We start from the raw sequence: 57394 nt of genomic DNA, 5'->3' as shown, positions 1-57394 counted from the left end.
TCCAAAAATTGATACGCCGGCCTCTTGGACATCAAACCGGCTGCGAACTGAGGGTGCCCCGGACAGACTGCGCCCGGGCAACCTGGCCAGGTTACCCGATGCCCCCGCCCGGCAGCCAATCGCCCCTGGCGCACGCTCCAAAGCGCGACCGGAAGGACGGGGGCGCGGCCGGAGAAGCGGGAGCCTGGCGAGCGGCACACGCTCAAGCCAGCAATTGTCAGGGGTGGTTAGTACTCTTTTCGCGTGCTGGAAACGCTGGATGCCGCTGCTGTTCGTCGCTGGTGCGGCGCTGGGCTGGCTGCCTTGCGTGCTCACCAGCAGGAGATTGACCAGCTGAACGTCTACCCGGTTCCGGATGGCGACACCGGCACGAACCTGGTTCTCACGCTCACCTCGGCTCAGGAGGCGCTGGAAGTCCTCGACGGCGACATCGTCGCGGCGGGTGACAAGCGGGAAACCATCGTCGGGCGGGTCATGCGGCGGATGGCCCGCGGTGCGCTGCTGGGGGCCCGTGGCAACTCGGGCGTGATCGTCAGCCAGATTCTTCGCGGGATGGCGGATACCTTTTCCACCGCGGTAGCCGTGCGCGGCGGAGAGCTGGCCCGGGCCCTCAAGACGGCTAGCGAGGCGGCGTACGCGGCAGTTGCCCGGCCGGTGGAGGGCACTGTTCTCTCCGTGGTCGCGGCAGCGGCGGAGGGGGCCAACCGGATCAAATCGGACGACCTCCTCGCGGTCGCCCGGGAGGCAGCCCGGTCGGCGGCCGAGGCGCTGGCCCGCACACCGCAGCAGCTTCCCGTGCTCGCCCGTGCGGGCGTGGTGGATGCCGGTGGTCGCGGCCTGGTTGTGCTGCTCGACGCCCTGGTGGAAGCGCTGAGCACGACCACGCCGGCGGCCCCGAGCGCGACGCTGCCCGCTCCGAGCGCGCCGCCGGAAAGACCGGAGCCGCAGCCTGTCAGGCGGCAGGAACCCAGCTACGAGGTGCAGTACCTCCTCGACGCCACCGTCGAACCCGTGGAGACCTTGCGAACCACGCTCGACGGGCTCGGCGACTCCCTGGTCATCGTGGGCACCGGTGAGGGTGAGCCCCCCACCTGGAACGTGCACGTGCACGTCCCCGTCAATGACATCGGCGCGGCCATCGAGGCCGGCATCGCAGCCGGGCGCCCGCATCGGATCTCCGTGACGCACCTCACCGATTCCAGCCGCGAGCACGATGTTCCGCGGCAGGAGAGTGCCACCGTTGTGGTGGCCGAAGGGGACGGGTTGGCCGCGCTCTTCGCCGGTGAAGGGGCTGTGGTGGTCGGCCGGAATCCGTCTACCGCCGAGATCCTTGAGGCTGTGCTGCGGACCCATGCCCAGCACGTCATTCTGCTGCCCAATGACAGCAACACCCACGCGGTGGCCGGGTCGGCGGCCCAAGAAGCGGCTGCTGTGGGCGTACGGCTGAGCGTTGTTGGCACTCGATCTCCTGTGCAGGCGCTTGCCGCTCTCGCGGTGCGTGACCCGCAGCGGCGCTCGGAGGACGACGTCATTGCGATGGCCGAAGCGGTCGGGGCCTGCCGTTATGGCGAGGTGACGACCGCTGCGCGCGAGGCTTTGACGGTCGCTGGGTGGTGCCGGCCCGGGGAGTTGCTGGGGCTGGTCGACGGCGAGGTGAACGTGATCGGCGGGTCCCTGGAAGAGGTCAGCCGGCGGTTGCTGGACAGGATGCTCGGCGGGGGCGGGGAACTGGTCACGCTGGTGCTCGGCGCCGATGCCCCGGCGGATCTGGAGGATGTGCTGCGCTCGCATGTGGCGCAGGCGTGGCCTTTTGTCGAGCTGCAGTGTTATGCGGGCGGGCAGCCCCGTTACCACCTGCTGGTTGGAGTGGAATGACCGACACGACCACCGCGACCACCACCGCGACCCCGTTGAAGGCCGTGCTCGGGGCGAAGACCGCGAAGGCGCTCGCCGATCACCTCGACCTGCACACCGCGGGTGACCTCATCTATCACTTCCCGCGCCGCTACGACGAGCGAGGGGAACATACCGACCTGCGTGAACTCCAGGTGGGGGAGCAGGTCACGATCCTGGCCCAGGTCAAGAGCCGCACGGTACGGCCCATGCGCCAGCGTCGCGGGACGATGCTCGAAATCACCATCGGGGACGGCTCGGGGGCCACCCTGACTTGCACCTTCTTCAACCAGGCGTGGCGTGAGCGGGAGCTCACCACCGGGCGTTGGGGGCTCTTCGCCGGCAAGGTCACCGACTTCCGCGGCAAGCGACAGCTCAACGGGCCGGCGTACCAACTGCTCAAGGCCGATGCGACCCAGGACGAGGCGGCCGAGGAGATCGAGGAGTTCGCCGGCGCGCTGATCCCGGTGTACCCCGCCGCGGCGGCCGTGCCGACCTGGACGATCGCCAAGTGTGTGCGGACCGTGCTCGACACCTTTGAACCCCCGGCCGACCCGCTGCCGGGGACAGTGCGGGCCAAGCGCAACCTGGTCGGCATCGGAACAGCGCTGCGCGAGATTCACCGGCCCAGCTCCCAGGAAGAGCTGTACAAGGCGAAGTATCGGCTGAAGTGGGACGAGGCTTTTGCCGTACAGCTGACATTGGTGCAGCGAAAGGCCCGCTCAGCGCAGGCTCCGGGGCGGGCGCGACCCCGCAGGGACGCCGGGATCCTGGCCGCGTTCGACGCGGCGCTGCCTTACGAGCTGACCGAGGGTCAGGCGCGGGTGGGTGAGGAGATCGCTGCGGACCTGGCCCGCGCCCACCCCATGCATCGGTTGCTGCAGGGGGAGGTTGGTTCCGGCAAAACCCTCGTGGCGGTACGAGCAATGCTCCAAGTTGTCGACGCAGGTGGACAGGCAGCCCTGCTCGCACCGACTGAGGTCCTGGCAACGCAGCACCACCGCAGCATCGGCGCGCAACTCGGGGCGCTCGGGCGGGCCGGGAAGCTGGACGGTGATCCGGCCGGGACCCAGCTGACGCTGATCACCGGGTCGCTCGGCGCCGCCGCACGGCGGGCGGCGCTGGCCAAGGTGGCCGACGGCACCGCCGGGATCGTGGTGGGCACCCACGCGCTGCTCTACGAGGGCGTCGACTTCAAGGACCTCGGCCTGGTCGTGGTCGATGAGCAGCACCGCTTCGGCGTCGAGCAGCGCGACGCCCTGCGCGCCAAGGCCGCCCAGCCCCCGCACGTGCTGGTCATGACCGCCACGCCGATCCCGCGCACGGTCGCGATGACGGTGTACGGCGACCTGGAGACTTCCACGCTGTCGCAACTGCCGCGGGGCCGTTCGCCGATCGCCTCGCACGTGGTGCCCCCGGAACGCCCGGCCTTCCTGGACCGGGCCTGGGTGCGGGTGAGGGAAGAGGTGAAGGCCGGGCACCAGGCGTACGTGGTTTGCCCGCGCATCGGGGACGCGGACGGTTCGGAGGACGACGGCGAACCACCCGGCGACAACGAGTCCACCCGGCGACCCCCGCTGGCGGTGCTGGACGTGGCGCCGATCCTCGAGGAGGGCCCGCTGCGGGGGTTGCGCATCGGCATCCTGCACGGCCGGTTGCCCGCCGAGGAGAAGGATGCGGTGATGCGCCGGTTCGCCGAGGGGCAACTGGATGTGCTGGTGGCGACGACGGTGATCGAGGTGGGGGTGGACGTACCCAACTCCACGGTGATGATCATCATGGACGCCGACCGGTTCGGCGTCTCCCAGCTGCACCAGCTTCGTGGCCGGGTCGGCCGGGGAGCCGCGCCCGGCATCTGCCTGCTGGTCACCGAGGCCATGGAGGGCACCCCGGCCCGCGACCGCCTCGACGCGGTGGCCTCCACCACCGACGGCTTCAAGCTGGCCGAACTGGACCTTGAGCAACGCCGCGAGGGCGACGTGCTCGGCGCCTCCCAGTCCGGCAAGCACAGCCACCTGCGGCTGCTCTCGCTGCTGCGGGACAGCAAGCTGATCACCGAGGCCCGCGCCGAAGCCGGCGAGCTGGTCAGCGACGACCCCACGCTGCGCCGCTACCCGGCACTGGCCGCCTCGGTGGCCGCCCTGGTCGACGAGGAACGCGCCGAGTATTTGGAGAAGGGATGATCCTGCACTTCTGCCCGCGCGCCGACTGGGAAGCGGCGCTGCGAATGGGCACCTACACCGCACCCTCGCTGGCGGCGCAGGGCTTCCTTCACTGCTCGTCGCCGGAGCAGGTGCACATTCCCGCCAATCTGCTGGTCCGCGGCCGCACCGACATCCTGCTGCTGGTGCTGGACGAGGCCAAGCTACCCAAGCCGGTGGTCTGGGAGGACGGTGACCCGCCCGACCCGGACGGCCAGCAGTTCCCGCACCTGTACGCCCCGATCCCGGTGGCGGCAGTGTCCGCGGTGCATGAGTGGGCGCCCGAGCCCGATGGCAGCTTCCGGGCGCCCACGCACCTGCTTACGCGGTGAACTTCACCTTTTTACGCCGGGACAGATAGAACACCACTCCGCCGGCGATCAGCAGCACCAGCGCGCCCGCCGCGATGCTGCCCGCCGCCGCGCCCGTGACCGGGAGGCCGCCGTCGTCGCCGCCGGGTGCCGGTGCAGGGCTCGGAGCCGGGCCGCTCGGGGCTGAGCCGCTCGGGATCGGGCTGTTGGGAGCCGGGCTGCTCGGCGCTGGGCTGTTGGGGGCTGGGCTGCTGGGCGTGCCGCCGCCGGGTGTTTCGCCGCCGCCGTTGTTGCAGTCGCCGGGGCTCGTCCAATCGTAGGTGACGTCGGCCAGGCCGTCGGCGGTCACCGTGACAGTGCCCGCGTTGGCTGGAACCGTCACCGTCTCGCCCTGGCCAGGCTGCACGGTCACCGTCTTGGTGAATGCGCCCGCCTTGACCGCGAAGTCCACGGCGTACCTGCTCAGCTCTCCGGTGTTGCTCAGGTTCAGCGTCACCGTGCCGTCGCAGCGGGACACCGGCTCCACGGCCGGGCTCTGGCAGCCCTTGTCGCCGCCGTTGTACCAGCCTTGCGGACCCTTCGACCGGCCGCCGAGCCCGGCGGTGCTGCCCAGCTTGCGGTTGCCGTAGCGCGGGCCGCCCTCGGTGATCTCGGGGATGATGTCGCCCTCGCCGCCGAAGAAAAGGTCCACCTGCGCGTTGCAGGCGGGCAGGTCGGCGCTGAGCTCCACCGACCGGTTCTCGTTCGAGATGGTCTGCGTGGCGCTGTCGAAAAGGTACTGCGGCACCGAGAACTGCGGCTTCGGTGCGAAGTACGTGGCCAGCGATACCGGCTCGGCGTCGCACAGCTTCACGGTGCCGTCCAGGGTCACCGTCGCGGTCGCCTTGCCGCCGGCCAGCGCGAACGTGTGGTGGAACGCCGCATCACCGGGCTGCACGCAGGGCGCCTCGGCCGGCTTGCAGTCACCGAGCTGGACGGTGGCCGCATTGTCCGAGTCCTTGGTGTTGTCAGCCCAGATGCCGACGAACGAGACCGAGGCGGACGCGGTGCCGCCCGGCACCGTCTGCTGGAAGATCGTGGTGCCGTTGACCCCGCTGGGGCTGCGACGGTTGAGCGAGGTGCCGTTGGACAGCCCGGGAACCGCGGCGGGCTCGGCTTTCAGCTTGTCCACTTTCGCCAGCGAGGTGCCCGAGTTCGTGACGGTCCAGGTGACCTGCCACTCGCCGGCATCGGGCTGGCAAATGGCCGCACCGGCGACCGTGATCTCGGGGCCGGCCGCGCTGGCCGGTGCGGCGGTGGCCGCGATGCCGGTCAGGGCGAGGAGGGCACCCGCAGCGAGGTGCAGCAGGGGTTTCAACGAAGCCGCCTTGTCAGTGAGGGGAATGGCGAAGGGCGCGCCGGCCGGTGATGGTCGACGCGCCCTTCGGTTCAGGCGTTACGCGCTAGGCGCTGCGGAGCAGGTCAGGCGGTGAACTTGACCTTGCGGCGGCGAGCGATGAAGAACAGCGTGATACCGGCGGCGAGCAGGACACCCGCACCGGCGGCGATGCTGCCCGCGGCGGCACCGGTCACCGGCAGGGCTCCACCGTCATCGTCGCCGCCACCGGCACCACCGGTGGAGCAGCCGTCCGGCGTCTGCCAGGCGATGGTCTCGGACTGCGACTCGTACCCCTGCAGGTAGACCTTGATCTCGAAGCCCTCGGAGGCCGCGAACTTGTGGGTCTTCTTCTCGCCCGGCTTGATGTCGAGCACGACCTTGTCGCCCTTGTTGGGCTCGAGGACCAGCGGGATCTCAACGCCGTCGGCCGGGTTGTCCAGACCGATGGTCAGCGAGTCACAGGTGACCTCGAAGATCGGCTCGGCCTCGCCGTAGCTGGGGGTCGGCTGCGGGGTGGGCTCGTCGGTCGGCGGGGTGCTGGGCTCCTCCGACGCGGGGGTCGAGGGCTCCTCGGATGCGGGGGTCGAGGGCTCCTCCGAAACCGGGGTGCTGGGCTCCTCGGACGCAGGCGTCGAGGGCTCCTCCGAAGCCGGAGTGCTGGGCTCCGACGACGCGGGGGTCGACGGCGCCGGCGACGACGGCGGGGTGACCGGGCCGCAGTTGGCCGGCTTGTTCACCGTGACGCTGGCGTCCTTGATGAAGTCGTCTTCCCACTTCAGGGTCACCTTGAGGTTGACGCTCTCGTCGGTGCTGGACGCCTTGCTCGAGCCCCGCAGCGGCGAGCGGTAGTTCGGCGCAACCTGCTTGCCGACCTGGATGTCGCCCGACACCGGGGCGCCGTTGGAGGTGACGACCTCGCGGACCGTGGCCCAGAGGCGGAAGTCATTGGCGACCTTCCAGTCGACCTTCCAGTTGCCATCGGTGGTGCAGTCGGCATGGCCGGAGATGACAGGCGCGTGCGCGCTGGCCGGACTCGTGAGGGCCACGGCACCGATCAGACCGACGAAGGCGCCGGCCGCAAGCGCCGTGGTGCGCTTGAGAGAGGACTTAAGCAGGTTCACGCCTACTCCTGTGTGGGGACCGAGGGGTACGGCACAGGAAGGCAATTCGGCGACCGTCGCGTTTGCTCATGAGTGTTCGCGATGGCCCGCGACGACGCCTCCCCGCATCGTCGAGCCGACAGCGTTTCGTCGGCGGCTCAGCGACCATAGCGACTCACAGGAATTTGAAAAACGTCTCAGGCCGCCCTAAGCGGGTTGATGCATATCTGTGATCTTCGCTAGACCGAGAGCGTCCGCATTGAAGCTCTGCGTGCTCGCCGGGAAGGAAAAGTTCACTTCGGAGTGGCTGCCCGGAGGTGGTGGCGTAGCGTCACAGCGTGCTAGTCAAACCTCGGGACGGGGCTGCATGACGAGGATCATCGCCGGTGCACATGGGGGCCGCAGGCTGGCGGCGCCGCCGGGCGACAAGACCAGGCCCACATCGGACCGCGTACGCGAGGCGCTGTTCAGCGCGCTCGACACCATGGTGGACCTCGATGGCGCCCGATTCGCCGATCTTTATGCCGGTTCGGGGGCAGTCGGTTTGGAATCTTTGTCGAGAGGTGCGGCTTTCGCGGTGCTTGTGGAGGCTGACGCCCGCGCGGCCCGAGCCATCCGCGACAACATCGTCACGCTGCGCGTTGGCAATGCTGCCCGGCTTGTCACCGGCAAGGTGACGCAGGTGCTCGCGCAGCCGCCCGACGGGGGACCCTTCGACGTGATCTTCGCCGATCCGCCCTATGCGGTCACCGATGACGAAGTGGAACTGGTGCAGCAAGCCCTCGTGGACAACGGGTGGCTGGCCGAGGGCGCGGTGCTGGCCTTCGAGCGGTCGTCGCGGACCTCGGTACGCGGGGAGCCGCTGAGCTGGGTGGACGGCATCACTGCCGATCGAAGCCGGCGTTACGGCGAAACTACTCTTTGGTACGGTCGCCGCTCATGAGACGTGCGGTCTGTCCCGGTTCTTTCGATCCGGTCACCAACGGTCACCTCGACATCGTCGGGCGGGCCAGCCAGCTGTTCGACGAAGTCATCGTCGGCGTGCTCATCAACCACTCGAAGACCGGGGTCTTCACCATCGAGGAGCGCATCGAGATGCTGCGCGAGGCGACCTCGGGGTACGGCAACGTGCGCGTCGAGTCCTTCCACGGCCTGCTTGTCGACTTCTGCCGGGCTCAGGGCGCGGCGGTGGTGATCAAGGGGCTGCGCGCGGTCAGCGACTTCGACTACGAATTGCAGATGGCGCAGATGAACATCGGGCTGTCCGGGGTTGAGACGCTGTTCATGCCCACCAACCCGCTGTATTCGTTCCTCTCGTCGAGCCTGGTGAAGGATGTCGTCAAGTGGGGCGGCGACGCGTCGTCGTACGTGCCGGATTTCGTCCGGGAGCGGCTCGCGGCGAGATTGCGGCAAAACTGACGGCGTGGCCTTCGCGGTCTTGCCGCGGGGTTCGGCAGTAACGTGATCGCACCACTCAGCGTGAGTGCGAGCTGACAGGAGTGAGGCGCCGGTGGATCCGCTCGACCGCATCGACGAGATCATCTCCATGGTGGAGCAGGCACGGTCGGTGCCGATGTCCCGGACGAACTACATGTTCGACCGCGCCGAGATGGTCGCTCTCCTGGACGAATTGCGCTCGGAACTCCCGGGTGACCTGCGCCGGGCGGTCGCGCTCCTGGAGGAGCGCGACAAGATCATCGACGCCGGCAAGCGCGAGGCCGACCGCATCATCAGTGAGGGCGAGACCGAGCACGCCCGGCTGGTGTCGGTGAACGAGATCACAGTCTCGGCCGAGCACGAGGGCGCCCGGATCATCGCGGAGGCCCGAGCCGAGGCCCAGCGCCTGCGCGAGGAGGTCGACGACTACGTCGACACCGCGCTGGCAAACTTCGAGCAGTTCCTCACCCGGGCGCTGTCATCGATAGAGCGTGGCCGCGACAAAATGCACGCGCTGCGCGAGATCGGGACGTTCCAGGGTGAGGAGAACGAGCGCCCGCTGCCGTTCTGAGCAGGCAGTCCTGGTTGGCAGGGGTCGATTCGACGTTAGGCCCGCTGCTCAGGTAACCTTTTCTGTCGGCCTACCCATGGCTGAGAGTTCATGATGCCCAAGATTTCGCAGAACGACCTCGATCCCAGGCAGCCGCTGGTCGTCGACACGACGAAGCTCCCGCGACAGCCTGGTGCGACGCGTGCCCTGAAGCGGGTCATCCCGGCACCGGCGGACCTCGGCCTGGAATTGATCTCGGTGCCCGAGGGCTCCGACGTCGAGCTCGATCTGAGCCTGACCTCGGTGTCCGAGGGTGTGTATGTCAGCGGCAACGTGCGCGGCTCGCTCACCGGCGAGTGCGGGCGCTGCCTCAACGAGATCGATCAGACGTTCGACGTCTCGATCGCGGAGCTGTTCGCCTACGAGGACAGCACCACGGAAGAGACGACGGACGAGGACGAGGTCGGCCGCATGCAGGGCGACCTGATCGACCTGGAACCGGCAGTACGGGACGCGGTGGTGCTGACGCTGCCGACGAACCCGGTCTGCCGGCCGGACTGCCCCGGGCTGTGCCCCGAGTGCGGGGTGCATTTCGACGACCTTCCGGCCGACCACAGTCACGAGGTCATCGACGCCCGCTGGGCCGCTTTGCGCAACATTACGAACAACGAGGAGTAGGTACCGTGGCCGTCCCCAAGCGCAAGATGTCGCGCAGCAACACCCGGTCTCGCCGGGCGAACTGGAAGGCGACCGCGGTGCAGACCGTGGAATGCCCCCAGTGCAAGTCGCCGCACCTGCCGCACACTGCGTGCGGGGTCTGTGGCACCTACAACGGCCGTCAGGTCGTCGAGGTCTGAGCCTCGCGGAGTGACGCGCCCGATTATCGGGCGGGTCGAGCCCGGGCAACGGCGATCCGGTGACCCGGATCCGCAGCTCTCCAGCCACCCGGCCGGAGCAGCAGCGGACCCGGGCACGGCGCGGATCGCCGTCGACCTCCTCGGCGGGGACCAAGCTCCCGCCGTCGTGGTTGACGGCGCTCTGCGCGCCTGCCAGGCCGACCCAGCCCTTACGCTGTTGCTCGTCGGCCCACCCGAGGCCGCCGAGCTACTTCTGTCCGCCCTCCCCGCCGCATCTCGCGCCCGGGTGAGCGCCCTCCCGTTCCCTGCCCTCGCGGCCGCTGGAAAGCTCGAAGCGGTCGAGCACAGCCGGGAGGCCGCCGCGGCAAACAGCCCGTCAGCCCTCGAAGTGGTCGAGCCCAGCCGGGAAATCGCCGCCGCTTGCACCCGGGCGGCCGTTCAGGCGGTGGCCGACGGGCTGGCCGATGCCGTTCTTTCCGCCGGTGACACCGGCACCATCGTGCTTTCCGCCGCCCGGCTGCTCGGTCGCTGGCCCGGCATCCGGCGCCCTCCGCTGGCTGCCGTGCTGCCCAGCGAGGCCGGCCGGATCGTCCTGCTCGACGTGGGTTCCTCCGTCGACCCGGATGCCGCTACCCTGGCCACCCATGCTCGCCTCGGTGCTGCGTACGCCTCGATCGTGTACGGCGTCCCGGCCCCGCGTGTGGGCCTGCTCACCATCGGCACCGAGCGTGGCAAGGGTGACCGGCTGCGCCGCGCCGCGCCCGAGTTGATCGCCGGCCTGCGATGGCCTGCCGGGGCTCGCTACGCCGGGCTGGTCGAGGGCAACGACGTGGTCAGCGGTGGGCCTGCCGACGTGGTGGTGACCGACGGGTTCAGCGGCAACGTGCTGCTCAAGGGGCTCGAGAGCGCGTACGCCACACTCGGTGCTCCGAATCCCGCGCAGGAGACACCGCCGCGCGCCGCCGTGTTGCTCGGGGTGGGTGGCACGGTGGTGGTGTGTCACGGCGCGGCTTCGTGGCAGGACGTTGCGGCCGGGATCGGGCTTGCCGCTACCCTGCACCGCCACGGTGCCGTACCGGTCATCGCCGAACTGATCCGCGGCCCAGAGATCCCCCAAGCGCAAGAGGTGGTTCATGAGCAGTAACGACAGACGTCGGTTCCGGCCCTCCACCGAACCGCTGCAGGAGGCGTTCGGCATCCCGTTCGAAGCGGAGTTGCTGGAGCGTGCGCTCACCCACCGCTCGTACGCCTATGAGAACGGCGGCCTGCCCACCAACGAGCGCCTGGAGTTCCTCGGCGACTCGGTACTCGGCGTGGTCATCACCTCGGCGCTGTTCCACAACCACCCGGACCTGCCCGAGGGCCAGCTCGCCAAGCTGCGCGCCAGCGTGGTCAACATGCACGCGCTGGCCGATGTCGCCCGCACGCTGGGTCCGCAGGGGCTCGGCCCGCATCTGCTGCTCGGCAAGGGCGAGGAGACCACCGGCGGGCGCGACAAGGCCAGCATCCTCGCCGACACCCTGGAGGCGCTGCTCGGGGCGATTTACCTCGAGCACGGCCTCGAAGTGGCCGGCGAGGTCATCCACCGGCTGTTCGACCCGCTGATGGCCGAGTCGGCCGGGCGCGGCGCCGCGCTGGACTGGAAAACCAGCCTGCAGGAGCTGACCGCGGCGCTGGGGCTGGGCGTGCCCGACTACGTGATCGAGGACGCCGGGCCGGATCACGCCAAGACCTTCACCGCCTGGGTGGTGGTGGCCGGTGAGCGCTACGGCGGCTCGGACGGGCGCAGCAAGAAGCAGGCCGAGCAGCGGGCGGCCGCCGCGGCGTGGCGCATCCTCACCGAGCGCTCGCAGGCCGAGACGCCGCCGCCGGCCGTGGCCGGGGGCGGGCACGTCGAGCAGGAAGACGTTGAGCAAGAAGAAGAAAAAGACGAGCAGTGAGTACGGCGGTGGCTGAGCCGGACGTGCGGACAACCCGGCTCTGGGACCTGGCCGGGCGCTGGCGAGGGGCCGGCATCGCGATCGGCATCCTGGCGCTGACCCGGGTTGTCCAGATCCTGCTGCTGGTCGGGCTGGACCGGTCCATCGAGGAGCCGGCCGGGCTGCGCAGCAACCTGCTGATCTGGGACGGCGGCTGGTTCCAGCGGGTGGCCGCGGGTTACCCGACCGGCTACACGTACGGGCCCACCGGCACGCTTGAGGGCAACGAGCTGGCGTTCTTCCCGCTCTACCCGATGCTGATCCGGCTGCTCACCACGCTGGGCTTCAGCTCGGGCACTGCCGCGCTCACGGTGAGCTGGCTCGCCTCGATCGGCGCGGCCGTCGCCCTGCACCTGCTGGGCACCACCTTGTTCGGTTCTCGCAAGGCGGGCTGGGCGCTGGCGGCGATCTGCTGCAGCGCCCCGATGTCGGTGGTGCTGTCCATGGCGTACTCCGAGAGCCTGTTCCTGGCGCTGGTGGCCGGCATGTTCGCCGCCGCGCACCGCAAGGTCTGGTGGGCCGCCGGGGTGCTGGGGTTGGGCTGCGCGCTCACCCGCCCGACCGGCGCCGCCGCAGCCGTGGGCCTGGCCGTCGCCGCGATCCTGGCAGTTCGAGCCGGCGACAAGGCCGGCGCAAGGGCGGGCGAAGAGGCGGGCGACGCCAACGTCAGGGCGGGGGAGAAGAAGTGGCCGCCGCTGGTGGCCGCAGCCGTAGCGCTGGCCGGGGTGCCCGCGTACCTGGGCTGGGTCGGGTGGCGGGTCGGCGAGCCGGACGCCTGGTTCAAGATCCAGACCGCCGGGTGGGGGACATCGTTCGACTACGGCAGCAGCACGCTGACGTTCCTCGGCGACACGCTGAGCGTGGGCGACGGCTGGGTGCCGATGAGCGTCGCGCTGATCCTGCTGGTCGCCGCGGTGGCCGCCGGTGTCGCACTGGCCGGGCGGCCCTGGCTGCCGCTGGCGGTGTACGGATTGGTGGCCATGGTTCTCGTCTACGGCCAGGCCGGCTATTACCACTCCAAGCCGCGGCTGCTGCTGCCCGTACTGTTGACCCTCCTGCCCGCGGTTGCCGCCGCTACCAAGGCACGTCCCCGGGTCGCCATCCTGGCCATCTGTGCCTGGGGCGCGTTCGGGCTCTGGTACGGCGCCTATCTCGTAGCAGTGTGGCCGTACACCATCTGAGGGGTTGATCTTGCCTGAGCTTCCTGAGGTTGAAACGGTCCGGCTGGGCTTGGCCAAGTGGGTGCCGGGCCGGCGCATCGAGGCGGTCGAGGTGCGCCACCCCCGGGCGATCCGGCGTCACCTGCCCGGCGATGTGCACTTCGCGGCCGTGCTCGCCGGGCGCACGGTCACCGGCGTCGCACGCCGTGGCAAGTACCTGTGGCTGCCGCTGGATTCCGGCGACGCGATCATCGCCCACCTGGGGATGAGCGGTCAGCTACTCATGCAGCCGCATGAGGCGCCCGACGAGACCCACCTGCGGGTGCGCTTCCAGTTCGCCGATGACGGCCCGGAGTTGCGCTTCGTCGACCAGCGCACGTTCGGTGGACTGTCGGTGTCCGAGGGGGGCGCCGAGCTGCCCGAGGAGATCGCGCACATCGCCCGCGACCCGATGGACCCGCTGTTCGACGACGACAAGTTCAACGCCTCGCTGCGGGCCAAGCACACCGAGATCAAGCGGGCGCTGCTGGACCAGACGCTGATCTCCGGCGTCGGCAACATCTATGCCGACGAGGCGCTCTGGCGGGTCAAGCTGCACGGCGCGCGGCCCACAGATGCCTTGACCAAGCCAGCGGTACGACGCCTGCTCGCCGATGTACGCGACGTACTCGGTGAGGCCATCCAGGTCGGCGGGACCAGCTTCGATGCGCTCTACGTGAACGTGAACGGCGAAAGCGGCTACTTCGACCGTTCGCTGAACGCCTACGGGCGCGAGGGACAGCCGTGTCACCGGTGCGGCACGGCCATCCGCCGCGAGCAGTTCATGAACCGCTCGTCGTACAGCTGTCCGCGCTGTCAGCCGCGTCCTCGCAAGCCGCTTCGCTGAGCGTGCCACCGCCGTACGGGCTGGCATCGGTGGCCAGCCCGAACCCGGCCCCGCGCCGGCCCATCAACCGGCGGGCCGCGGTGAGCATCTCGGCCGGCACCCCGTGTACGAGATGCCCGTCGCCCGGCTCCACCCCGTCCCCGGCCCACCCCTGGTACGAGGTCCACGCCCCGTCGAACGTGCAGATCTGCACCCCGAGATCGCGGTAGAGCGGGTGGGTCGGCACCCCGGGGTTGAGCACCACCCGGTGCAATCCGCGCCGGGCGGCCAGCCGGACGATCAACGCCACCGGCCCGACCCCACCCGACCCGGCCGGCGCACGGTCCAGGAACAGCCCCTCGGCACCGTCTTCGCGCCACGAGTCCACGTCGGCGAGCACGTCGGCCAGCGAGCGCCCGCCCCAGTCCAGGTCCACCCGGCCCAGCGCGTGGTGCCGGGAGCGGCGCCGGCCGGGGTGCTCCTGCACGACCCAGGTGTCCGGGTCGGCGGCGTGCTCGGGCGACGGGTGGGCGTACGGGGGAAATAAGGTCCTCACGGCGTCCTCCGGGTTGGGCTTGTCATGTGTCGTCCTGAGCTGCGGCGAGCCAGCGCAGGGTGGCCGGCCTCGGCGTCCGGGGCGCCGGTACGGCAAGGGTCAGCTCGTAGGCCGGCGCGGGCGGTGGCCCGGCCAGATCGGTGTAGAGCGCGCCGTAGGCGTTCACCACCCGGTCAGTGGTGAAGTAGGCGAGGGCCCGGCGCCGCGCGGCTTCACCCAGGGCACGCCGGCGGGCCGGGGCAATGAGCAGCGAGATACAGGCGTCCGCGAGCGTGGCCGGATCGTTCGGCGGTACGACCACCCCGGTATCCGCCAGCGTCTCGGCGACTGGTCCCGCGTCGGCTCCCACCACCGCGCGGCCCGACATCATCGCCTCGATCAGCCGGTACGGCGGGTCACTCGGGCCGGGCAGGTGCACGACCAGATGACCGGGGGCGTACCGGTGGCGCGGGTCGGCGGGCAGCGGGTGCAGCCGGACCGCGCGCCCGAGTCCGCTGCGCTCGATCAACGCGGCGGCATGCTCCTCGTGCACCGGTGCCACGCCGACCAGGTGCAGCACCGTCCCCGGCACCGCCCGGGTGATCTGGGCGAACGCGTTGAGCAGCACGATCAGGCCACTCTGCGGTCCGCCGTTTCCCGCCCACACGATGGCGAGCGGCTGGCGGGGTTCGGGTGCGACCGGGAAGTCGAGCGGGTCGACGCCGGCCGGCACGGGGATCAGCCGGGAGGGTTCCGCGCCGTGCCGCAGGGCCCACGCGTGGTGGTACTCGCTGAGCGGCGCGATCAGACCTGCCTCGGCGTACCCGGTGCGGGCGACTGCTCTGCGAAATCGGCGCAGCACTGTTCGTACCGCTGAGGAAAGCCGCTCCTCGCTCGCCCGCAACCGCGCCACCGGAGCCCGCGCCTCGGTCAGCAAGATCGGACTGCCCGAAACCCAGTGCCCGGCCAGCGCGGTGAGCAGGGGAGTCGTGCCGCCCACGCAATGCACGAGGTCACTCTCCGGCAGCGGTACGGCCAAAGCGCGCGCCGCATGCCGCAACAACGTCACCGCGGTCCGGGCATCGCGCCGGCTCAACCGCGGCAGCCGCTCCGCACGCCCCGCTTCCCGAGCGGCTCGCCAAGCGTCCGACAGCGCCTCGGCTTCCAAGCTTTCCCTGGTCAGCGCCTTGAGCCCGGCGGCGAATTTCTCGTCGTTCTGCTCGGCCAGCCCCTCGCACAGCAGCGTGGCCTGCTTCTTCGACCCGGCGTTGTCGCGGGGAAGTACCACCGTGCGCGCCGACTCGACGTGCTCCGGCAACCGGTACGCCGGCCCGCCGAGCGTCTCCCGATCGCCCACCGACACCAGGTGGAACCGGACGCCGCGGCCTGCCAGGCCGTCGACGAGGGAGCGACACCAGCCGCCCAGGGCGTCCCGGCGGAACGGATAGCCACCCCCGGTCAGCAGACAGATGCGCATGGGTCAGCACCACGGGCGCAAAAGGGGCGATATCACGATGGCTGCAACGAGACAGCCGCCTCAACCAGCGGGAAGCTGTCACCTAGACGACAGTTGCTCGGGCCGTTACCAGACGCTTTGTCCGCTTTCGACGTCCCCTCGGGGATTTTTTCCGGTCGGTGGAGTGGTCGCGTGCGGGCCGGGTACCCCGCCACTGGCACCCGGCGCCGCTCCTGCGCCGACGACCGGAGATCGAAAGCCATCGACGGCAGTTACCGTAAGCAGTCTCCTGAACACGGGGAAGGTGGCTAAGCAAGACCTAAGGCTGCCTTGAGACAAGGGCACCGGATTTGCCCGTACGGTCCGGATCCTCGTCATCCCGACGGGGTAAAACGCTTGATCCAACCGGGTCCGGCGTGCCAAGGTGGCGTGATTCACTGCCTGCCGGTGATCGGCGCTTGCCGCACGGCTTGACGCAGTGGAGTCCTCGGCGCACCATGGAGATGTCGCCAGTCGCGCCCATCTGCGCTCAAGCTCTGTCCTGAGGTTCGGATTGTGAAGCTCGGTTCAAGCTCGGAGTGCGGGTATCTGTCTCTCTAGCACCACTGTTGAGGACAGACCTTTGTGCCTACGCGTGTCCGTGGGTGCAAGAGTGCCTACCACTGTGCGCGCGTTTGGCCGTGTTCCCGGCAGCGCATCACAAAGAGACGTGATGTCTCACAAGGAGAAGTCATGGCGAAGGCCCTCTACGGCCACGTAGGTGCGGCGCCCGATCGGCGCCTGCTCGACGAGGTCACCCGTCTGCGTTCCAGGGTTCAGGCTCTGGAGTTCGAGGTCACCCGCCTCCGGGCGGAAAACGATCGTCTCTCCGCCGCGGCGAACGAGGCGGACGATCTGCTCCGGCTGACCGAGCCGGCGCTGACCTGACCTTCGGCGAACGCCAGCATCACAGCACGAAAGAAAAGCGCGCCCCCACCCTCCGTGGCGGCGCGCGTCTTTCTGTCGGGTGCTGAGTGTTATGTGCCATTTTCGCCGCCGGTAACGGGAGGCGCGGCGAAGGCGGACAGGCCCGGCTCCGGCGGGTAACCTGCTGGCCAGCAGTAGTTCCGCCGACCCTCGGAGATCCGTGCACCTCAAGAGCCTGACGGTGAAGGGCTTCAAGTCCTTCGCCTCCGCTACGACGCTGCGGCTGGAGCCGGGCATCACCTGTGTGGTGGGCCCCAACGGCTCCGGCAAGTCCAACGTCGTCGACGCCATCGCCTGGGTGCTCGGTGAACAGGGAGCCAAGGCGCTGCGCGGCGGCAAGATGGAGGACGTCATCTTCGCCGGCACGGCGGGCCGGGCCCCGCTGGGCCGCGCCGAGGTGACCCTCACGATCGACAACGGCGACGGGGCGCTGCCCATCGAGTACACCGAGGTGTCGATCACCCGGCGGATGTTCCGCGACGGCGCCAGCGAGTACGAGATCAACGGCAACGCGTGCCGCCTGCTCGACATCCAGGAACTGCTCTCCGACTCCGGCATCGGCCGGGAGATGCACATCATCGTGGGCCAGGGCCGGCTCGACGCGATGCTGCACGCCAAGCCCGAGGACCGCCGCTCGTTCATCGAGGAGGCGGCCGGTGTCCTCAAGCATCGCAAGCGCAAAGAAAAAGCCATCCGCAAGCTCGACGCGATGCAGACCAATCTCAACCGGCTCAACGACCTCACCGCCGAGCTGCGCCGGCAGTTGAAGCCGCTCGGCAAGCAGGCCGAGGTGGCCCGGCGTGCGGCCGGCATCCAGGCCGACCTGCGCGACGCCCGGCTCCGGCTGCTCGCCGACGACCTGCACACCCTGCGCACCACGCTGGACAAGGAGATCGCCGACGAGTCGGCGATGCGCCAGCGCCGCCAGCAGGTCGAAGAGGAAAACCGCGAAGTGCAGCGGATGCTCGCCGACCTGGAAGCCTCGCACGCCGAGGACGCGCCGCTGCTGCAGGCCGCCCAGGACACCTGGTACAAGCTGTCCGCGCTGCAGGAGCGCTTCCGGTCCACTGAGCAGCTCGCCGCCGAACGACTGCGGTTCCTGTCCGCCGCGCCGGATGACGAGCGACCCGGGCGCGACCCGGAGCAGTTGGCCGCCGAGGCCGAACGCGTGCGCGAGCAGGAGGAAGAGCTTCGCGAGGCGCTGACCGAGGACCAGATGCGCCTGGCCGAGGCGGTCGAGCACCGCCAGGAGCTGGAACGTCAACTGGCGGCGGCCGAGGGCTCGCTTCGTACCGCGGCGAAAGCCATCGCCGACCGCCGTGAGGGCCTCGCCAAGCTGACCGGGCAGGTGAACGCGGCCCGCGCCCGCACCGGAAGCGCCGCCGAGGAGATCGAGCGCCTCGCCGCCGCGCACACCGACGCGCTGATGCGAGCAGAGGCGGCCCAGGCCGAGGTCGACGCGGTTGCCGCCGAGTCCACCGAGGCCGATCGGGACAACGTCGAGCTGGACGCCCGGCACGCCGAGGCGGTCGCCGCGCACGATCAGGCGGCCGCGGTGGTCAAGGAGCTGTCGGACGCCGAGCGCGCAGCCGAGAAGGACGCGGCGAGCTGGAAGGCGCGCGAGGAAGCCCTGGCCCTGGGCCTCAAGCGCAAGGACGGCGCGGGGGCGCTGCTGGGCAAGGCGGACCAGGTTCCCGGCCTGCTCGGCAGCCTGGCGTCGATGCTCACGGTGCGTCAGGGGCATGAGGCAGCGCTGGCTGCGGCGCTGGGCGGGCTGGCGGATGCGGTCGCGCTCAGTGGCGTGGACGAGGCTGTTGAGGCTATCCGTACGCTCAAAATTGCCGATGCCGGACGGGCCTCCCTCGTTGTTGCCGGTCCCGCGTCCCCCGGCATGCAGGGTCGCCTCGACGCGCTGCGCCCGCAGCTACCCGGCGGCGCGACCTGGGCCCCGGACGTCATCGACTGCCCGGACACGATCCGGCCCGCCCTCAACCGCGCGCTGCGCGACGTGGTCCTGGTGGCCGACCTTGCCGCCGCCACCGCCCTGGTTGCCGGCAACCCCGAGCTGCGAGCGGTCACGCCCGACGGCGACGTGCTCGGCGCCCACTCGGCCGCCGGCGGCTCGGGCAAGGCCACCAGCTACATCGAGGTGCAGGCCGCAGTCGACGAGGCGCAGGCCCAGCGCCAAGCCGCCGAGCAGGCCATCGGCGAGCTCAAGGCCCAGCTGACCGAGGCCCGTGCCGAGGTCGCCGAACGCAAGGAAGCCGTGAACGTCGCGGCCCAGGCCAAGCGGGCCGCCGAGGGTGAGCGCAACGCCGCCGCCCGCCGGCTCGCCGAGCTGGGGGCCGCCGCCCGTTCCGCCCGGGCCGAGTCCGAGCGGCTCGGTGCCTCGCGGCAGAAGGCCGAAGGCAACCGCGACCGTGACCTGGCCGGGCTGACCGAGCTGGAGGAGCGGCTGAGCCTGGCCGAGGCCACGCCGATCGACGAGGAACCGTCCACCGAGGAACGCGACCGGCTCGCCGCGCTGGTCCCGCAGGCCCGGCAGAACGAGATGGAAGTCCGGCTCGCGGTGCGCACGGCCGAGGAGCGGGTTTCCTCGATCGCCGGCCGGGCCGACTCGCTGCTGCGTCAGGCCAACGCCGAGCGCCAGGCCCGGGAACGCGCGGCCGCCCGTCGAGCCGCCCGCGCCCGCGGTGCCGAGATCGCCAAGGCTGTCGCGCTGGGTGCGGCGGCGGCGCTGAGCCGCGTCGGGGTCTCGCTGGCGGCCGCGGTCGAGGTCCGCGACGAGCTGGCGCGCGCGCGTATGGCCCGGGAAGCCGAGTTGTCCGAGGTGCGCGCGACGGCCAAGCGGCTGGTGTCCGAACTCGAACGCCTGACCAGCGAGGTGCACCGCGACGAGGTGGCGCGGGCCGAGCAGCGGATGCGCATCGAGCAGTTGGAGGCCAAGGCGGCCGAGGACTTCTCGCTGGACGTCGACACGCTGGTCGCCGAGTATGGGCCGGAGCAGCTCGTACCGCCCACCCAGGTCGAGGTGAACCAGGCGGAGAAGGACGGCAAGGAGCCGCCCGAGCCGGTGCCGTTCCACCGCCCGGCCCAGGAGAAGCGGGCCAACAAGGCCGAGCGTGACCTGACCCTGCTGGGCAAGGTCAACCCGCTGGCCCTGGAGGAGTTCGCGGCGCTGGAGGAGCGCTTCAAGTTCCTCTCCGACCAGCTCGAGGACCTGAAGGCCACCCGCAAGGACCTGCTGACGGTGGTCAAGGACGTGGACGACCGGATCCTCGAGGTGTTCGCGTCGGCGTTTGAGGACACCGCGCGGGAGTTCCAGACGGTGTTCCAGGTGCTGTTCCCGGGCGGCGAGGGCCGGCTGGTGCTCACCGACCCCGAGGACATGCTGACCACCGGCGTCGAGGTGGAGGCCCGCCCGCCGGGCAAGAAGATCAAGCGCCTGTCGCTGCTGTCCGGTGGCGAACGCTCGCTGACCGCCGTGGCGATGCTGTGTGCGATCTTCCGCGCCCGCCCCAGCCCCTTCTACATCATGGACGAGGTCGAGGCGGCCCTCGACGACGTCAACCTGGGCCGGCTGATCACCCTGTTCCAGCAGCTCCGTGAGAAAAGCCAGTTGCTGATCATCACGCACCAGAAGCGCACCATGGAGGTCGCCGACGCGCTGTACGGCGTGACCATGCGCTCCGGTGTGACGCAGGTGATCAGCCAGCGGCTCAACCGCGAGGACGAGGACTGATCCTCCCGGGCTGGGCTGGGCTGCGGGCTGCGCGGCTAGGCTTTTCGCATGCTGCGCCAACCTGCCAAAGCCATGCTGATCGACCTGGACGGCGTGGTGCGCCGCTGGGACCCCTCGGTGGCGGCCGGAGTCGAGTCGTCGTACGGCCTGGACCCGGGTGCCCTGATGGCGACGGCGTTCTCGTGGGACCTGCTACGCCCCGCGGTGGCCGGCGAGATCACCGACGCCGAGTGGATGTACCTGATCGCCAAGCGCCTGCCGCTCGACGAAGATGCGGCGCAGAAGGCGGTTGCCGAGTGGCAGCAGCACCGCGGCACTGTCGACCCGGAGGCGCTCGCGTTCGTGCGTTCCGTACGCGCAGCCGGTCGACCGGTCGGCTTGGCCACCAACGCCACCGACCGCCTGCCCGCAGACCTGGACGCACTCGGGCTCACCAACGAGTTCGACCTGATCATCAGCTCCACGGAGTTGAAGATCCACAAGCCCGCCCCGGAATTCTTCGCCCGAGCCTGCGAGGCGCTGGGCCTGCAAGCCCCCTGGGTCCTGTTCGTCGACGACGACGACCGGGTGGTGCGCGGCGCCCGCGCGGCGAAGTTGCTGGCCTTCCGGTGGTCGGGCGCGCAGGACATCCCGTACCTCGAAAAGGCTCTCGATTCGGGTTAGTCCCCGGTCTCGCCGTCGATGCGTTCGCGGAGGAGGTCGGCGTGGCCGTTGTGCCGGGCGTACTCCTCGATCATGTGGATGTAGACCCAGCGCAGGCTGATGGCTGGGGTTCGCTTGGTCGCGAACTCGTGATCGAGCGGCAGCTTGGCGACAGCCTCATCGGCCGCCTCGATCTCAGCCCGGAAGGCGGCAAAATCGGCCTCCGCGTCGGCGTTCGCCAGATCGGTGAACTCCTGGTCATCGTCGAACTGTTCGGGAAGCTCGCTCAGACCGGCCGCGCGGCTGCGGAACCACTGACGCTCAACCAGGGTCATGTGCCGGACCAGGCCCAGCAGGGTGAGATTGGACGGCTCGGCCGCGGCGATGCGTAGCTGCTCTGCAGTCAGGCCGGCGCACTTGTGCAGCAGGGTGTGGCGTTGCCAGTCGAGCCAGCCTTGAAGCATGGGGCGCTCATCGCCGGTCATGGGCTCTTCGGGGCGGTGTGCCGCAGGCGCAGTCCAAGAATTCGTCACGCGGACATTGTGGAGGGCTCCTGCGGATTTGTCAGGGCGTTTCGGGACGGGCTGCTTGCTCAGGCAGGCGACCGGCTTCCAGGTCCGCCAGCCACCGAGCATTCCTGGTGCGCGGCTCCGGCGCGGGCGGAGAAAGCTTGCTACCCCTTCGGCGGGTCAGGCGTCCTTGGTGGGGATGGGATGGATCTTCTCCGGCACGAGAAGATCAACGACTTCCTCGGGTTCGGTGGTGAGGTAGTAAGCGGTGTGTTGTCTTGCCGCCCAGACGGCGTGTGCCCGTGGAATGCTGCCGTCGCCTTGTGCAGCGAACGTGCCGACCAGCGGTGCGTTCGCCTCGTCAAGGTGAAGAAGCGTGACGCCCGGCAACCCGGAAAGAATCCTTGAACAGGTGAGGGTTTGAGTGGTAGACGTAAGGCTACTGGTCGAGCGACAACTGTGCCACAGTAAAGAGATGTCCATCCTTCGACGTGCCTTCAACCTTGACCTCGGCGTGCGGGCCCTCGTGCCGCAGCGTGCCCACCGCGTTGCCGAAGTACGGTCCGGCCAGCCGCTTCCACAGCATCGGGCGCGGGGGCACCCCAGCCGACCGAGCCAGCCCGCGCATCCCCTTGGCCGCCGCCCGTGACCAGCTGAACCGCATCAAGGGGCGCATGATGGCGGGCACCTGGTTGTGAATGGGCGAGCAGGTGAGCTGGTGGACGGGCGTGGTCACCGAGGGCCCCAGGTCGGCCAGGGCCACGTACGAGTGGTGGACGTCGCCGGAGAGCACGCTGATCGTGGCCGGGGCGGCGTAGGCACCACCGGCTCCGACTCGGTGGGCGGGGGCGTTCGGGCCACCTTCGCCAAGGCGGCGGAAGAGCTCGGTCAGCGCGTCGAAGGAGCGCATGAACGCCGCCCAGTGTTCCAGGTCGAACGCGCGGCGGATCTTCTCGGCGAGGGCCGCGCGGCGGGGGCCGGCCGAGTTGGCCAGTTTCTCGTTCCAGGCTTCCACGTGGTGGATTGCCGGGGGCATCAGCCAGGGCAGGGATGAGCCGACCACCAGGTGGTCGTAGTCGCCGTGCGCCTGGTCGACGAACCACTGCCACTCCGCCGCGGGGAGCATCTCGCGGCGCCCGGGGGTCAGCACGCGGTTGCAGCGGTTGTCGAGCATGACCAGGCGGGTGCGTCCGACGTCCAGGGCAAAGCTCCACTGGTAGGGCCGGTCGGTGTTCTCGGTCGAGTCGGGGGCGTCGACCGACAGGCCGAAGTCGTGCAGCAGGTCCGTGGCGTCGGAGACCGCGGTGATCTCGGCCAGCAGGGGGTCGGCGGCCAGGTGGGCCGGGCTGAGGTTGCCCAGGTGCTGATACACCCAGTAGGTCGCCAGGCCGCTGGAGATGCGCTCCTGCCACCAGGGCTGGGCCGACATGTCCCGGCGCCAGGAGGCCGAGGTGTTCCAGTCGTCGATGATCTCGTGGTCGTCGAAGATCATTACGCTGGGGACCGTGGCCAGCAGCCAGCGGATCTCGGGGTCACGCCACGACTCGAGGTAGAGCCGCGTGTACTCGTCGAAGCTGACCACCTCGTCGTCCGGGCCGTGGTGGCCGGCCGCTCGGCGCCGGCGCAGGAAGCGCTTGATCTTGGCCGAGGTGTTGTCCGCATACACCTGGTCGCCCAGCAGAACCATCAGGTCCGGGCGAAGGTCGCTGTTGTGCGGATCGGCCATGAGCCTTCGCGCGTACGCATCCAGTGCATCGGGCGGCAGGCGGCGACCCGTGGACTGCGGTGTTCCCTCGCGGCACGAGCCGAAGATGAAGCTGACCGGGTGCTGGCTGTCGTCGGCCGGCCTGGTGATGATGATGCTGGGCGGGTAGGGGCTGGTGGGCAGCGGCCAGACCTGGTTGTCGTCGAGCCACACCTGATACTCGGTGGCTGCCCCGAGCGGCAGACCGATCACCACGACAATCGCGTAGTGGTGGCCGTACGCGGAGAAGGTCTGGGCGGAGCCGGAACCACCGGCCGTGGCCTCGATGCGTACGGTGGCCGGCTCGGTGGTCTCGACCCACAGGGTGGCGGTGCCGCCCTCGACGCGGCGCAGCACCGGGCCGATCAACAGGTAAGAAGTCAACGGATCACCGGCACGGGGCTCATGATTCATATCGTCCCCACCGGCCGGGCATTTCGCCATAGTGGTTTCCGGCAGCGGGGGATCACCCCGCGTGGCGGGCAACACGTGGAGGTGGCACCACGGGGCCCAGCCTCATCTGTCAGGATTTCGTACATGGAATACGTCGTCGCCTCTCTGATCCTGCTGGCGGTGCTGATCGTCGGGGCCGTCGGCCTCGTCGTGCCGCGCCTGCGCCGGCGTGAGCTGCCGCCTTCTGAGCAGGGGCGAACCGGCACGACGACGCTTGAGCGCCCGCCTGTCGTCCCGGACGCCGAGACCCTGCCGCCGCTGATCGAGCGCGCGCCCCCGGTCGAGGCGCCCGTCGAGCAGGAGCCCGCCGGGCCGCTCGTCGAGACCCCCGAGCCCACTTCCGGTCGCCTGGTCCGGCTGCGGGCCCGGCTCAGCCGCTCGCAGAACGTCTTCGGGCGCGGCCTGCTCAGCGTGCTCTCCCGCGACCACCTCGACGAGGACGCCTGGGAGGAGATCGAGGACAGCCTGATCACTGCGGACGTCGGCGTCGAGGCCACCCAGGTGCTCGTGGAACGGCTGCGCGAGCGGGTGCGGGTGCTGGGCAGCAGGACCGTGACCGAGGTACGCGTACAGCTCGCCGAGGAACTCACCGCGGCCCTGGAGCCGGATCTGGACCGCAGCCTGCGCACCGCCCCGCACGACGGGCGGCCCGCGGTGGTGCTGGTCGTCGGGGTCAACGGGGCCGGCAAGACCACCACCTGCGGCAAGATCGCCCGGGTGCTGGTGGCCGACGGGCGCTCGGTGCTGCTCGGTGCGGCCGACACGTTCCGGGCTGCGGCGGCCGAGCAGCTGGCCACCTGGGGTGAGCGGGTCGGCGCGGAGACCGTGCGTGGCCCCGAGGGCGGCGACCCGGCCAGCGTGGCTTTCGATGCCGTCAAGCGGGGTATCGACACCGGGGTGAACACGGTGCTGATCGACACCGCCGGGCGGCTGCAGAACAAGATCGGCCTGATGGACGAGCTGGGCAAGGTCAAGCGGGTCGTGGAGAAGCACGGGCCGGTCGACGAGACGCTGCTCATTCTCGACGCCACCACCGGGCAGAACGGGCTGGAGCAGGCGCGGGTGTTCACCGAGGCGGTGGACGTGACCGGCGTCGTGCTCACCAAGCTCGACGGCACGGCCAAGGGCGGCATTGTGATCGCGGTGCAGCGCAAGCTGGGCATCCCGGTCAAGCTCATCGGCCTGGGCGAGGGTCCCGATGACCTGGCGCCCTTCGAGCCGGCCGCCTTTGTCGAGGCCCTGCTTGGCTCCGACAGTTAGGCTCAACAGCGACATGGCGGTGTCGTGGCACTACTTCAAAGGGGGGCGTGGGTGACTCAGGATCCCCTCCGCGAGATCCCTCTGCACGGCGGGAACGTCAGCACGGTGTCCAAGCTCGGCGACACCGTGCGCCGCAACGCCGGACCGTGGACGCCGGCCGTGCACTCGCTGCTCAACCACCTGCAGCGGGTGGGTTTCACCGGGTCGCCGCACGCGCTGGGCATGGATGACCGGGGCCGCGAGGTCCTGTCATACCTCGACGGCGAGTGCGGGGAGTATCCGCTGGCCCCGCACTGGACCACCGAGGAAGCGCTGGTCACGGTGGCCACGATGCTGCGCATGTTCCACGACGCGCAGTACGGTTTCCAGCCGCCGCCGGGTGCGGTGTGGCGCAGCTTCGGCCCGCCCCCGCCGGACACCGAGGTGATCTGCCACCACGACGCGGCGCCGCACAACGTGGTCTGGCGACCCGACGGCACGCTGGCGCTCATCGACTTCGACCTGGCCTCGCCGGGCGCGCGGATCTACGACGTGGCCTACGCGGCGTGGACCTGGGTGCCGCTGTTCAGCGACCGGGATTCGTACACGCTGGGCTGGAAGCGGCCCAACCGTCCCCGCCGGCTGCGGCTGTTCGCCGACGCGTACGGGCTGATCCCGCGGGACCGGCACCGGCTGGTGCGGACCATCCGCAAGCGGATCGTGGACCACGTCGAGGGCATCCGGCGGATGGCGGCGGCCGGTGACCCGGCGTTCGTGCGCATCGTGCACAAGGGCCACCTGCGCCGCCCGATGCGCGACCTGCGGCTCCTGGATTACGAGCGCCACACCCTGGAGTACGCGCTGCGTTGACCTCCGCTGAGCGATAAGTGTCTTTTCGGGAGGCTTTGCGGCTGCGGCTGTGAGAGTTTCTTCACACGTACGAAACATCCGGTGACGCGTTGGAAACCGCCGGTGGACCGTCCGTGAAACAGCTGCCCGGAAAGCTTCCGCCCTACACCGGCCAGAGCGATGCCGCCCTGAGGCCGTGGGAGGACACTTAACCGAGAGGAGGCAGCGTGGAGATCAACACCGGCAATACTGCCTGGTTGCTCCTGTCGTCTGCGCTCGTATTGCTCATGACTCCGGGTCTGGCGCTGTTCTACGGTGGCCTCAACCGGTCCAAGGGCGCTCTTAACATGATGATGATGAGCTTCTCGGCCATCGGGCTCATCTCCGTGCTGTGGGTGCTGTACGGCTTCACCCTTGCGTTCGGCACCAATGACAATGCCGGCTTCAACAACATCCTCGGCAGCTTCAGTCAGTACTGGGGCACCGGCACCGGCTGGATCGGCGAGGAATGGATGGTCGCGGGCGCCGGCACCGGCATCCCGACGTACGTCTTCATGGTCTTCCAGATGATGTTCGCCATCATCACCGTCGCGCTGATCAGCGGCTCCCTCTCGGACCGGCTCAAGTTCGGCGGCTGGGTGCTCTTCGCGCTCGGCTGGTTCACCATCGTCTACGTCCCGGTCGCCCACTGGGTCTGGGGCGGCGGCTGGATCGGTGTCAAGCTCGGCGCACTCGACTTCGCCGGTGGTACGGCGGTGCACATCAACGCCGGTGCCGCCGCGCTCGGTGTCATCCTGGTGCTCGGCAAGCGCATCGGCTGGCCGCGCGAGAACATGCGCCCGCACAACGTGCCGTTCGTCGCGCTCGGCGCCGGGCTGCTGTGGTTCGGCTGGTTCGGCTTCAACGCCGGCTCCGAGCTGACCGTCGACGGCGTCACCGCTGTCGCGTTCGTCAACACCCAGGTCGCCACGGCCGCCGCGCTGCTCGGCTGGATCATCGTGGAGTGGCTGCGCGACGGCAAGCCGACGCTGGTCGGTGCGTCCTCCGGTGCGGTTGCCGGCCTGGTCGCCATCACCCCGGCCTGTGGCTTCATCGCCCCGCTGCCCGCCGCCGTGCTGGGCATCATCGCCGGTGCGGTCTGCGCCCTGGCGGTCGGCCTGAAGTACAAGTTCGGCTACGACGACTCGCTCGACGTGGTCGGCGTGCACTTCGTCGGCGGCTGGATCGGCTCGCTGGGCATCGGCTTCTTCGCCACCACCCAGGTCAACGCCGTGGCCAGCCGCGAGAGCCTGTTCTACGGCGGCGGCCTGGACCAGCTGTGGCGCCAGTTCGTCGGCAGCGCCGCGGTCACCCTGTACTCGCTGGTGATCGCCGCGGTCATCGCGCTGATCCTCAAGTCGGTCAAGCTGCTGCGGGTCAGCGAGGAAGCCGAGATCGGCGGCATCGACATCGCCGACCACGGTGAGACCGCGTACGACTTCACCCCCGCCGGTGGCACCGGTGGTGGCGGCGCGTTCGCGATGGCCGGGATCAACCGGCCGGCCGGCGTCGACGCCGACGGCAAGGCCGATGTCAGCCAGAAGGTCGCCGGTTAAGTTCTCCGATGTCTGCGATGGAAGGACTGAGCATGAAGCTGGTGACCGCGGTCATCAAGCCGTACCAGCTCGACGCGGTGAAGGAGGCGCTGCACGCCCTGGGCGTGGCCGGCCTCACCGTGAGCGAGGTGCAGGGGTACGGCCGTCAGAAGGGTCACACCGAGGTGTACCGGGGAGCCGAGTACACGGTGGAGTTCCTGCCCAAGATCCGGGTCGAGGTGCTGACCGACGAGCTGGACGTCGAGAAGGTGGTCGACGCGGTGGTCAACTCCGCTCGTACCGGCAAAATCGGCGACGGGAAGGTCTGGGTCACGAGCGTTGACGACGTGGTCCGGGTCCGCACCGGCGAGCGCGGCCTCGACGCGCTCTGAGCTGTAGAAAACCGTGAATGACGTGGTCAGCGAACCGTCGGTGGCGCCCCAGGGGCCCCTCGACGGTTCGCTGGACACCCTCAGGGACCAGATTGGCGTCGCGGCCCGCACCGCCCGGGCCACGGCGCTCGACACCTGGCTGACCGGGATGTTCCCGGCCCACCTCACCGGCGTCAGCCTGATCGCGGTCGGGGGGCTGGGACGCCGCGACTGCGCGCCGCACAGCGATCTCGATCTCGTGCTGCTGCACAACGGAACGGCCGGCATCGACCGCATCGCCTCGGCGCTGTGGTACCCGATCTGGGATGCGCGGCTGGGGCTGGACCACTCTGTTCGTACCCTTCCGGAAGCTCTTTCCGTGGCCCATGACGACGTCAAGGCCGCGCTGGGCCTGCTCGACGCCCGCCACATCGCCGGCGACGCCGCACTGTCGGCCGAATTGATCGCCGCCACCAGCGACCAATGGCGGCGCACCGCCGTGCGCCTGTTGCCGCAGCTCAGAGAGATCACCGTGAGCCGCTGGGCCGCCCATGGCGAGCTCGCGTTCCTGCTCGAAGGGGACCTCAAGGAAGCCGCCGGCGGGCTGCGCGACCTGACCATCCTGCGCGGCCTGGGCCGGGCCGGCATCGCCGACACCATGCGACCGGCCGTCCGCGCCGCCGACCTGCGCCTGCTGGACACCCGCGACGCCCTGCACCTGGCCGTCGGCCGCCGCGTCGACCGCCTGATCACCCAGGAACGCGGCACCATCGCCGAGCTGCTCGGCGTCGACGACGGCGACACGGTGCTGCGCCGCGTGGCCGGGGACGCCCGCACCATCGCCCACGCGCTGGACGACGCCTGGCGAGCCGCCGACCGCCTGCGCAGCGGCCGCCGCCGGGGCAGCATCCCCGGGAAACCGTCGCGCCGCCCGGTCGCCCGTGACGTGGTCGAGCAGGACGGCGAGCTGGTGCTGGCCCGTACGGCCATCGGCCCGGTCCCGGACCCCACGCTCTCCCTGCGCGTGGCCGCAGCCGCGGCCACCGTGCGACTGCCGATCGCTCGCGCCACCTGCGAATGGCTCGCCGCGTTCTGCCCGCCCCTGCCAACCCCATGGCCGCCCGCCGCCCGCGCCGCGCTGGTGTCGCTGCTCGGCTCCGGCCAGGGACTGCTGCCCACCTGGGAAGCCTGCGACCGGTACGCCCTGACCGACGCTTGGCTGCCCGAGTGGGCCCGGATGCGCAGCCTGCCGCAGCATCACCCGGTGCACCGCTTCACCCTCGACCGGCATCTGGTGCAGGCCGCGTACGAGGCGACCGCCTGCACCCGCGAAGTCGACCGTCCCGACCTGCTGTTGATCGCCGCGTTCCTGCACGACGTCGGCAAGGGCCTGCCCGGTGACCACAGCATCGTGGGAGCCCCGATCGCCGCCGGCATCGCCGCCCGCATCGGCCTGCCGCCAGCCGACGTGACGGTAATCGAGAAGCTGGTACGCCTGCACCTGCTGCTCCCGGATGTGGCAACCCGGCGCGACCTGAGCGACCCGGTCACCATCTCCACGGTCGCCGAAGCGGTGGGCGACACCACCACGCTGGACCTGCTGCACGCGCTGACCCGAGCCGACTCGCACGCCACCGGCCCGGCCGCCTGGTCCGATTGGAAGGGCCGGCTGATCGCCGAGCTGGTCCGCAAGGTGCACACGGCGCTGGACACGGGCGCGCTGCCGTCGGCCCCGGAACCCGATCCGTCGCTGCTGGCGGGGGAACTGCCGGCCGTGCGCCTGGACGGCGACCGGGTTGCGGTGGCCACAGCCGACCGGCGGGGGTTACTCGGCTCGGTGGCGGGCGTGCTGGCTCTGCACCGCCTCGATGTGCTCGCTGCGGACGCCTCCACCGTGGACGGGCGGGCGATTGTCGAGTTTTTGACCCAGCCGCGGTACGGGTCGCCGGCCGAACCGGTGGCGCTGACCGCTGACCTGCGCCGGGTCGCCACCGGGGATGTCTCGGTGACGCAACGGCTGCGCCGGGCTCGGGCGGGTGCGGTCCGCGAGGGGGCGGCGCCGCGGGTGATCTGGCTGCGCGAGGTTGCCACGGACGCGGTGGTGCTGGAGTTGCGGGCCGCGGACTCGTCGGGACTGCTGTACCGGGTGGCTTCGGCGCTGGACGAGGCCGGGGCCGAGGTGCGGGCGGCGCGGATCTCCACGCTGGGCGGGGATGTGGTGGACGCGTTCTACCTCGTCGGCGCGTGGACCGACGAGGCAGAACGCGCCAAGGTCGAGGCCGCAGTGCTGGCCGCCGTTTAAACAGCGGTGCAGGACAGCGTGGGAGGACCGTTGCTCGCAGCCCAGGAAGCTAGGAAGCCGAAGGTCGTTGAGGCGCCGGCGGTGAGCGAGCCGTTGTAACTGACGTTGCGAGCCGTCGCGGTTGCGCCGGTGGTGGTGACCGTCGCGCCCCAGGCCTGGGTGATCTGCTGGCCGTTCGGGAAGGTCAGGCTTACTGTCCAGCCGTGGATGGCCGCGGTGCCTGCGGTTACTTTGACATCGCCTTGGAAGCCGCCGGACCACTGGCCGGTTACCGAGTACGCGGCGGTGCAGGCGGGACCGGTCGGAGGTGGCGTTGTGGGGCCCGTTCCGGCGAAGATGGCTGCTTCCCGCGCGGTGACGGTGATGCCGTTGGAGCCTTGGACGATGCGCTTGCCCCACGTGGTGAGCTGGGTGGGGTCGAAGTTGTTCGTCATGTCGAGGATGGGGTCGTTGTTGCCGGCCCAGGACCAGCCCAGGTAGCCGAGGCCGCGTTTGACCGCCTCGGCCATCAGCGTCTGGTCGTCCACCTGGCCCGAGTCGAACTGCCAGCCGAATTCGCCGATCACCAGCGGCCAGCCCTTTGCCGCAATGGTGTCCAGGTAGGACGTGATCGAGGCTGCCGTGTTGAACACCGCGTACATGTGGATCGACAGCACGGTGTTGTGCCTGGGGTCGGCGTCCAGCACGGTCTGGGCGGTGTCGCGCATGACGTGTTGCCAGTCCTGGCCCCAGTTGGGGGCGTCGACCATGAGCAGGTGCTCGAAGCCGTTGCTGCGCATGCGGGACACGGCTGCGGCGGTGGCGCTGGTCCACTGGCCGGGGTTGGTGTTGCCGATCGGCTCGTTGCCGATGTTGATGATGACGTAGTCCTCCTGGCCCTGCAGCACGCTCTTCAGGCTGACCCAGTAGTCCACGGCCTGGTCGAGGGTGTAGGCGTCGGCATCCTCGCCGTAGCCGGTGGTGTCGTGGTCTTCGAGCACGCAGATGAGCCGGTTCTGCTTGCACAGGGCGATGACGTTTGCCACATCCGAGGCGGCGTTGGCGGTCCAGCGGCCGCCGCTGAGCACCACCCGTACCGTGTTGGCGCCGGTGGCTTTGATGGCGGCGAACGAGGACGTCTGGTTGGTGAACCAGGTGTGTTCATGGTTGATGCCGCGCATGATGAACGGCTGACCGCCGGATTCGACGATCTTCGTGCCGCTCACGTGCAGGCCGGTGGCGGCGTACGCGGGGGCCACCAGGCACACGACGGAGGCCGCGACGGCCAGGGCGGCTGCGGCAAGGACTCTGCGAAGTTTTGGGAGCGCTTCCATGCATAGAGGATAATCAATAAAACGCTTCGACGTCACTTAGCGGGAAGTGCAGGCGTTGCGTTAGGCATGGGGGAACCAGGCGGCCTGCTCGACGACTACCTGAAAATCGCGCGCTACCACGTGCAGCGGGCGATGCCGGCCACCGCGGTACGGCTGCGCTCGCTGGAGATGCGCAAACTGATCGCCTACACGGCGCTGCGTGGCACCGGGACGACCTACGAGCAACTGCTCACCGCCGCTCGTACCGGTGATGTGCGGTGGCTGCGCGGCATCCAGGGTGGCGTCCGGCCCTCCGTGGTCGCCGGGCTGGCACAGACGCTCGCGCTGCAGGACATGCTGCCCGAGGACCGTACGGACGCCCTGGCCATCTACGAGCTGCTGCGCCAAGCCCTCGGTGCCGACGGCGTCCCCGGCTCGCATCAGGGGCTGCACGCCGAGCTGACCTTCGCGTGGAAGGGGCCACAGGCGGCGCGTGAGCTGCTGGCGGCGTACCGCTCGATGAGCCCTGCCGTGCGCGGCGACCTCGAGCTGGATGTGGTGAACCCGTTCATCCAGACCGCCGATGTCGCACCGTGGCTGGCCGCGTTCCAGCGGCTGATGCCCAAGCCCTACCCGGCGCTCAATGCCGAAAGCCACGACTCACCCTTCGACCGGCTTACCGTGACCGCGCCCGCCGCGCCAGTCGAGGAGCCCCAGCGCATCTCGGTCATCGTCACTGCGTTCCACCCCGGCGAGGGCCTGATCACCGCGGTGCGGTCGATCCTGGACCAGTCGTGGCGCAACGTCGAGATCGTGATCGTGGACGACGCCTCGCCGCCGGAGTTCGACGAGGTGCTGCAGCGCGCGGTGGCGATGGGTCCGCGGATCCGCCTGGTCAAGCAGCCGCACAACCAGGGCACCTACGCCGCTCGCAACGCGGGGCTGGATGCGGCCGAGGGCGAGTTCGTGGCGTTCCAGGACTCCGACGACTGGTCGCACCCGCGCCGGCTGGAGCTGCAGGTCCGCCCGATGCTGCAGAACGCGCGGATCGTGGCCACCACCAGCGACGGTCTGGGGGTCACCGAGGATCTCGTGCTGACCCGCCCGGCGGTGCGGCGGGGGCGGTTCAACCCGTCGTCGCTGTTGTTCCGGCGTCAGCAGGTGATGGATCGCATCGGCTACTTCGACCGCGTGCGCAAGGCCGCGGACTCGGAGTACATCGGACGCATGCGAGCGGTCCACGGCGAACGCGCGGTGCGTCACCTGGAGACCGAGCCGCTCGCGCTGATCCGCCTGTCGCTGGGATCGTTGTCGCGCTCGGAGATCCGCGCCTACTGGATGCATCCGGCGCGGGTTGCCTACTCCTCGGCCTATCAGCAGTGGCACTCGCGCATCGCGGCCCGCAACGCCAAGCCGTGGTTGCCCAAAGATGGCGGCGAAAGGCCGTTTGCCGCACCCGATCATCTACGGTACGCCCGCGGGGAAGCCCCGCCCCGCCCCGAGTACGACGTCGTGCTGGCCGGCGACTGGCGTTTCCTGCAGGGCCCGCAACTCGCAGCCGTGGAGGAGATGCGCGCCCTGGCCGACCGCGGTCTGCGGGTGGCCGTGCTGCACATCGAGTCGCTGCGACCGATGGCCCGGCGGCGGTACGCGCTGTGCCCGCCGGTGCAGGCGCTGGTGAACGCCGGCCGGGTCACCCAGATCCTGCCCGGCGACGCGGCCGAGACGGCGCTGCTGATCGTCCGGCACGCCGCGGTGCTGCAGTTCGCCGAGGGCGACGAATACCTGCTGCGCCCCCGGCAGATGCTCGTGGTCGCCGATCAGGCCCCGGTGCGCCGCGACGGCCTCGACAACCGGTACGACGTGGCCGGCTGCACCCGCATCGCGGACCGGATGTTCGGCCTGGAACCGCTGTGGTGCCCGCAGGACCCGCAGATCCGCGCGGTGCTGCGGGCATACAAGCCGGCCGTGGAGCTGACCCCGTACGACCTGCCGACCGTGATCGGCACCGAACGTTGGGCCGCCGTCCGATCCGGGGCCGGCGCAGACCTGCCCGTGGTCGGCACCGACCTGTGCGATCAGGGGGTGTGGCCGCGCGACACCCGGGAGGCGTTGTACGTCTACGACGAGGTGGGAGCCGTGGACGTACGGCTGAGAATGCCGGACTGGCCCCGCACCGATGTGACCCTCGGCGGCCCGTACACCCACTTGGTCTATGACGCCACCGACCTGGACCTGCGCACGTTCCTGCACCAGCTCGACTTCTACCTGCACTTCCCGCATCCGGAGGCGATCGAGACGTATTCGCGTCCCGCGCTGGAGGCCGCTGGGCAGGGCTGTGTGGTGATCACCGAGGAGAAGCACGCGGCCGTCTTCGGCGATGCGGCGATCTACTGTGCGCCGAACGAGGTCGACGCGCTGATCCGCCGGTACGCCACCGATCGGGTGCTGTTCGCCGAGCAGAGCCGCCGCGCCCGCGAGGTCATCACCAAGGCCCACCACCCGCAGCTGTACGTGGACCGCATCGCCGGTCTCGTGCACGCCCCGCGCCCGTCCGCCCCCACCCAGCGCACACCCGAGCCGCTTCCGGCGTAACGGCCGGAGTTCCGTGCCGTTAGGCGTCGTGTTGCATTCGCGTATATGGGAGGTCTTGTCATGAGCAGCCTGACCCGGTTCGGCGGTCGGCTGACGGGACGGCTGCAGAGCCTGACCCGTCCGCAAGCGGTGGTTCTCATGGCGGCGCTGGTGCTGATCGCCGGGGTCTGGGTGGCAGCCGGCACCGGGCATCAGAGCCTGGCCATCTCGCTGCTGGCCCTGCTGCTGCTGGTGGTACTGGTCGGCATCCTGCACCTGTCGCGCTGGATGGGCGGGCTGTACCGGGCGAGCCAAGCGGCCAACCGGGAGCTGCGTACCGTGGTCGAGCAGATGCAGCGCCGCGTGGTGGCGACCGTGGAGAAGGAACGGCTGACCGCTGGCGACCGGCATCAGGAGCTGACCCGGACCATCACCCGCGGACTGCGCCAGAACGGGCACGGCAACGATCTGCTGCTGCGCGCGCAGAGCCGCGAGATCGAGGCAATGTTCCAGTTGTTCCAGGAGTTCACCCCGCGCGCGCCGATGCCGTCCTCGGGTGACTTCGCGCTCAACCCGACGGATCTTCTGGAGCTGCTGCACCTGATCAAGCTGCACCAGCCCCGGCTGGTGGTCGAGCTGGGCAGCGGCACGTCGACGGTGTGGCTGGCTTACGCGCTGGAGAAGATCGGCGGGCAGCTCATCTCGCTCGACCACGACTCCGATTACGCCGCGCGCACCCGCGAAATGCTGACCGCGCACGGGCTTTCCACTGTCGCCGAGGTGCGGATCGCGCCGCTGTCCGAGCTGACTGCCGACGGCCGGACCTATTCCTGGTACGACGTGGAGCAGCTCACCGACCTGCGCAACATCGACCTGCTGCTGATCGACGGCCCGCCCGCGGCCACCGGACCGGATGCCCGGTTCCCGGCGCTGCACGTGCTGGAGAGCCGGCTGGCGTCGACCGCCACCGTGGTGCTGGACGACGTGAACCGCCCCGATGAACAGGAAGCCGTGCGGCGCTGGACCGAGAGCATCGCTGGGCTGAGCGCCGAGCCGAACCTGCTGGGCCGGCACGCCGTCATGTCGTACTCGCGCAGCGCCGTCCCCGTTTAGCCGGAAATGGATCGGCCCGGCATGCGGGGGCATGCCGGGCCGGTCACGGGGGAGAGAGAAGACTTAGCGGGAGCCGAACTCCTGGGTGTAGTACGGCGTGCCGTTGGCGGAGTAGACGACGCCGACGGCGAACGTCTTGGCCCCGCAGTCGAGCAGGTTGCGACGGTGACCCGGCGACTTCATCCACGCGTTGACGACCTCGGCGGCGCTGCGGTAGCCCCAGGCGATGTTCTCGCTGCGCGGCGCGGTGTAACCGGCAGCCTTGACGCGGGTGATGAACGAGGAGTTGCGGGCGCCGGTGTGGCTGAAAACGCCGGTCGTCGCCATGAACTTACTGTGACCGCGGGCAGCCCAGAGCAGCTGCGCGTTCACCGTGAGCGCCTTGCAGCCGGCGGCGGTGCGCTGCTGGTTCGACAGGCTGACAATCTGCGTCTGCAGCGTCGAGGTGGAGACCGGCGCGGCCTGAGCGGCCTCGGCGGTGGCGAGCAGGCCGATGAAAGCAGCGGCGGGGATCAGAGCAAGGGTGGCGAGGCGCTTCAGCACGGGTCAACCTTTCAGAGAACTCCGCCCCGGCGCTTGTTCGCCAGGTACACCGTTCCCTTCGGTGCCGCGCAGCGCCCGCTGATGCCTGTTCAGGTGCCTTGCCGTGAGTGCTGGGTTGCCGCTCGGGTGCCTGCCATCGCCGCGTTGCAACACCGTAAAAGGGCCGGTTGCCACCAGGTAGCAACCGGCCCTTTCGCCTGCTCTTTACGACGCTGCGAGCGCCGCTCCGAGCTGCGGGGCGAGCAATCTGCTGTACGCCGTGGTCACGTGGTGCTGATCGCGGTACACCAGCACGTTGCCCACGATGACCGGGCAGACGCCAGGGGTGCAGAACCACGGCACCGGGTCGATGACCGTGGCTCCGGCCGCGCGAGCCGCGTCCGCCACGAGCTTGCGCCGGGCGGGCAGGGCCAGAGCATCCGTGCGCGTACGAGCACAAGCCGACGGGCGGTCCATGTGCTCGGACAGGCACTCCGGGGTCGAGCCGGCCTGCCAGGGCGTGTCGCTCATGAAGTAGACCTCGGTGCCCGGCGCCGTCGCCGCGCGCACCGACCGCCGCCAGCCCGCCGCCCACGCCTCGTCCTGGGTGCCGTCCACGTGCAGCAGCTCGCTGCTCGGGTACGTGGAGGCCAGCAGCACCTTCGCCGGGTGCAGCGAGCGGACGTACGCGAACGCGTCCTTGCGCCACTGCACGCACTCGGTGAAGTCGCGCTTGAGCTGCGGCAGGAAGATCGTGCCGTCCGCGGCGCTGCACGCGCTCTTGGTCACCACAACAAGCTTCCAGTGTCGTTGCAGCGACGCCGCCTCCAGCGCCGGGAACCAGTGCCCGGCGTGCGAGTCGCCGAACAGCACCACGGTGGTGCCGGAGGACAGGTCGCCGTACGCGCAGGGCTTCTTGACCTCCGCATCGTCGAACGAGCCGGAGCAGCCCTCGCTGTAGAAGTGCGGCTTGTCCTTGGCCACCGTGGCCAGCTTGGGCGTCAGATTGGCCGGCACCGCGGGCAGATCGAGGCTGCCGGCGATCTCGGTGCTCAGGTCCTTGGGGTTGAACGTGGCCGGATCGAGCACGGTGGCCTGGTAGTCGCTGGCCCCCCGGACATGATCGGCGACGTACGTGATGCCCACGCACAGTCCGGCGCACAGCAGCGAGACCCCGAGACCGGCTCCGATGCCCAGCCACGGGCGGTTGCGCAGAACAGCCAGGTGGCGTACCGGATTCTCCACCAGCGCGTAGGTCAGCGCGGCCAGCACCAGTGCACCCAGCGCGGCCAGCACGTTCTCCCACACGGCGAGTGGGCGGCCCAGCGCGGCCGGGGCGATCATCAGCACCGGCCAGTGCCAGAGGTACCAGGAGTACGAGAGCCGCCCGATGCCCTGCAGGATCGGCGCGCCGAGCAGACCCGCCTGACGTCCGGTGCCCCCGGCGATCACCGCTGCGGTGCCCAGAACCGGCAACAGGGCGGCGTACCCGGGGAAGGGGGTTTCAGCGGTGTAGAGCACGGCCGAAACGCCCACCGCAACCAACCCCGCCGGCACGCACCAGCCCGGCAGCCGCACCGCACCCAGCGCCAGCAGTGCACCGATGCCGAGCTCCCAGGCGCGGGTGTGCGCACCGAAATAGGCCCAACCGGCGTTCGCCTGGGTCTGCCACACCCCGACGGCCAGCGAACCGGCGGTCAGCAGTGACAGCGCGAGGCCCAGACCCCGCCGGCGCCGGCCCAGCGCCAGGATCAGCAGCGGCCAGACCAGATAGAACTGCTCCTCCACGGCCAGCGACCAGAAGTGTTGCAGCGGCGAGGGATCGGCGTCGGCGTTCAGATAGTCGGTGCCGACCGCCGCGAGCCGGTAGTTCATCGCGTAGATCGAGGTGTGCAGCGCGTCGGACAGGATCGCGCCGAGCCGCAACGGCGGCAGCCACAACGCCGACGCCGCCACCGTGACCACGACAACCAGCGTCGAGGCGGGCAGCAGCCGCAGGGCGCGGCGGGCATAGAAGCGCGGGATCGAGATTGTGCCGCTGACGCGTCGCTCACGCAGCAGCAGCCCGGTGATCAGGAAGCCGGAGATGACGAAGAAGACGTCGACCCCGACATAACCCCCGGAGACAAAGGGCAGCCCACAGTGGTACGCCACCACGAGCAGCACCGCGACCGCACGCAGCCCCTCGATGTCGCGGCGATGGCTCTGTTTCCCCTCGGCTCGGCTGGGCTGGGCGGATTGCCCGGCCGGGCGGGGCTTCCGGGGCGCGGGCGCGACGGGCGCGGTGCTCATCTCGGTCACAGCCGGTGCGCCTCCCGGGTGCTGGTGACGCCGCGGGTGTCGAAGAAGCGCTTCGAGATGCCGGCCAGGTGATCGGCGTCGTAGTCGCGGTGATGGGTCACCAGGATGACCAGGTCGGCTGCGGCTGCGGCACCTTCCAGGTCATCGGTGCGCGGGACGGCCCACTCCTCGACGTACGGGTCGTGGTAGGTCAGCTGGGCGCCCAGCGAGGCCAGGTGCCGGGCCAGGGGCGTGGCCGGCGACTCGCGCTGGTCGGCGATGTTCGGCTTGTACGTGACGCCCAGCAGCAGCACCCGCGCGCCGTGCAGCGCCTGACCGTCGGCGTTGAGCAGGTTCTGCGCCCGCCGGGCCACGTACGCCGGCATCGTCGCGTTGATCTCCTGCGCCAGCTCCACGAACCGGAACGGGTAGCCCAGCTTGGTGCGCACGTTGTGGCTCAGGTAGTTCGGGTCGATCGGGATGCAGTGCCCGCCCACGCCGGGACCCGGGTAGAACGCCTGGAACCCGAACGGCTTGGTCGAAGCGGCGTGGATGACGTCCCACAGGTCGATGTCGAGTTCGTGGCAGAACCGGGCCATCTCGTTGACCAGCGCGATGTTGACGTGCCGGTAGGTGTTCTCCAGCAGCTTCGCGGTCTCCGCCTCACGGGTGCCGCGGGTACGCACGACCGTCTCCACGAACCGCCCGTAGAACTCGGCCACCCGGTCGGTGCAAGCGGGCGTGCTGCCGCCAACAACCTTGGGGGTGTTGTGCGCGCCGAACTTCTCGTTGCCCGGGTCGATGCGTTCGGGGGAGAACGCCAGGTGGAAGTCCACGCCCGCCTTGAGCCCGGACAGCTTCTCCAGCAACGGTCCCACCACATCGTCGGTGGTGCCCGGGTAGGTGGTCGATTCGAGCACGACCAGCATGCCGGTACGAAGGTTGCGCCCGACCGCCTCGGTGGCCCCGATGACCGCGCGCAGATCCGGGCCGTCGCCTTCGGACAGCGGGGTCGGCACACAGATGACCGCGGTGTCAGCGGTGGCGATCCGGGTCTCGTCGGTGATGGTCTCGAAACCGCCGGCCAGCATTTCGGCCACGTCGGCGTCGGACAGATCGTCGACGTGGGAGCGCCCGGCGCCCAGCACGGCGACCACGCCCGCGTTCACGTCGAAGCCGAGCACGCGCAGCCCGGCCCGGGTGGCCTGCTGGGCCAGGGGCAGCCCCACGTACCCGAGGCCGAGGATGACGACGTCGAAGCTCACGAGAAAGTTCTCCTTCTGGGGGTCTTGGTCGGGCTCGGTTGCGCGGGGACGGTCACCCGCGGCGGGGAGGCAGCCGGAAGCGGCCCGGTGCGTTCGTACGGCGACGCGAACGGCAGGTACGCCGGCAGGAACTCGCCGAGCAGCGCCACCTGCTCGGCGGCCACCGCGTCGTCGGAGTCGGTGTCGTTGAGGCAGAACGTGTCCAGGTCGCGGTGGCGCAACAGCCGCGCGAGCTTGAACGGCGTCGCCGGGTTGGCCAGGTCCGCGTACGTGTAGGCGATGGTTCCCGGGGCTGCCCGCCCGGTCAGGTACGCGTAGTACTGCTGCAGCGAGGACAGCAGCGCGATGTCGTCGGGGTGGCGGAACTGGTGGCCGGCGGTCGCGGTGACGTACTCGTTGAACCGCTGCTCGATCTCGCTGATCAGGGTGATCCGCGACGGGTGCGGGGTGTGCATCATCTTGCGGGTCAGCACCCGGCCGAACGCCGAACGGATCAGCTCGCGGTTGTTCTTGCCGGCCGAGTCCGCGGGCGGATCGTCGGGGCGGCGCGGGGCCGAGTCGACCTGGGCGTTCGACGGGAAGAATCGAGTCAGCCCGCCCGGGGTGAAGAACAGCTCCGGGCTCACCGGGCGGCCCAGGAACACGTCGTCGTTGAGGTACAGGAAGTGCTCGTTGAGCCCCGGGATGCGGTGCAGGCGTGACTCGATCGCCTGCGAGTTGAAGGTGGGCAGCGTCCCGGTGTCGCCGAAGATCTCCCGGTGGCTCACCACTGTCAGACCGGGCTGCGTGGTGTCCAGCCACTCCGGCACCTGATCGTCGGTGACCAGGTAGATGTGGTTCACCCAGGGCGCGAAGCAGTGCAGCGAGCGCAGCGAGTAGCGCAGCTCGTCGCGCGAGGCGAAGCGCGCGTTGTTGTGCGCCAGCCGGCTCGCTTCTTCCAGCCAGCCGTTATCGGCCAGCGCGGCCGCCTTGCGGGTCTGCCACTGCGGATCGCCGCCGTCGACCCAGGTGTAGACCACGTCGATCGGGAAGGCGATCCGGTCCGGGCCGGGCATCGTGAAGATCTGCTTCGTCCGGTACGTCCGCGGGTCGTGTGGCGAGCTGAACGCCCCGAACGCCGCCTCGGGGGCCAGCACCACAGCCTCGCCGGCCGCCACCACATCGGCGATCGGGTTGGGCCGCGGCCCGCGCAGCACCCCGTCGTGCTCGGCCCAGAACTCGACCTCACAGCCCAAGTCGTAACCGAGCACCAGGCTGCCGTGCGGGTCGGTGACCGGCCAGTGCAGGCGCAGCACCTCGGCCTGCCGGCGCTTCTTGACCCGCTTCGGCTTGATCACGTCGATCAGGCCGGTGCTCTGCTCCAGCGCCTTGATGGCTGCAGCCCGGTCGGTGGTGCGCACGGCGACGGCGGTGATGCGCAGCGCCTTCGCCGGGATCCGGAACCAGTCGATGCCGGCCGTGTCGAGGGCGGCGATGACGTTGTCGAGGTTCTCCCGGCGTACCGATGCCGGGCTTGCCCCGGGGTCACGCCGGGCCGTCACCCACCCGCGTCCCGTGCGCACCCGCATGCTCGGGGCGTTCGCCGGGGTGCGCATGAGCGGTAGCTGGGGCGGATGTGACAGCGACACGAGTCGCCGGGCCACTCCCAGGCGTTGTTCCTCGGAGACCCGCGGCAGTACGCGGCGCTGAACGCTTCGGATGATGCGTGACCTGACCTGCCAGGGCGCGAGTCGCAGGAGCCGCCGCAGGGGCACGAGCTCGTCCTTCCGCCGGATGTGTCGGCGTCTCGGCCGCCGGTTCCTGTGCCTCAACGGCGAGGTGTACCGGTAGGTTGCGGTCGATAACACCTGATATCAGCGGTATACGCGATTTACCGGTGTGGCGCGGTCGAACGGCCGGCTGCCACCCCTACGGGAGCGCCCCGATGGGCTTTGTTGCGCGCGGGGAGCATGCTGGGGGTCTGTCGCGAGAGGGGAACGACATGGGCAAGGCAGTGGCTTACCTGGTCGCCATGGTGGCCGGGGTGATCGTCGTGGGCTGGATCGCCGTCTCGGTGCTGCACTGGCTCGTCGGCGCGCTGGCGTACCTGATCGTCGGTGCGGTAGTGGTCGGCGGCGGCATCTACCTGTACGGAAAGGCCAAGAAGGGGCTGGCGCCCGGCACCCGCACCCAGATGCGCATCGAGGCCGCGCAGAAGACGTACCGGATGCGCAACCGGTAAGCGTTCCCCCGGGCGGCTAGGCTTGCGCTGTGTTTGACAACCTGAGTGACCGACTCTCCGGCATCTTCACCAAACTCCGGGGCAAGGGCCGGCTCACCGACGCCGACATCGACGCCACCGCGCGCGAGATCCGTCTCGCGCTGCTCGAGGCTGACGTCGCGCTGCCGGTGGTCAAGACCTTTATCGCGAACCTCAAGGAACGGGCCCGCGGCGCCGAGGTCTCCCAGGCGCTCAACCCGGCCCAGCAGATCATCAAGATCGTCCACGAGGAACTCATCGCGGTCCTCGGCGGCGAGGGGCGCCGGCTGCAGTTCGCCAAGCAGCCGCCGACCGTCATCATGCTCGCCGGCCTGCAGGGCTCCGGTAAGACCACGCTGGCCGGCAAGCTGTCCCGCTGGCTCAAGGGCCAGGGCCACCAGCCGCTGCTGGTCGCCTGTGACCTCCAGCGCCCCAACGCGGTGAACCAGCTGCAGGTGCTGGCCGGGCGCGCAGGCGTCGACGTGTACGCCCCCGAGCCCGGCAACGGCGTCGGCGACCCGGTGCAGGTGGCGAAGGACTCCATCGAGCAGGCCAAGCGGATGGCGAAGGACATCGTCATCGTCGACACCGCCGGCCGCCTGGGCATCGACGCCGAGATGATGCAGCAGGCCCGCGACATCCGCGACGCGGTCGACCCCGACGAGGTCATCTTCGTCATCGACGCCATGGTCGGCCAGGACGCGGTGAGCACCGCCGAGGCCTTCCGCGACGGCGTGGGCATCACCGGCGTGGTGCTCTCCAAGCTCGACGGTGACGCCCGAGGCGGTGCCGCCCTGTCGGTGCGCCACGTCACCGGCGAGCCCATCCTGTTCGCGTCCACGGGCGAGAAGCTCGAGGACTTCGACGTCTTCCACCCCGACCGGATGGCCAGCCGCATCCTGGGCATGGGCGACGTGCTGACCCTCATCGAGCAGGCCGAGCAGGCCTTCGACGAGGATCAGAAAGAGAAGATGACCTCCAAGCTGCTCGGTGGCGAGCAGTTCACCCTGGAGGACTTCCTCGACCAGCTCATCGCGGTGCGCCGGATGGGCCCGATCGCCAACATCCTGGGCATGATGCCCGGCATGGGCCAGATGAAGGACCAGCTGGCCGAGCTCGACGACAGCCACTTCGACCGGGTGGCGGCGATCATCCGCTCGATGACCCCGGGCGAGCGCACCAACCCCAAAATCATCAACGGCTCCCGCCGCGCCCGCATCGCCCGCGGCTCGGGCGTCACGGTGATGGACGTCAACCAACTGCTCAACCGCTTCACCGAAGCGCAGAAGATGATGAAGCAGATGGGCGGCATGATGGGCCTGCCCGGCGGAGGCCGGCGCAAGGCCACGAAGAGCCCGAAGAACAAGCGCAAGGGCACCAAGGGCGGCAACCGTCCCCGCGTGGGCGGCGCCCGGCCCGCAGGCTTCCCGGGCGGCATGCCCCAGCTCCCGCCGGGGCTCGACCCGAACGCGTTGGCCCAGGGTCAGGGGCTGCCGCCGGGCTTCAAGCTTCCCAACCTCGATTTCAACAAGCTCAACAACCCCAAACGCGACGACGACAAACACTGACACCATGGTCGTGTGACAAGTGGTCACATGTCTAGTAACGTGAGCGGCAGTCCACGTCCTTCGAGGGAGAAGCGATGACTGCCGCTCCGCACCGACTTGATGGTCTGGGCCTGGTCTGACGAGCAGAACGGGACCGTCGACGACCTGGCGAGCCTTCCTGAGGATCTTCGGGACCGGCATCCCCGCTCCCGGTGACCTCGACCTGCCGGCGCTGACCCGCGAATGGCGGGAGCCGTCCGGCGAGGCGTGACCGTGCAGGCCAGATACTCGAAGCGGACCGGGGGGATCGGGTAGACCTGACGCATGGCTTTGCATGTGCGTGGGGTTGTTCTGCCCGAGGGTGATGTTCGCGAGTTCTGGCTGACCGGCGACCGGGTCACCTACGAACCCGTTCGCGATGCCGAAACCGTTGTTGACGGCGGGTGGATCCTGCCGGGCCTGGTGGATGCGCATTGCCATCTCGGGATCCGGTACGGCGCCACGCCCATCGAGAGCCTCGACGAAGCGCGTGAGCTGGCGTTGCAGGACCGTGCGGCCGGGGTGCTGGCGTTGCGCGATGCCGGGTCGCCGTACCCGTATCCCGAATTGGACGACGAACCTGAGATCCCCAGGCTGGCGCGGGCTGGACGGCATGTTGCCTCGCCCCGGCGGTATCTGCGGGACATCGGCATCGAAGTGGAAGCCGCCCGCGTGGCCGAAACCGTTACCGCGCAAGCGAAGGCCGGCACCGGTTGGGTGAAGCTGGTGGGGGACTGGATCGACCGGTCCGTCGGTGACCTCGCGCCCTCGTGGGATGCCGCCACCATGACCGCCGCCGTTGAAGCCGCGCACGCCGCCGGCGCCCGAGCCGCCGTGCACACGTTCTCCGAGGAAGGCGTCGCCGCCATGGTCCGCGCCGGGGTCGACTCGGTGGAGCACGGCACCGGCTTGTCGGTGGATCTGGTTGACGAGATGGCCCGGCGCGGCACCGCGCTCGTACCCACGATGATCAACATCCGGACGTTCGGGAAGATCGCCGATCAGGCCCGGCCCAAATTCCCCGGGTACGCCGACCACATGATCGCCCTGCGCGACCGCTTCCCCGGCGTTGTCGTCGCAGCTCACGAGGCCGGCGTCCCCCTCTACGTCGGCACCGACGCGGGTGGCAGCATCCGGCACGGGCAGGCCGCCGAGGAGATGCTGCTGCTGCACGAGGCCGGCATCCCCGCCGTCGACGTGCTCGCGGCGGCATCCTGGCGGGCCCGCGCATGGCTGGGGTTCCCCGGGCTGGTGGAGGGCGGGCTGGCCGACCTTGTCGTGTATGACGAGGACCCGCGAGCCGACCTGCGCGTGGTCCGCCAGCCGCGCCGCATCATCCTGAAGGGTCGCGTCGTTCGCTGACCGCGCGCCCCGGCTAGGATCCTCACCCATGGCGCGCGTGCTCACTCCCCGGGCGGAAGACTTTCCCCGCTGGTACCAGGACCTGATCAACAAGGCTCGGATGGCCGACAACGGCCCGGTGCGGGGCACGATGGTCATCCGTCCGGCCGCGTACGCCATCTGGGAGCGGATGCAGGCCGAGATGGATGCCCGCATCAAGGAGGCGGAGGCGCAGAACGCGTACTTCCCGCTGTTCATCCCGGAGAGCTACCTGAGCCGTGAGGCGCAGCATGTCGAGGGCTTCTCGCCGGAGCTCGCGGTCGTCACGCACGCCGGCGGCAAGGAGCTGTCCGAGCCCATCGTGGTCCGCCCGACCAGCGAGACGATCTTCGGTGAGTTCATGGCCAAGTGGATCGACTCGTACCGTGACCTGCCGCTGCTGCTCAACCAGTGGGCCAACGTGGTCCGGTGGGAGCTGCGCCCGCGCACGTTCCTGCGAACCACCGAGTTCCTCTGGCAGGAGGGTCACACCGCGCACGCCACCGAGGCCGATGCCCGGGACTACGCGCGGCGCATCCTGCACTCGGTCTACGAGGACTTCATGGCCAATCTGCTGGCCATCCCGGTGGTGCCGGGCCGCAAGACCAAGGGTGAGCGCTTCGCCGGGGCCACCAACACGATGACGCTCGAAGCCATGATGGGCGACGGCAAGGCGCTGCAGATGGGCACCTCGCACGAGCTCGGGCAGAACTTCGCGAAGGCGTTCGACATCACGTACACCTCGCAGGCCGGCAGCGTCGAGCACGCCTGGACCACCTCGTGGGGCAGCACCACCCGCATGATCGGTGGCCTGATCATGGTGCACGGCGACGACAACGGCTTGCGGCTTCCGCCCCGGCTCGCGCCCGTGCAGGCCCAGATCATGGTGGTCAAGGCCGGCGAGGGCGTCACCGAGGCGGCGATCAAGCTGCGTGACGAGCTCAAAGCCGCGGGGGTACGCACAAAGCTCGACGACCGCGCCGACATCCCGTTCGGCCGTCGCGCCGTGGACGCCGAGCTGCAGGGCATCCCGGTGCGCGTGGAGGTCGGCCCCCGTGACCTGGCGGCCGGCAACGCCGTGGTGGCCCGCCGCACCGATGGCAGCAAGACGCCGGTCGCGCTCGGCGAGGTGGCTGCCACCGTTGCCGCCGCGCTCGAGGCCGACCAGCAGGCCCTGTTCGACAGCGCGCTGGCCCACCGCGAGGAGCGCACGGTCGACGTGAAGACGCTGGGTGAGGCGCTCGAAGCGGCGCAGACCGGCTGGGCGCGGCTGCCGTGGTCGGCGGTCGGCCCCGAGGGCGAGGCCGAGGCGAACGGCAAGGCGGTCACGGTCCGCTGCCTGGTCAACCCGGACGGCTCGGTGCCCGAGTCGGACGACAGCCCGGACGTGCAGGCGATTCTGGCCCGCGCCTACTGATGTTCCAGCCCGGGTCCACGGTTCTCTACCGCAACATCGACGGGCCGCGTTTGGCCTCCGTACGACCGTGCCGGGTGATCTCCGACGACGCGCGCGGGCTGCTGCTGTGGCTCGCGCGCGGCTCGGCGGTGCTGGTGGAGCAGGCCCTGGACGGGCGCGGCATCCGTGCCATGCCGTTCACCGAGTGGGTGACGCTGGACACGCACGTGGTGCCGGGCACCTGGCAGGGTCCGGGGCTGCTCAAGTTCATCCCGCCGGACGTCGACTACTCGGTCTGGTTCTTCCGCGACGACTATGACCGGTTCACGTCCTGGTACGTCAACCTCGAGCAGCGCGCCCTGCGCTGGGACGACTCGGCAACCGGGGGAGCCCGCGGGATCGACGTGATCGACCAGGATCTCGACATCGTCATCGCCCCGGACCGCTCATGGCAGTGGAAGGACGAGGCCGAGCTGGCCGAGCGCCTGGCCCTGCCCGAGCACTACTGGGTGCCGGACGAGGCCGCCCTCTGGGCTGAGGGCCGGCGCGTGGTCAAGCAGATCGAGGCGGGCGCCTTCCCCTTCGACGGCACGTGGACCGATTTCCAGCCCGACCCGTCATGGGAGCCTGTGGCCGAGGTCCCACCCGGCTGGGACCGTCCGCCCGTACCGCGCGCCTGATTTGGCGCTGGAAGTCCGGTTGTCAGGCCGAGTGGGAAGTGCTGCTTACCATCTGGCAGAATGGACGACTGGTATCCGGCATGTGAGAGGCGCCCTCTAACCCTTCTCGCGTTGCCAGTCCACGAGACATCGGTCCCGCATCCCCACGTGGGTTCCGTCGGCTCACCCACGTCATCACCTGGAGCGAAACAACCGTGGCCGTAAAGATCCGGCTCCTGCGGATGGGCAAGATCCGCAACCCGCAGTACCGCATCGTCGTCGCCGACTCGCGCACCAAGCGCGACGGCCGCGCCATCGAGTACGTGGGCATCTACCAGCCCAAGCATGACCCGTCGGTCATCGAGGTCAAGAGCGAGCGCGTGCAGTACTGGCTCTCGGTCGGCGCGCAGCCGAGCGAGGCCGTGCAGCGCATCCTCGAGAAGACCGGTGACTGGCAGCAGTTCAAGGGTCTGCCGGCCCCGCCGCCGCTGCTCGTGGCCCCGGAGAAGGCAAACCGTCAGGCTGCCTACGAGGCTGAGGCCAAGGCCGCCGCCGGCGTTGCCGAGACCCCGGTCAAGAGCACCCCGAAGAAGGCCAAGGCTGACAAGGCCGCCGCGCCGGAGGCCGCCAAGACCCCCGCCGCGCCGGAGGTCGCCGAGGGCCGCCCGACCGACACGAAGGCCGTCGACCCGGCCGAGCCCAACCGTGAGGCTGTCGCCGAGGACGCGAAGGACCCGGCCGGTGCCGGCGCCGACGCGAGCTGACGGGGCGCTCCGGCCTGCGCTGGAGCACCTCGTCAAGGGCATCGTCGACAACCCGGACGACGTCCGGGTCCGCATGGTCGACTCGCGTCGCGGCAAGCGGCTCGAGGTGCGCGTGCACCCCGAGGACCTGGGAACGGTCATCGGGCGGGGCGGGCGCACAGCCAAGGCGCTGCGGCAGGTCATCGGGTCGATCGGTGGGCGCGGCATCCGCGTCGACATCGTCGACGCCTACTGATCGGCTGTCGTTCGATGCTGCTGGTGGTCGGTCAGATCGGTAAGCCGCACGGCATTCGCGGGGAAGTTCTCGTGACCGTCCGGACCGATGATCCAGAGGCGAGATTCGCCGTCGGATCGGTGTTCACCACGGAGGTCCCCCGGGACCGCCGGGTGAGCGCCGGTCCGGCGTCCGCCGCCCCCACGCCCGGTGTGGCCTTCCAGGTGCCCGCCGAACTCACCCTCGAGTCGGTGCGCTGGCACCAGGGCAAGATCATCGCCCAGTTCGAGGGTCTGTACGACCGCAACCTCGCCGAGGCCCTGCGCGGGGTGTTCCTGCAGGTCGACAGCGCCGGCATCGCCGCGCCGGACGACCCTGACGAGTTCAACGACCACCAGCTCGTCGGGCTCTCGGTGGTCGACCAGAACGGCACCGAGCTGGGCATCGTCGACCGCATCGACCACGCGCCTGCCTCCGACCTGATCGTGCTGAAGAAGGCCGCCGGCGGCACCGCGCTGATCCCGTTCGTGACCGCCATGGTCCCCACCGTCGACCTGGCCGGTGGCCGGGTCGTCGTCGACCTGCCCGAGGGCCTGCTCGACCTCTAGGAGGTGTGCCCCCGCCGTGCGCGTCGACATCATCTCGATCTTCCCGGACTATTTCGCCCCGCTGGACCTGTCACTGATCGGCAAGGCCCGCGGCGCCGGGACCCTCGACCTCACCGTGCACGATCTGCGCACATGGACCGCCGACGTGCACCGCACCGTCGACGACACCCCGTACGGCGGTGGTCCCGGCATGGTGATGCGCCCCGAGCCGTGGTCGGCCGCCCTCACCTCGGTGGCCACGCCCGCCTCGCTGCTGGTGGTCCCCTCGCCCGTGGGCAAGCCGTTCACCCAGGCCGATGCCGCCGCGCTGGCCGCCCAGGAGCACCTGGTGTTCGCCTGCGGCCGGTACGAGGGCATCGACCAGCGGGTGATCGACGACGCGGCCGCCCGGATGCCGGTGCAGGAGATCTCGCTGGGCGACTATGTGCTGTTCGGTGGCGAGGTCGCAGTCATCGTGATCATGGAGGCGGTCACCCGGCTGCTGCCCGGGGTGCTGGGCAACGCCGAGTCGCTGACCGAGGAGTCGCACGGCGACGGGCTGCTCGAGGCGCCGGTCTACACCAAGCCGGCCACCTGGCAGGGCCACGAGGTGCCCGAGGTGCTGCGCTCCGGGGACCACGCGAAGATCGCGCGGTGGCGGCGGGAGCGGTCGCTCATCCGTACCGCGTCACGACGCCCTGATCTTTTCGAGGCCTACCCTGCCGAGAAGCTGGACAAGAAGGATCGCAGGGCCATCGAGGAGGCCGGATTTCGGATCCCGGGCTCAGGTGTGGCAAAGTAGGGAGGTTGCCGTTCGCTCCCACGCCGTGGTGGCGAACGAGGACCTGCCCTTTCACCAGGTCAGAATCACCCCATGTGCGCATCGAACTCCCGGTGCGCTCTGAGTAGCACGAGGATGCAGCGATGAACACGCTGGACGCTCTCGACCTCCAGTCGCAGCGCACCGACATTCCCGACTTCCGCGCGGGTGACACCCTGCGCGTGCACGCCCGGGTCGTCGAAGGTAACCGTTCCCGCGTCCAGGTCTTCCAGGGCGTCGTGATCAGCCGCCAGGGCGGCGGTCTGCGCGAGACGTTCAAGGTCCGGAAGATCAGCTTCGGCGTCGGCGTCGAGCGGACCTACCCGGTGAACAGCCCGCAGATCGACCGCATCGAGGTCGTGACCCGCGGTGACGTGCGCCGGGCCAAGCTCTACTACCTGCGCGAGCTGCGCGGCAAGAAGGCCAAGATCAAGGAGCTTCGCGAGAAGCAGACCGTCAGCTGAACCCCTCAGCGGTCCGAGCCGTACGGTTCCTCGGACTGACGTTCGGTGCGCTGCCCGGTTTGTAGAACAGAGCTAGGCTTGCGCACGTGACGGATGGGAATCAGTGCCGGTGCGGCGATCGCCGCGCTGGTGGGCCATTCGCACTACCGCCCGACCAACGCCCCGCAGGTGCTCCTGCGGGCAAGTCCGGGCGGTAGTGCTGTATCCGGGTCGATTCGCTCGGACGGCGGCGGGAGAGACGTAGCGTGGAACCGATGCAGGGGTATCGAGGCGCCTCCTCCGGGCGGCGTCGCGGCCGGGTCATCCGCCGCAAGGAGATGCCGCTCTGGCAGGAGCTTCCGCTGCTGCTCGTGGTGGCGTTCTGCCTGGCGGTGCTGATCCGCACCTTCCTGGTCCAGGCGTTCTTCATCCCCTCCGGTTCGATGCAGACCACCTTGGAGATCAAGGACCGTGTGCTGGTCAACAAGGTCGTCTATGACATGCGCGACCCGGTGCGCGGCGAGATCGTGGTGTTCCGCGGCCCCGACAACTGGGAGTCCGAGCAGCCTGCGACACCGCTGAGCAACACCTTCGGGGCCAAGCTCGGCCGGACCATCGGCGACCTCGTCGGGGTCAGCCGTCCGGGTGAGCGCGACTTCATCAAGCGGGTGATCGGGCTGCCCGGTGACAAGGTGGCCTGCTGCGACGCGCAGGGCCGGATCACGGTGAACGGCCAGCCGATCGACGAGCCGTACATCTCCGAGAATTCCCCCCTAGACGCGCCGCCCAACCCGCGCCAGTGCAGCAGCCGGCGCTTCACCGAGGTGACCGTCCCGGCGGGTGAGATGTTCGTCATGGGCGACCACCGGCTGGTCTCGCAGGACGCGCGCTGCCAGGGCCCGGTACCGATCGACAACGTGATCGGCCGGGCCTTCGTCATCGTGTGGCCGACCAGCCGCTTCACCAGCCTCTCCGTGCCCGCCATCTGGACGTCGTACGCGGCCGAACATCCGGTCGGCGCGGCCCCGCTGGGTCGTCCACCGGCCCCGCAACCCGATCCGGCCAGCACGGCAGTGATGCTCCCGTTCTTCTTAAGTGTCGGCGTATCCGCGCGTTCCGGACTGTGCATCCGTCCCCGGCGACGTAGGCTCCGGTCGTGATTGACGAGCAGACCGGCGAGAAGCGCCGTGGTTCCTTCTGGCGCGAGCTCCCGATCCTGGTGGGCGTGGCGATCCTGGTCGCGGTCCTGGTGCGGGCATTCGTCCTGCAGACCTTCTACATCCCGTCGCCGTCGATGGAGCACACCCTCAACATCTGGGACCGGGTGCTCGTCAACAAGCTGGTCTACGACTTCCGTGAGCCCCGCCGCGGCGAGATCGTGGTGTTCAAGGCGCCCTCGGACTGGCAGAGCGGCACCGAGGGCGAAGACTTCATCAAGCGCATCATCGGCGTCGGCGGCGACCACGTGGTCTGCTGCGACCCCCAGCAGCACCTGATGATCAACGGTCACTCGCTCACCGAGCCGTACATCTACAAGGACGTCGACGGCAACCAGGACCCGGCCGCCGACGAGCCGTTCGACATCACCGTGCCGCAGGGGCGCCTGTGGGTCATGGGTGACCACCGCTCGGCCTCGGGCGACTCCCTGGAGCACTGGGAGCAGACCGAGAACATCGAGGAAGCCACGATCAAGTCCGACTCCATCGTCGGCCGGGCGTTCACCGTGTTCTGGCCGGTGAAGCGAGCCACCTGGCTGTCGGTGCCCAAGTCGTTCGACGACGTGCCGGACGCGCCCAGGACCAAGTGAGGCCCGCGGCACCCGCTCTCAAGATCGATGAGCGGCGCAATAGGCTTTAGCCGTGACGTACATTCAGCGACGAGCGGCGCGGGTGTTGCTGATCGATGACAAGGACCGGGCGCTGCTGCTGCGCGGTGGTGACCCGGCCCGGCCCGGCGAGCACTGGTGGTTCACTCCGGGCGGCGGCCTGGACGAGGGGGAGACCCCGGCGCAGGGCGCGGCGCGCGAGCTGTTCGAGGAGACCGGCCTGCGCGTGGACGCCGCCGAACTCGGCGAGCCGGTGCACCACGAGGTCGCCGAGTTCAGCTACCGCAACCGGCACTATCAGCAGAGCCAGCACTTCTTCGTGCACCGCGTGCCGAGCTGGGAAGTGTCCACCGCCGGGTTCGACGCCGACGAGCAGCAGACCATCACCGAGCACCGCTGGTGGTCGGCCGCCGACGTGGAAGCCTCGCCCGAGCAGATCTTCCCGCTCGATTTGGCCGGCCTGATCCGCCGGGCCGGCGTGCTGGGAGCCGCCTGATGCTGACCCCACCTCGCACTGTGGTGCGCCGCGAAGCCGGGCTCTACGCCATCGAGCAGGCGCTGCACCGCCGGGGCTTTCGCTACGTGGCCGGTGCCGACGAGGCCGGCCGCGGTGCCTGCGCCGGGCCGCTGGTCGCCGGAGCGGCCATCCTGCCCGAGGGCAAGCGCGGCGAGATCGAGGAGCTGGCCGACTCCAAGCTGCTCACGCCGGCGGCTCGCGAGCGTGTCTACGAGCAGGTGGTCAAGCGCGCCCTGGCCTGGTCGGTCGTTATCATCCCAGCGACCGAGGTCGACGCCCGCGGGCTGCACGTGTGCAACCTCGCCGCGATGCGCCGGGCGCTGGCCTTGCTGAGCACCCCGCCGGAATACGTGCTGACCGACGGGTTTCCGGTCGACGGGCTGGGCGCCCCCGGGCTGGCGGTGTGGAAAGGTGACCGGGTCGCGGCCTGCGTCGCGGCGGCCAGCGTGCTGGCCAAGGTCACCCGCGACCGGCTGATGGTCGAGCTGGACGGCAAGTTCCCCGGCTACGGCTTCGCGGTGCACAAGGGCTACATCACCGAGGAGCACAGCACCGCGCTCACCGAGCGTGGCCCGTGCGCCGAGCACCGGTTCTCATATGTGAACGTCGCCGCCGCCTCCGGGCGCGGCAACCGCCCGCCGCGAGCCCGTCGGCCGGCCTCAGCCGCCGCGCCCGGGGCCGAGCCGCTGATGCTCTGGGCGGACAGTGAGGGTACCGTCGGCGTGGCGTCGGGCGAGCAGCCTCGGCCGCCGGTGCCGGTGGGGGAAGATGAGGCAATGGAGGGCGAGAAGCGATGAGCGCAGAGGATCTCGAGAAGTACGAGACCGAGATGGAGCTGCAGCTCTACCGGGAGTACCGCGACATCGTCCGTCAGTTCTCGTACGTGGTGGAGACGGAGCGCCGCTTCTACCTGGCCAACCAGGTGGACCTGCACGTGCGCAACTCCGACGGCGAGGTGTACTTCGAGGTCGAGATGCATGACGCCTGGGTCTGGGACATGTACCGCCCGGCCCGGTTCGTCAAGAACGTGCGGGTCATGACGTTCAAGGACGTCAACGTCGAGGAGCTGGAAAAGCCAGACATCTCGCTCCCGGACGAGCCGGGCTTCGGCGGCTGATCCGCACCGCCAGCGAGTTGTCCACAGGGGGAGCCACGCCCGGTTGCCGTTTTCGGCAGGATGCCGGGCATGGCTCTCCTGCTGTCTCTGCTGATGTTCGGGTGGCCCGTCGCGGGCCCGATCAGCCGGCGCTTCGACCCGCCCGCGCAGCCCTGGCTGGCCGGTCACCGCGGCGTCGACCTGTCGTCCTTCCCCGGCGCCCCGGTCCGCGCGGCCGGTGCCGGGAGGATTGTCTTCGCGGGGCTCGTGGCCGGCCGGGGTGTGGTCAGCATCGCGCACGCCGACGGCCTGCGGACCACCTATGAGCCGCTGTCGCTCGGCGTCGTCCGGGTGGGCTCGGCGGTGGCGGCGGGTGCGCAGATCGGTTTTCTGTCACCCGGTCACCCCGGCTGCCCCACGGAAGCCTGCCTCCACTGGGGCCTGCGGCGCGGCGCCGGCTACCTGGATCCCCTGACCCTGCTCGGCGCCGGTGCGGTCCGCCTGCTTCCCGTGTCCCGGCTGGCCGGGGCTCAGTGATGTTCGGCGAGCAGTTGCGGCAGATGCTCGGCCAGGCGGTCGTATTCCTCCGCGCGGTTGTACGCCTGGGCGCTCAGCCGCAGCCAGCCGCGCCCGCCCCACGGGTTCAGCGCGACCTCGATGGCCAGCTTGTCGGCGATGAGCTGGCGCAGCGCGGATGCCTCGGGCCGGGTGGCCGCCACCCCCGGGGGCATCGGCACGATCCGCATGGCCGCTTCCGGCGACCCGGGATCGGGCAGCTCGGTGCGGGCCAGGCCCAGCGCCTCCCCGACCACCCGCTGGCCATAGGCGGCCAGCTCGGCGTTGTGCCGCCGCACGGTGCCGGCACCCAGCTGGCGCATGGTGAACAACCCGGCCGGTGCCGCCAGCCAAGCCGAGTAGTCCAGCGTCCCCTGGAATTCCACGTTGTGCGGGAAGCCGCTCTCCTGCTCCCACGAGACGACCAGCGGCTCGATCCGGCGCCGCCAGGCCGGGGACACGCTGAACAGCCCGGTGGCCCGCGGCGCATAGGCCCACTTGTGCAGGTTGCCCACCCAGAAGTCGGCGCCGATCCGGTCGACCTCCAGCGACAGCATGCCCGGCGCGTGCGCGGCGTCGACCAGCACCGGGATCTCATGCTCGCGCGCCGCCGCCACGATGTCGCGCACCGGCAGCACCTTGGCGGTCGGCGAGGTCAGCTGGTCGACGATCAGCAGCTTGGTCTTGCCGGGCCGCAGCGCGTCGCGGATCCGGCCCACCACCTCGGCATCCGTGGCCAGCAGCGGCACCGCGACCGTCCGAGCCGTGGCCCCGTCCCGGCGGCATTGACGTTTGGCTGCCATCTCGTTGGCGCCGTAGCCGTGATCGGTGAGCAGCACCTCATCGCCGGGCTTCAGCCGCACCGATTGCAGGGCCAGCGAGACGCCCGCCGTCGCGTTCGGCACCAGCGCGCTGCCGTCCGGGTCGGCCCCGAGAAACTGGGCCAGGTGACGTCGGGTGTGGACGATACGGTCGCCCAGCGCGGTGCCCGCGTAGAACGCCATCGGATTGCGGTCGGTTTCGTCGCGCAGCCGCTGCTGGGCCCGTTGCACGCCGATCGGCACGGCCCCGAACGAGCCGTGGTTGAGATAGGCGATGCCGGGGTCGAGCGAGAAGAGGAGCCGGGCTCCCGGGATGGGCGGGGGCGGATCTCCGGCGCTCACGCTGCGATCGTACGACACGAGCCCGCTGGCGTTTACGAATTCTTCAAGCTCTCGGGTGAGCCTGCTCGAACGCCGCGCGCAGCCGTTCCGTCGATACGTGGGTGTAGATCTGGGTGCTCGACAACGAGGCGTGTCCGAGCAGATCCTGCACCGCCCGCAGATCGGCACCCCCGTCCAGCAGATGGGTCGCCGCCGAGTGCCGCAGATCGTGCGGGCTGGTGTGCGGCAGCCCGGCACGCTGCGCCGCCGCAGCCACGATCCGGCGCACCACGGTCTGCTGCAGGCGACCCCCGCGCGCCCCGAGAAAGAGGGCATCCTTGCTGCCCGGGTGCGCCAGCTTCGGCCGTCCGTCGCGCAGCCAGGCATCAAGGGCGCGCTGGGCCGGCACGCCGTAGGGGACAGCCCGCTCCTTGGCGCCTTTGCCGAACACGCGGACCACCCGCCGGGACTCGTCCACGTCGGCGAGGTCGAGCCCGCACAGCTCGCTCACGCGCACCCCGGTCGCATAGAGCAGCTCGAGCACCGCTGTGTCGCGTACCGCATGGGGGTCATCGTCCGTGCGCTCGACCAGATCCGCCGCCTGCTCGGCGCGCAACACCGACGGCAGGTCGCGATGGGCCTTCGGGCTGGCCAGCGAGGCTCCGACGTCGGAGTCGCACAACCCGGCCCGCATCGCCCACACGGTGAAGGTGCGCGCTGCCGCCGCCCGCCGAGCCTGCGACGTGCGCGCGGCCCCGTCCGCCATCCGCCGGGCCAGCCAGGCCCGCAACACTCCGATGTCCAGATCCCCCGGCGCCGCGCAACCGGCCTCGGCGGCATGGGCAAGAAGGGAGACCACGTCACCCACATACGCGCGCACGGTATGAGCTGATCGGTTGTCAACGCGCGCCAGCTGCAGCCCGAAATCGTCAACCGCCTGCCGCAGGGCCGGTGGCAATGCCTCATGGGCGTCCCGGGTGCTCAACGGTTGCTCCACCTGCCTATCATCGCGCCTGTCGAGCCGTTTCTGCTCGGCCGGTTGCTGTTCGGCCGGTTGGGCGTTTGCTGTTCGGCCGGTTGGGCGTTTGCTGTTCGGCCGGTTGGCTGGTTTCGCTTGGGGGTGCGGATCAAGTGCGTTCGGTGGTTGCGCTGGTAGCCCTGCTTGCCCTGACGGCTGGCTGTGCTCCCACATCATCATCCACCGGTACGCCCCCAGCTCACGACGCCCTCGGCAACGCCCCGTCGGTCTCCTCCGGGTTCTCGTCCCCGTCGGGGAACATCGGCTGCTACCTCACTCCGGCCAAGGTCCGCTGCGACATCGCCAAGAAGACGTGGCAAGCACCTGCGAAGCCGGCCGACTGCCAGCTCAGCTACGGCTCTGGGATCACCTTGGCGAGCGCGGCGCAGTTCGTTTGTGCTGGTGACACGGTTCTCGGCCAGCCCTCTGCGCCCGCCCTGCCCTACGGGGAGTCCAAGCAGGCGGGTGATCTTCGCTGCCAGAGCTCCCAGGCCTTCCTGCGGTGCGAAAACGTGGCCACCCAGCACGGCTTCACCCTGGCTCGCGATCAGTACGACCTGTGGTGACCGTTTCCCAGCGCCCCGCCGTGGCGGTCCTGCGTTTTCTGTCGTACCCCGCGGCGCCAGCGTTCCGCCGTGGTGAACCTGGGTTTCTGTCGTACCCCGGCGTTAGCGTCCCGCCATGGCGAACTGGCAGAAAATCGAGCAGGATCATCCGGAGTTCGCGGCCAAGGTGAAGGCCCGCTTCGAAGCCGGCACCAACAAGACGCTGGCCACCCTCCGCCGCGACGGCTCCCCCCGGATCAGCGCCATCGAGCTGGTCCTCACCCCCGAGGGCGAGATCACCTTCGGCTCCATGCCCGGGGCACGAAAGCTGCAGGACATTCATCGGGATCCCCGAATAGCCATCCACAGCCCCACAGTGGAACCGCCCTCCCCAGCCGGCGACGCCAAACTGACTGGTCTCGCGGTCCCGTTCCAGGCCCCGGAGAAGGACGCGGTCGCCGACGCTGGATATTTCCGGGTGGAGGTGAAGGAGATGTCTTTGATGTACGTGGGCGAGCCGGCTGATCATCTCGTGATCGAGTCGTGGGATGAGGTTCACGGGTATCGGCGGCGTACGCGGAAGTAGGGAGTGGGTGGTTGGTTCTTTTCCGTAGGGGCGGCCTGCTTCGGCGTGGGGCGAGGGCTGCGCGGGCGCAACCCTCGCGTCGCGAAGCGGCAGCGCCGCTCGGCCGGGTTAACGCGGGACCTTCATTGCGTGCGGGCAGAGGCCTCGCTGGCCGCATCCGCCTGCGGCACGACCTAGCAGCGACGCCCGGACGATAGGCGCAGGGCTGTCGCCTTGGGGCCGGGCGGTCAGGGGCGGGTCACTTGGACGCGGTCGGCGGGGAGGACTGCGGTTGTGCCGTCGGGGGCTGTTATCACCAGGACGGGGACGCCTTCGCCCAGGCGGTGGGCGCGGCGTTCGGCGTCGGTGGGCATGCGGGCGCTGGCTCGGTCGCCTCGGGCCAGGGGGATCACTTCGACGGGCTCGGGGACTCGGACGAAGGTCCCTCGTGGGCGGTCGACGGTGACGAGGCCTTCGGTGCGGAGCTGGCCGATGGCTTGGCGCACGGTGGTGCGGCTGATGCCGTACTCCTGCGCCAGGCGTAGCTCGCTCGGCAGGGGCTCGCCGGGGCCCAGTGCACCGGATTCGATCTGGTTGCGCAGGAGATCCGCGAGCTGGCGGAACACCGCACGGTCAGCCGAGGGATCGATCATGACTGACACACTACGTGGTCACGATGCTCCATAGCACTGTACGTACGGCAAGACGTCGTTACGTCAACTTCCCGTCTGACTCCGGCTGCCGGCCCGGCCGAGAAGCCGATCCTACGCGTCCGGGGACGGCGTTCCGATCGGCTGCTCAGCGGCGGGACCGTCACGGTCAGGAACGCCGGGGGCGGGGTGTTTGCGCCGGTGGGAGGGGACTTGCGCGGGTGGGTTCGGGGC

The 57394-nt window shown here is 69.9% G+C and carries 54 protein-coding genes and 1 pseudogene; 40 read left to right on the top strand and 15 right to left on the bottom strand.

What is annotated here, in order from left to right; all coding sequences use genetic code 11:
- The first annotated feature begins 243 nt into the window (after positions 1-243).
- Genes TFC3_RS26460 through TFC3_RS26450 form a run of 3 tightly spaced genes read left to right on the top strand, consistent with a single transcriptional unit; the run spans position 244 to position 4426 of the window.
- A complete protein-coding gene (locus tag TFC3_RS26460) occupies positions 244-1875 on the top strand; it encodes a DAK2 domain-containing protein (protein WP_067505345.1) in 1632 nt (543 codons plus the stop codon).
- Complete coding sequence (recG, locus tag TFC3_RS26455) at positions 1872-4076, top strand: ATP-dependent DNA helicase RecG (RefSeq protein ID WP_067505342.1); 2205 nt, start codon at positions 1872-1874, stop codon at positions 4074-4076. Before TFC3_RS26460 ends, recG begins: the two co-directional genes overlap by 4 nt.
- Complete coding sequence (locus TFC3_RS26450; RefSeq protein WP_067505339.1) at positions 4073-4426, top strand: DUF952 domain-containing protein; 354 nt, start codon at positions 4073-4075, stop codon at positions 4424-4426. Before recG ends, TFC3_RS26450 begins: the two co-directional genes overlap by 4 nt.
- On the opposite strand, the gene TFC3_RS38225 is transcribed toward TFC3_RS26450, so the two are convergent.
- Together TFC3_RS38225 and TFC3_RS38845 are read right to left on the bottom strand one after the other, a co-directional pair.
- Positions 4416-5762 (bottom strand): LPXTG cell wall anchor domain-containing protein, encoded by a 1347-nt coding sequence (locus TFC3_RS38225; RefSeq protein ID WP_067505336.1) that lies wholly within the window; start codon positions 5760-5762, stop codon positions 4416-4418. The genes TFC3_RS26450 and TFC3_RS38225 overlap by 11 nt on opposite strands.
- 104 nt (positions 5763-5866) lie before the next feature.
- Positions 5867-6904: an LPXTG cell wall anchor domain-containing protein gene (locus TFC3_RS38845; RefSeq protein WP_067505333.1), complete on the bottom strand. Its 1038-nt coding sequence runs from the start codon at positions 6902-6904 to the stop codon at positions 5867-5869.
- A 346-nt stretch (positions 6905-7250) separates the two neighbouring features.
- Between TFC3_RS38845 and rsmD the strand changes: the two genes are divergently transcribed.
- From rsmD to mutM, 9 genes are all read left to right on the top strand, one after another.
- Positions 7251-7826 (top strand): 16S rRNA (guanine(966)-N(2))-methyltransferase RsmD, encoded by a 576-nt coding sequence (gene rsmD, locus TFC3_RS26435; protein ID WP_067505330.1) that lies wholly within the window; start codon positions 7251-7253, stop codon positions 7824-7826.
- Positions 7823-8302, top strand: coding sequence for a pantetheine-phosphate adenylyltransferase (gene coaD / locus TFC3_RS26430; protein WP_067505327.1), 480 nt, complete (start codon positions 7823-7825; stop codon positions 8300-8302). The genes rsmD and coaD overlap by 4 nt, the downstream gene beginning before the upstream one ends.
- Positions 8303-8393: 91 nt before the next feature.
- A complete protein-coding gene (locus TFC3_RS26425) occupies positions 8394-8891 on the top strand; it encodes a hypothetical protein (RefSeq protein WP_067505324.1) in 498 nt (165 codons plus the stop codon).
- A 93-nt stretch (positions 8892-8984) separates the two neighbouring features.
- On the top strand, positions 8985-9548 hold the full coding sequence (locus tag TFC3_RS26420) for a DUF177 domain-containing protein (RefSeq protein WP_067507652.1): 564 nt from the start codon (positions 8985-8987) through the stop codon (positions 9546-9548).
- 5 nt (positions 9549-9553) lie between these two features.
- Positions 9554-9727 carry a 50S ribosomal protein L32 gene (gene rpmF / locus TFC3_RS26415; RefSeq protein ID WP_067505321.1) on the top strand — a complete coding sequence of 58 codons (174 nt, stop codon included), beginning with the start codon at positions 9554-9556 and terminating at the stop codon, positions 9725-9727.
- A gap of 124 nt (positions 9728-9851) precedes the next feature.
- Positions 9852-10871 carry a fatty acid synthesis plsX protein gene (locus tag TFC3_RS26410; RefSeq protein ID WP_067507649.1) on the top strand — a complete coding sequence of 340 codons (1020 nt, stop codon included), beginning with the start codon at positions 9852-9854 and terminating at the stop codon, positions 10869-10871.
- On the top strand, positions 10861-11667 hold the full coding sequence (gene rnc / locus TFC3_RS26405; RefSeq protein WP_067505318.1) for a ribonuclease III: 807 nt from the start codon (positions 10861-10863) through the stop codon (positions 11665-11667). Before TFC3_RS26410 ends, rnc begins: the two co-directional genes overlap by 11 nt.
- On the top strand, positions 11664-12887 hold the full coding sequence (locus TFC3_RS26400) for a mannosyltransferase family protein (protein ID WP_067505314.1): 1224 nt from the start codon (positions 11664-11666) through the stop codon (positions 12885-12887). Before rnc ends, TFC3_RS26400 begins: the two co-directional genes overlap by 4 nt.
- Positions 12888-12897: 10 nt before the next feature.
- Positions 12898-13752, top strand: a complete 855-nt coding sequence (gene mutM, locus TFC3_RS26395) for a bifunctional DNA-formamidopyrimidine glycosylase/DNA-(apurinic or apyrimidinic site) lyase (RefSeq protein ID WP_067507646.1) — start codon at positions 12898-12900, stop codon at positions 13750-13752.
- On the opposite strand, the gene TFC3_RS26390 is transcribed toward mutM, so the two are convergent.
- Both TFC3_RS26390 and TFC3_RS26385 read right to left on the bottom strand, forming a co-directional pair.
- Positions 13688-14287, bottom strand: coding sequence for a Spherulin-4 (locus TFC3_RS26390; protein ID WP_067505311.1), 600 nt, complete (start codon positions 14285-14287; stop codon positions 13688-13690). The genes mutM and TFC3_RS26390 overlap by 65 nt on opposite strands.
- Positions 14288-14309: 22 nt before the next feature.
- The gene (locus TFC3_RS26385; RefSeq protein WP_067505308.1) at positions 14310-15743 is read right to left on the bottom strand and encodes a DUF3492 domain-containing protein; all 1434 of its coding nucleotides are present in this window, start codon (positions 15741-15743) and stop codon (positions 14310-14312) included.
- A 711-nt stretch (positions 15744-16454) separates the two neighbouring features.
- Here TFC3_RS26385 and TFC3_RS26380 point away from each other — a divergent pair.
- The 3 genes from TFC3_RS26380 to TFC3_RS26370 all read left to right on the top strand — a co-directional run bounded on the left by TFC3_RS26380 (position 16455) and on the right by TFC3_RS26370 (position 21093).
- Positions 16455-16649 carry a hypothetical protein gene (locus TFC3_RS26380; RefSeq protein WP_067505304.1) on the top strand — a complete coding sequence of 65 codons (195 nt, stop codon included), beginning with the start codon at positions 16455-16457 and terminating at the stop codon, positions 16647-16649.
- A 199-nt stretch (positions 16650-16848) separates the two neighbouring features.
- On the top strand, positions 16849-20430 hold the full coding sequence (gene smc, locus TFC3_RS26375) for a chromosome segregation protein SMC (protein ID WP_067505301.1): 3582 nt from the start codon (positions 16849-16851) through the stop codon (positions 20428-20430).
- Between the two features lie 48 nt (positions 20431-20478).
- Positions 20479-21093 carry an HAD family hydrolase gene (locus TFC3_RS26370; RefSeq protein WP_067505298.1) on the top strand — a complete coding sequence of 205 codons (615 nt, stop codon included), beginning with the start codon at positions 20479-20481 and terminating at the stop codon, positions 21091-21093.
- Here the strand turns inward: TFC3_RS26370 and TFC3_RS26365 are convergent.
- The 3 genes from TFC3_RS26365 to TFC3_RS26355 form a co-directional block, all read right to left on the bottom strand.
- Complete coding sequence (locus TFC3_RS26365; RefSeq protein ID WP_067505296.1) at positions 21090-21557, bottom strand: DinB family protein; 468 nt, start codon at positions 21555-21557, stop codon at positions 21090-21092. The two genes, TFC3_RS26370 and TFC3_RS26365, sit on opposite strands and share 4 nt — an antisense overlap.
- A gap of 204 nt (positions 21558-21761) precedes the next feature.
- Positions 21762-21971 carry a hypothetical protein gene (locus TFC3_RS26360; protein WP_067505293.1) on the bottom strand — a complete coding sequence of 70 codons (210 nt, stop codon included), beginning with the start codon at positions 21969-21971 and terminating at the stop codon, positions 21762-21764.
- A 49-nt stretch (positions 21972-22020) separates the two neighbouring features.
- Positions 22021-23709 carry an alkaline phosphatase D family protein gene (locus tag TFC3_RS26355; protein WP_173745350.1) on the bottom strand — a complete coding sequence of 563 codons (1689 nt, stop codon included), beginning with the start codon at positions 23707-23709 and terminating at the stop codon, positions 22021-22023.
- A 153-nt stretch (positions 23710-23862) separates the two neighbouring features.
- Between TFC3_RS26355 and ftsY the strand changes: the two genes are divergently transcribed.
- From ftsY to TFC3_RS26330, 5 genes are all read left to right on the top strand, one after another.
- On the top strand, positions 23863-25038 hold the full coding sequence (ftsY, locus tag TFC3_RS26350) for a signal recognition particle-docking protein FtsY (protein ID WP_067505287.1): 1176 nt from the start codon (positions 23863-23865) through the stop codon (positions 25036-25038).
- A 51-nt stretch (positions 25039-25089) separates the two neighbouring features.
- Positions 25090-25887: an aminoglycoside phosphotransferase family protein gene (locus TFC3_RS26345; RefSeq protein ID WP_067505284.1), complete on the top strand. Its 798-nt coding sequence runs from the start codon at positions 25090-25092 to the stop codon at positions 25885-25887.
- Between the two features lie 206 nt (positions 25888-26093).
- Positions 26094-27461: an ammonium transporter gene (locus tag TFC3_RS26340; protein ID WP_067505281.1), complete on the top strand. Its 1368-nt coding sequence runs from the start codon at positions 26094-26096 to the stop codon at positions 27459-27461.
- 32 nt (positions 27462-27493) lie between these two features.
- The gene (locus TFC3_RS26335) at positions 27494-27832 is read left to right on the top strand and encodes a P-II family nitrogen regulator (protein WP_067505278.1); all 339 of its coding nucleotides are present in this window, start codon (positions 27494-27496) and stop codon (positions 27830-27832) included.
- Between the two features lie 40 nt (positions 27833-27872).
- A complete protein-coding gene (locus TFC3_RS26330; RefSeq protein ID WP_067507643.1) occupies positions 27873-30113 on the top strand; it encodes a [protein-PII] uridylyltransferase in 2241 nt (746 codons plus the stop codon).
- On the opposite strand, the gene TFC3_RS26325 is transcribed toward TFC3_RS26330, so the two are convergent.
- Entirely contained in the window at positions 30110-31426 is a 1317-nt protein-coding gene (locus TFC3_RS26325) for a cellulase family glycosylhydrolase (protein WP_067505275.1), read from the bottom strand. The genes TFC3_RS26330 and TFC3_RS26325 overlap by 4 nt on opposite strands.
- A gap of 66 nt (positions 31427-31492) precedes the next feature.
- Here TFC3_RS26325 and TFC3_RS26320 point away from each other — a divergent pair, with 66 nt between their 5' ends.
- Positions 31493-34000, top strand: coding sequence for a glycosyltransferase family A protein (locus TFC3_RS26320; RefSeq protein WP_067505272.1), 2508 nt, complete (start codon positions 31493-31495; stop codon positions 33998-34000).
- Between the two features lie 60 nt (positions 34001-34060).
- On the top strand, positions 34061-35092 hold the full coding sequence (locus TFC3_RS26315) for an O-methyltransferase (RefSeq protein WP_067505268.1): 1032 nt from the start codon (positions 34061-34063) through the stop codon (positions 35090-35092).
- Between the two features lie 63 nt (positions 35093-35155).
- Here the strand turns inward: TFC3_RS26315 and TFC3_RS26310 are convergent, their stop codons facing one another.
- The 4 genes from TFC3_RS26310 to TFC3_RS26295 form a co-directional block, all read right to left on the bottom strand.
- Complete coding sequence (locus TFC3_RS26310; RefSeq protein ID WP_067505265.1) at positions 35156-35635, bottom strand: CAP domain-containing protein; 480 nt, start codon at positions 35633-35635, stop codon at positions 35156-35158.
- 204 nt (positions 35636-35839) lie between these two features.
- Positions 35840-37906 (bottom strand): acyltransferase family protein, encoded by a 2067-nt coding sequence (locus TFC3_RS26305; RefSeq protein WP_067507639.1) that lies wholly within the window; start codon positions 37904-37906, stop codon positions 35840-35842.
- Between the two features lie 5 nt (positions 37907-37911).
- Positions 37912-39159, bottom strand: a complete 1248-nt coding sequence (locus tag TFC3_RS26300; protein WP_067505262.1) for a nucleotide sugar dehydrogenase — start codon at positions 39157-39159, stop codon at positions 37912-37914.
- On the bottom strand, positions 39156-40913 hold the full coding sequence (locus TFC3_RS26295) for a stealth family protein (protein WP_067505259.1): 1758 nt from the start codon (positions 40911-40913) through the stop codon (positions 39156-39158). The genes TFC3_RS26300 and TFC3_RS26295 overlap by 4 nt, the downstream gene beginning before the upstream one ends.
- Before the next feature lie 227 nt (positions 40914-41140).
- Between TFC3_RS26295 and TFC3_RS26290 the strand changes: the two genes are divergently transcribed.
- The 16 genes and pseudogenes from TFC3_RS26290 to TFC3_RS26215 form a co-directional block, all read left to right on the top strand.
- A complete protein-coding gene (locus TFC3_RS26290; RefSeq protein WP_067505256.1) occupies positions 41141-41380 on the top strand; it encodes a hypothetical protein in 240 nt (79 codons plus the stop codon).
- A 29-nt stretch (positions 41381-41409) separates the two neighbouring features.
- Positions 41410-42966: a signal recognition particle protein gene (gene ffh / locus TFC3_RS26285; protein WP_067505253.1), complete on the top strand. Its 1557-nt coding sequence runs from the start codon at positions 41410-41412 to the stop codon at positions 42964-42966.
- 303 nt (positions 42967-43269) lie between these two features.
- Entirely contained in the window at positions 43270-44346 is a 1077-nt protein-coding gene (locus TFC3_RS26280) for an amidohydrolase family protein (RefSeq protein ID WP_067505250.1), read from the top strand.
- Positions 44347-44374: 28 nt separating this feature from the next.
- Positions 44375-45781 carry a proline--tRNA ligase gene (proS, locus tag TFC3_RS26275; protein WP_067505247.1) on the top strand — a complete coding sequence of 469 codons (1407 nt, stop codon included), beginning with the start codon at positions 44375-44377 and terminating at the stop codon, positions 45779-45781.
- The gene (locus TFC3_RS26270; protein ID WP_067507635.1) at positions 45778-46440 is read left to right on the top strand and encodes a DUF402 domain-containing protein; all 663 of its coding nucleotides are present in this window, start codon (positions 45778-45780) and stop codon (positions 46438-46440) included. The genes proS and TFC3_RS26270 overlap by 4 nt, the downstream gene beginning before the upstream one ends.
- Positions 46441-46634: 194 nt before the next feature.
- Positions 46635-47183: a 30S ribosomal protein S16 gene (gene rpsP, locus TFC3_RS26265; RefSeq protein WP_067505245.1), complete on the top strand. Its 549-nt coding sequence runs from the start codon at positions 46635-46637 to the stop codon at positions 47181-47183.
- Entirely contained in the window at positions 47161-47418 is a 258-nt protein-coding gene (locus TFC3_RS26260; RefSeq protein WP_015624940.1) for an RNA-binding protein, read from the top strand. The genes rpsP and TFC3_RS26260 overlap by 23 nt, the downstream gene beginning before the upstream one ends.
- A gap of 17 nt (positions 47419-47435) precedes the next feature.
- Positions 47436-48005: a ribosome maturation factor RimM gene (gene rimM, locus TFC3_RS26255; RefSeq protein WP_173745402.1), complete on the top strand. Its 570-nt coding sequence runs from the start codon at positions 47436-47438 to the stop codon at positions 48003-48005.
- A gap of 16 nt (positions 48006-48021) precedes the next feature.
- Complete coding sequence (gene trmD / locus TFC3_RS26250) at positions 48022-48786, top strand: tRNA (guanosine(37)-N1)-methyltransferase TrmD (protein WP_067505240.1); 765 nt, start codon at positions 48022-48024, stop codon at positions 48784-48786.
- A 122-nt stretch (positions 48787-48908) separates the two neighbouring features.
- A complete protein-coding gene (gene rplS / locus TFC3_RS26245) occupies positions 48909-49268 on the top strand; it encodes a 50S ribosomal protein L19 (protein ID WP_067505237.1) in 360 nt (119 codons plus the stop codon).
- Between the two features lie 254 nt (positions 49269-49522).
- On the top strand, positions 49523-50407 hold the full coding sequence (gene lepB, locus TFC3_RS26240; RefSeq protein ID WP_067507632.1) for a signal peptidase I: 885 nt from the start codon (positions 49523-49525) through the stop codon (positions 50405-50407).
- On the top strand, positions 50404-51054 hold the full coding sequence (gene lepB / locus TFC3_RS26235; protein ID WP_067505234.1) for a signal peptidase I: 651 nt from the start codon (positions 50404-50406) through the stop codon (positions 51052-51054). Before lepB (TFC3_RS26240) ends, lepB (TFC3_RS26235) begins: the two co-directional genes overlap by 4 nt.
- A gap of 52 nt (positions 51055-51106) precedes the next feature.
- Positions 51107-51568, top strand: coding sequence for an NUDIX hydrolase (locus TFC3_RS26230; protein ID WP_067505231.1), 462 nt, complete (start codon positions 51107-51109; stop codon positions 51566-51568).
- The gene (locus TFC3_RS26225; RefSeq protein WP_067505228.1) at positions 51568-52386 is read left to right on the top strand and encodes a ribonuclease HII; all 819 of its coding nucleotides are present in this window, start codon (positions 51568-51570) and stop codon (positions 52384-52386) included. Before TFC3_RS26230 ends, TFC3_RS26225 begins: the two co-directional genes overlap by 1 nt.
- The gene (locus TFC3_RS26220; RefSeq protein ID WP_067505225.1) at positions 52383-52706 is read left to right on the top strand and encodes a DUF2469 domain-containing protein; all 324 of its coding nucleotides are present in this window, start codon (positions 52383-52385) and stop codon (positions 52704-52706) included. The genes TFC3_RS26225 and TFC3_RS26220 overlap by 4 nt, the downstream gene beginning before the upstream one ends.
- A gap of 39 nt (positions 52707-52745) precedes the next feature.
- A pseudogene (locus TFC3_RS26215) lies at positions 52746-53222 on the top strand (M23 family metallopeptidase); the annotation flags it as partial.
- On the opposite strand, the gene TFC3_RS26210 reads toward TFC3_RS26215, so the two are convergent.
- Together TFC3_RS26210 and TFC3_RS26205 are read right to left on the bottom strand one after the other, a co-directional pair.
- On the bottom strand, positions 53216-54403 hold the full coding sequence (locus TFC3_RS26210) for an aminotransferase class V-fold PLP-dependent enzyme (RefSeq protein WP_067507629.1): 1188 nt from the start codon (positions 54401-54403) through the stop codon (positions 53216-53218). The pseudogene TFC3_RS26215 and the gene TFC3_RS26210 sit on opposite strands and share 7 nt — an antisense overlap.
- Before the next feature lie 43 nt (positions 54404-54446).
- Positions 54447-55379 (bottom strand): tyrosine recombinase XerC, encoded by a 933-nt coding sequence (locus tag TFC3_RS26205; RefSeq protein ID WP_067505219.1) that lies wholly within the window; start codon positions 55377-55379, stop codon positions 54447-54449.
- 134 nt (positions 55380-55513) lie between these two features.
- Here TFC3_RS26205 and TFC3_RS26200 point away from each other — a divergent pair, with 134 nt between their 5' ends.
- Both TFC3_RS26200 and TFC3_RS26195 read left to right on the top strand, forming a co-directional pair.
- The gene (locus TFC3_RS26200; protein WP_201787217.1) at positions 55514-55966 is read left to right on the top strand and encodes a DUF6636 domain-containing protein; all 453 of its coding nucleotides are present in this window, start codon (positions 55514-55516) and stop codon (positions 55964-55966) included.
- A gap of 115 nt (positions 55967-56081) precedes the next feature.
- Positions 56082-56531: a pyridoxamine 5'-phosphate oxidase family protein gene (locus TFC3_RS26195; protein ID WP_067505216.1), complete on the top strand. Its 450-nt coding sequence runs from the start codon at positions 56082-56084 to the stop codon at positions 56529-56531.
- Between the two features lie 227 nt (positions 56532-56758).
- On the opposite strand, the gene TFC3_RS26190 is transcribed toward TFC3_RS26195, so the two are convergent.
- Positions 56759-57163: a winged helix-turn-helix domain-containing protein gene (locus TFC3_RS26190; RefSeq protein ID WP_067505214.1), complete on the bottom strand. Its 405-nt coding sequence runs from the start codon at positions 57161-57163 to the stop codon at positions 56759-56761.
- Positions 57164-57394: the final 231 nt, after the last annotated feature.

Source organism: Actinoplanes sp. TFC3 (assembly GCF_001553785.1).
Taxonomy (GTDB): domain Bacteria; phylum Actinomycetota; class Actinomycetes; order Mycobacteriales; family Micromonosporaceae; genus Actinoplanes.
The sequence above is the reverse complement of the archived record's forward strand: the minus strand, read 5'-3'. Positions and strand labels throughout refer to the sequence as shown.

Coding starts and splice junctions, on each gene's coding strand:
- rplS (WP_067505237.1), top strand. CDS start 48,909: ATGAACACGCTGGACGCTCTCGACCTCCAGTCGCAGCGCACCGACATT.
- TFC3_RS26420 (WP_067507652.1), top strand. CDS start 8,985: ATGCCCAAGATTTCGCAGAACGACCTCGATCCCAGGCAGCCGCTGGTC.
- TFC3_RS26380 (WP_067505304.1), top strand. CDS start 16,455: ATGGCGAAGGCCCTCTACGGCCACGTAGGTGCGGCGCCCGATCGGCGC.
- TFC3_RS26335 (WP_067505278.1), top strand. CDS start 27,494: ATGAAGCTGGTGACCGCGGTCATCAAGCCGTACCAGCTCGACGCGGTG.
- proS (WP_067505247.1), top strand. CDS start 44,375: ATGGCGCGCGTGCTCACTCCCCGGGCGGAAGACTTTCCCCGCTGGTAC.
- TFC3_RS26290 (WP_067505256.1), top strand. CDS start 41,141: ATGGGCAAGGCAGTGGCTTACCTGGTCGCCATGGTGGCCGGGGTGATC.
- TFC3_RS26365 (WP_067505296.1), bottom strand. CDS start 21,557: ATGACCGGCGATGAGCGCCCCATGCTTCAAGGCTGGCTCGACTGGCAA.
- TFC3_RS26225 (WP_067505228.1), top strand. CDS start 51,568: ATGCTGACCCCACCTCGCACTGTGGTGCGCCGCGAAGCCGGGCTCTAC.
- lepB (WP_067507632.1), top strand. CDS start 49,523: ATGCAGGGGTATCGAGGCGCCTCCTCCGGGCGGCGTCGCGGCCGGGTC.
- TFC3_RS26320 (WP_067505272.1), top strand. CDS start 31,493: ATGGGGGAACCAGGCGGCCTGCTCGACGACTACCTGAAAATCGCGCGC.
- TFC3_RS26450 (WP_067505339.1), top strand. CDS start 4,073: ATGATCCTGCACTTCTGCCCGCGCGCCGACTGGGAAGCGGCGCTGCGA.
- TFC3_RS26315 (WP_067505268.1), top strand. CDS start 34,061: ATGAGCAGCCTGACCCGGTTCGGCGGTCGGCTGACGGGACGGCTGCAG.
- TFC3_RS26195 (WP_067505216.1), top strand. CDS start 56,082: ATGGCGAACTGGCAGAAAATCGAGCAGGATCATCCGGAGTTCGCGGCC.
- TFC3_RS26190 (WP_067505214.1), bottom strand. CDS start 57,163: ATGATCGATCCCTCGGCTGACCGTGCGGTGTTCCGCCAGCTCGCGGAT.
- rnc (WP_067505318.1), top strand. CDS start 10,861: ATGAGCAGTAACGACAGACGTCGGTTCCGGCCCTCCACCGAACCGCTG.
- ftsY (WP_067505287.1), top strand. CDS start 23,863: ATGGAATACGTCGTCGCCTCTCTGATCCTGCTGGCGGTGCTGATCGTC.
- TFC3_RS26385 (WP_067505308.1), bottom strand. CDS start 15,743: ATGCGCATCTGTCTGCTGACCGGGGGTGGCTATCCGTTCCGCCGGGAC.
- rsmD (WP_067505330.1), top strand. CDS start 7,251: ATGACGAGGATCATCGCCGGTGCACATGGGGGCCGCAGGCTGGCGGCG.
- TFC3_RS26370 (WP_067505298.1), top strand. CDS start 20,479: ATGCTGCGCCAACCTGCCAAAGCCATGCTGATCGACCTGGACGGCGTG.
- TFC3_RS26325 (WP_067505275.1), bottom strand. CDS start 31,426: ATGGAAGCGCTCCCAAAACTTCGCAGAGTCCTTGCCGCAGCCGCCCTG.
- TFC3_RS26305 (WP_067507639.1), bottom strand. CDS start 37,906: ATGAGCACCGCGCCCGTCGCGCCCGCGCCCCGGAAGCCCCGCCCGGCC.
- TFC3_RS26280 (WP_067505250.1), top strand. CDS start 43,270: ATGGCTTTGCATGTGCGTGGGGTTGTTCTGCCCGAGGGTGATGTTCGC.
- TFC3_RS26220 (WP_067505225.1), top strand. CDS start 52,383: ATGAGCGCAGAGGATCTCGAGAAGTACGAGACCGAGATGGAGCTGCAG.
- recG (WP_067505342.1), top strand. CDS start 1,872: ATGACCGACACGACCACCGCGACCACCACCGCGACCCCGTTGAAGGCC.
- coaD (WP_067505327.1), top strand. CDS start 7,823: ATGAGACGTGCGGTCTGTCCCGGTTCTTTCGATCCGGTCACCAACGGT.